The sequence below is a fragment of the Caulobacter sp. UNC358MFTsu5.1 genome (assembly GCF_000712075.1).
Classification (GTDB): domain Bacteria; phylum Pseudomonadota; class Alphaproteobacteria; order Caulobacterales; family Caulobacteraceae; genus Caulobacter.
Window position 1 is genome coordinate 5,001 of record NZ_JONW01000005.1, and the last position, 55,656, is coordinate 60,656.

50 protein-coding genes, 1 tRNA gene and 1 rRNA gene (2 of these 52 running past the window's edge) are annotated in these 55,656 nt (G+C 69.2%); 29 read left to right on the forward strand and 23 right to left on the reverse strand.

Annotated features, from left to right (window positions below; genetic code table 11):
- A 16S ribosomal RNA gene (locus BR39_RS0102110) occupies positions 1 to 289 on the reverse strand (it extends 1,195 nt beyond the left edge of the window).
- Positions 290 to 1,204: 915 nt separating this feature from the next.
- Between BR39_RS0102110 and BR39_RS0102115 the strand changes: the two genes are divergently transcribed.
- Complete coding sequence (locus BR39_RS0102115) at positions 1,205 to 1,645, forward strand: Rrf2 family transcriptional regulator (protein WP_029907369.1); 441 nt, start codon at positions 1,205 to 1,207, stop codon at positions 1,643 to 1,645.
- An 83-nt stretch (positions 1,646 to 1,728) separates the two neighbouring features.
- On the opposite strand, the gene BR39_RS0102120 is transcribed toward BR39_RS0102115, so the two are convergent.
- The gene (locus BR39_RS0102120; RefSeq protein WP_029907370.1) at positions 1,729 to 2,160 is read right to left on the reverse strand and encodes a CBS domain-containing protein; all 432 of its coding nucleotides are present in this window, start codon (positions 2,158 to 2,160) and stop codon (positions 1,729 to 1,731) included.
- A 204-nt stretch (positions 2,161 to 2,364) separates the two neighbouring features.
- On the opposite strand from BR39_RS0102120, the gene hfaA reads away from it, so the two are divergent.
- The 8 genes from hfaA (at position 2,365) to BR39_RS0102160 (ending at position 12,048) form a co-directional block, all read left to right on the forward strand.
- Positions 2,365 to 2,841, forward strand: a complete 477-nt coding sequence (gene hfaA, locus BR39_RS0102125; RefSeq protein ID WP_029907371.1) for a holdfast anchoring protein HfaA — start codon at positions 2,365 to 2,367, stop codon at positions 2,839 to 2,841.
- Positions 2,831 to 3,844 (forward strand): holdfast anchoring protein HfaB, encoded by a 1,014-nt coding sequence (gene hfaB, locus BR39_RS0102130; RefSeq protein ID WP_029909942.1) that lies wholly within the window; start codon positions 2,831 to 2,833, stop codon positions 3,842 to 3,844. The genes hfaA and hfaB overlap by 11 nt, the downstream gene beginning before the upstream one ends.
- Positions 3,810 to 5,000: a holdfast anchor protein HfaD gene (gene hfaD / locus BR39_RS0102135; RefSeq protein ID WP_029907372.1), complete on the forward strand. Its 1,191-nt coding sequence runs from the start codon at positions 3,810 to 3,812 to the stop codon at positions 4,998 to 5,000. Before hfaB ends, hfaD begins: the two co-directional genes overlap by 35 nt.
- A gap of 1,109 nt (positions 5,001 to 6,109) precedes the next feature.
- Positions 6,110 to 6,601: a curli assembly protein CsgF gene (locus BR39_RS0102140; protein WP_029907373.1), complete on the forward strand. Its 492-nt coding sequence runs from the start codon at positions 6,110 to 6,112 to the stop codon at positions 6,599 to 6,601.
- A 2-nt stretch (positions 6,602 to 6,603) separates the two neighbouring features.
- Entirely contained in the window at positions 6,604 to 7,392 is a 789-nt protein-coding gene (locus BR39_RS0102145) for a CsgG/HfaB family protein (RefSeq protein WP_029907374.1), read from the forward strand.
- 28 nt (positions 7,393 to 7,420) lie between these two features.
- A complete protein-coding gene (locus tag BR39_RS0102150; protein WP_156035550.1) occupies positions 7,421 to 8,539 on the forward strand; it encodes a hypothetical protein in 1,119 nt (372 codons plus the stop codon).
- Positions 8,511 to 8,966 (forward strand): hypothetical protein, encoded by a 456-nt coding sequence (locus BR39_RS0102155; protein WP_156035551.1) that lies wholly within the window; start codon positions 8,511 to 8,513, stop codon positions 8,964 to 8,966. Before BR39_RS0102150 ends, BR39_RS0102155 begins: the two co-directional genes overlap by 29 nt.
- 127 nt (positions 8,967 to 9,093) lie before the next feature.
- Complete coding sequence (locus tag BR39_RS0102160) at positions 9,094 to 12,048, forward strand: pitrilysin family protein (protein ID WP_029907377.1); 2,955 nt, start codon at positions 9,094 to 9,096, stop codon at positions 12,046 to 12,048.
- Between the two features lie 52 nt (positions 12,049 to 12,100).
- On the opposite strand, the gene BR39_RS26670 is transcribed toward BR39_RS0102160, so the two are convergent.
- Entirely contained in the window at positions 12,101 to 12,244 is a 144-nt protein-coding gene (locus tag BR39_RS26670) for a hypothetical protein (RefSeq protein WP_197026633.1), read from the reverse strand.
- A 71-nt stretch (positions 12,245 to 12,315) separates the two neighbouring features.
- Between BR39_RS26670 and BR39_RS0102170 the strand changes: the two genes are divergently transcribed.
- From BR39_RS0102170 to BR39_RS0102185, 4 genes are all read left to right on the forward strand, one after another.
- A complete protein-coding gene (locus BR39_RS0102170) occupies positions 12,316 to 13,287 on the forward strand; it encodes a LysR substrate-binding domain-containing protein (protein ID WP_029907378.1) in 972 nt (323 codons plus the stop codon).
- Positions 13,288 to 13,339: 52 nt separating this feature from the next.
- Positions 13,340 to 13,546 carry a DUF3126 family protein gene (locus tag BR39_RS0102175; protein WP_029907379.1) on the forward strand — a complete coding sequence of 69 codons (207 nt, stop codon included), beginning with the start codon at positions 13,340 to 13,342 and terminating at the stop codon, positions 13,544 to 13,546.
- A 70-nt stretch (positions 13,547 to 13,616) separates the two neighbouring features.
- Entirely contained in the window at positions 13,617 to 13,895 is a 279-nt protein-coding gene (locus BR39_RS25165) for a type II toxin-antitoxin system Phd/YefM family antitoxin (protein ID WP_051695082.1), read from the forward strand.
- On the forward strand, positions 13,895 to 14,314 hold the full coding sequence (locus BR39_RS0102185) for a type II toxin-antitoxin system VapC family toxin (protein WP_029907381.1): 420 nt from the start codon (positions 13,895 to 13,897) through the stop codon (positions 14,312 to 14,314). Before BR39_RS25165 ends, BR39_RS0102185 begins: the two co-directional genes overlap by 1 nt.
- Here BR39_RS0102185 and BR39_RS0102190 read toward each other — a convergent pair.
- Positions 14,311 to 15,582: an MFS transporter gene (locus tag BR39_RS0102190; protein ID WP_029907382.1), complete on the reverse strand. Its 1,272-nt coding sequence runs from the start codon at positions 15,580 to 15,582 to the stop codon at positions 14,311 to 14,313. The two genes, BR39_RS0102185 and BR39_RS0102190, sit on opposite strands and share 4 nt — an antisense overlap.
- Positions 15,583 to 15,651: 69 nt before the next feature.
- Between BR39_RS0102190 and BR39_RS0102195 the strand changes: the two genes are divergently transcribed.
- Both BR39_RS0102195 and BR39_RS0102200 read left to right on the forward strand, forming a co-directional pair.
- Positions 15,652 to 16,299 (forward strand): TetR/AcrR family transcriptional regulator, encoded by a 648-nt coding sequence (locus BR39_RS0102195; RefSeq protein WP_029907383.1) that lies wholly within the window; start codon positions 15,652 to 15,654, stop codon positions 16,297 to 16,299.
- Complete coding sequence (locus BR39_RS0102200; protein WP_029907384.1) at positions 16,296 to 16,979, forward strand: GNAT family N-acetyltransferase; 684 nt, start codon at positions 16,296 to 16,298, stop codon at positions 16,977 to 16,979. The genes BR39_RS0102195 and BR39_RS0102200 overlap by 4 nt, the downstream gene beginning before the upstream one ends.
- Before the next feature lie 199 nt (positions 16,980 to 17,178).
- On the opposite strand, the gene BR39_RS0102205 is transcribed toward BR39_RS0102200, so the two are convergent.
- Together BR39_RS0102205 and BR39_RS0102210 are read right to left on the reverse strand one after the other, a co-directional pair.
- Positions 17,179 to 19,167 carry an OPT family oligopeptide transporter gene (locus tag BR39_RS0102205; RefSeq protein ID WP_029907385.1) on the reverse strand — a complete coding sequence of 663 codons (1,989 nt, stop codon included), beginning with the start codon at positions 19,165 to 19,167 and terminating at the stop codon, positions 17,179 to 17,181.
- Positions 19,168 to 19,295: 128 nt separating this feature from the next.
- On the reverse strand, positions 19,296 to 20,081 hold the full coding sequence (locus tag BR39_RS0102210; protein WP_156035552.1) for a PhoH family protein: 786 nt from the start codon (positions 20,079 to 20,081) through the stop codon (positions 19,296 to 19,298).
- Positions 20,082 to 20,456: 375 nt separating this feature from the next.
- Between BR39_RS0102210 and BR39_RS0102215 the strand changes: the two genes are divergently transcribed.
- The 5 genes from BR39_RS0102215 (at position 20,457) to BR39_RS0102235 (ending at position 27,694) form a co-directional block, all read left to right on the forward strand.
- A complete protein-coding gene (locus BR39_RS0102215) occupies positions 20,457 to 20,927 on the forward strand; it encodes a gamma carbonic anhydrase family protein (protein ID WP_231499418.1) in 471 nt (156 codons plus the stop codon).
- A gap of 57 nt (positions 20,928 to 20,984) precedes the next feature.
- A complete protein-coding gene (locus tag BR39_RS0102220) occupies positions 20,985 to 23,102 on the forward strand; it encodes an ATP-binding protein (RefSeq protein WP_051695085.1) in 2,118 nt (705 codons plus the stop codon).
- A gap of 154 nt (positions 23,103 to 23,256) precedes the next feature.
- Positions 23,257 to 24,885 carry an ABC-F family ATP-binding cassette domain-containing protein gene (locus BR39_RS0102225; RefSeq protein WP_029907389.1) on the forward strand — a complete coding sequence of 543 codons (1,629 nt, stop codon included), beginning with the start codon at positions 23,257 to 23,259 and terminating at the stop codon, positions 24,883 to 24,885.
- Between the two features lie 139 nt (positions 24,886 to 25,024).
- Entirely contained in the window at positions 25,025 to 26,689 is a 1,665-nt protein-coding gene (locus BR39_RS0102230) for a choline dehydrogenase (protein WP_029907390.1), read from the forward strand.
- Positions 26,690 to 26,752: 63 nt separating this feature from the next.
- Positions 26,753 to 27,694 (forward strand): aldo/keto reductase, encoded by a 942-nt coding sequence (locus BR39_RS0102235; protein ID WP_029907391.1) that lies wholly within the window; start codon positions 26,753 to 26,755, stop codon positions 27,692 to 27,694.
- 185 nt (positions 27,695 to 27,879) lie between these two features.
- On the opposite strand, the gene BR39_RS0102240 is transcribed toward BR39_RS0102235, so the two are convergent.
- Positions 27,880 to 28,428 (reverse strand): PAS domain-containing protein, encoded by a 549-nt coding sequence (locus tag BR39_RS0102240; RefSeq protein ID WP_029907392.1) that lies wholly within the window; start codon positions 28,426 to 28,428, stop codon positions 27,880 to 27,882.
- Positions 28,429 to 28,615: 187 nt separating this feature from the next.
- On the opposite strand from BR39_RS0102240, the gene BR39_RS0102245 reads away from it, so the two are divergent.
- Complete coding sequence (locus BR39_RS0102245; protein WP_029907393.1) at positions 28,616 to 29,515, forward strand: hypothetical protein; 900 nt, start codon at positions 28,616 to 28,618, stop codon at positions 29,513 to 29,515.
- Positions 29,516 to 29,646: 131 nt separating this feature from the next.
- Entirely contained in the window at positions 29,647 to 30,291 is a 645-nt protein-coding gene (locus BR39_RS0102250; RefSeq protein ID WP_029907394.1) for a glyoxalase superfamily protein, read from the forward strand.
- 159 nt (positions 30,292 to 30,450) lie between these two features.
- On the opposite strand, the gene cysE is transcribed toward BR39_RS0102250, so the two are convergent.
- Complete coding sequence (gene cysE, locus BR39_RS0102255; protein ID WP_029907395.1) at positions 30,451 to 31,281, reverse strand: serine O-acetyltransferase; 831 nt, start codon at positions 31,279 to 31,281, stop codon at positions 30,451 to 30,453.
- Between the two features lie 110 nt (positions 31,282 to 31,391).
- Positions 31,392 to 32,000 carry an NUDIX hydrolase gene (locus BR39_RS0102260; RefSeq protein ID WP_029907396.1) on the reverse strand — a complete coding sequence of 203 codons (609 nt, stop codon included), beginning with the start codon at positions 31,998 to 32,000 and terminating at the stop codon, positions 31,392 to 31,394.
- 76 nt (positions 32,001 to 32,076) lie between these two features.
- On the opposite strand from BR39_RS0102260, the gene BR39_RS0102265 reads away from it, so the two are divergent.
- Together BR39_RS0102265 and BR39_RS0102270 are read left to right on the forward strand one after the other, a co-directional pair.
- Entirely contained in the window at positions 32,077 to 32,694 is a 618-nt protein-coding gene (locus tag BR39_RS0102265; protein ID WP_029907397.1) for a nitroreductase, read from the forward strand.
- Between the two features lie 333 nt (positions 32,695 to 33,027).
- Positions 33,028 to 35,874, forward strand: coding sequence for a TonB-dependent receptor (locus BR39_RS0102270; protein ID WP_081916470.1), 2,847 nt, complete (start codon positions 33,028 to 33,030; stop codon positions 35,872 to 35,874).
- Positions 35,875 to 35,932: 58 nt separating this feature from the next.
- On the opposite strand, the gene queF is transcribed toward BR39_RS0102270, so the two are convergent.
- On the reverse strand, positions 35,933 to 36,388 hold the full coding sequence (gene queF / locus BR39_RS0102275) for a preQ(1) synthase (protein ID WP_029907399.1): 456 nt from the start codon (positions 36,386 to 36,388) through the stop codon (positions 35,933 to 35,935).
- 92 nt (positions 36,389 to 36,480) lie between these two features.
- Here queF and BR39_RS0102280 point away from each other — a divergent pair, with 92 nt between their 5' ends.
- A complete protein-coding gene (locus BR39_RS0102280) occupies positions 36,481 to 37,284 on the forward strand; it encodes an SDR family NAD(P)-dependent oxidoreductase (RefSeq protein ID WP_029907400.1) in 804 nt (267 codons plus the stop codon).
- Positions 37,285 to 37,538: 254 nt separating this feature from the next.
- On the forward strand, positions 37,539 to 38,252 hold the full coding sequence (locus BR39_RS0102285) for a TorF family putative porin (protein ID WP_029907401.1): 714 nt from the start codon (positions 37,539 to 37,541) through the stop codon (positions 38,250 to 38,252).
- Between the two features lie 76 nt (positions 38,253 to 38,328).
- Here the strand turns inward: BR39_RS0102285 and BR39_RS0102290 are convergent, their stop codons facing one another.
- From BR39_RS0102290 to BR39_RS0102305, 4 genes are all read right to left on the reverse strand, one after another.
- Entirely contained in the window at positions 38,329 to 39,597 is a 1,269-nt protein-coding gene (locus BR39_RS0102290) for a CynX/NimT family MFS transporter (protein WP_029907402.1), read from the reverse strand.
- The gene (locus BR39_RS0102295; protein ID WP_029907403.1) at positions 39,597 to 42,020 is read right to left on the reverse strand and encodes a TonB-dependent siderophore receptor; all 2,424 of its coding nucleotides are present in this window, start codon (positions 42,018 to 42,020) and stop codon (positions 39,597 to 39,599) included. The genes BR39_RS0102290 and BR39_RS0102295 overlap by 1 nt, the downstream gene beginning before the upstream one ends.
- Positions 42,021 to 42,406: 386 nt before the next feature.
- Positions 42,407 to 43,138, reverse strand: coding sequence for a GntR family transcriptional regulator (locus BR39_RS0102300; protein ID WP_035018122.1), 732 nt, complete (start codon positions 43,136 to 43,138; stop codon positions 42,407 to 42,409).
- Positions 43,139 to 43,247: 109 nt separating this feature from the next.
- The gene (locus tag BR39_RS0102305; protein ID WP_029907405.1) at positions 43,248 to 44,045 is read right to left on the reverse strand and encodes a MetQ/NlpA family ABC transporter substrate-binding protein; all 798 of its coding nucleotides are present in this window, start codon (positions 44,043 to 44,045) and stop codon (positions 43,248 to 43,250) included.
- A gap of 150 nt (positions 44,046 to 44,195) precedes the next feature.
- Here BR39_RS0102305 and BR39_RS0102310 point away from each other — a divergent pair, with 150 nt between their 5' ends.
- Complete coding sequence (locus BR39_RS0102310) at positions 44,196 to 44,444, forward strand: hypothetical protein (RefSeq protein ID WP_029907406.1); 249 nt, start codon at positions 44,196 to 44,198, stop codon at positions 44,442 to 44,444.
- Between the two features lie 3 nt (positions 44,445 to 44,447).
- On the opposite strand, the gene BR39_RS0102315 is transcribed toward BR39_RS0102310, so the two are convergent.
- From BR39_RS0102315 to BR39_RS0102330, 4 genes are all read right to left on the reverse strand, one after another.
- Complete coding sequence (locus BR39_RS0102315) at positions 44,448 to 44,813, reverse strand: hypothetical protein (RefSeq protein WP_029907407.1); 366 nt, start codon at positions 44,811 to 44,813, stop codon at positions 44,448 to 44,450.
- Between the two features lie 9 nt (positions 44,814 to 44,822).
- Positions 44,823 to 45,488: a methionine ABC transporter permease gene (locus BR39_RS0102320; RefSeq protein WP_029907408.1), complete on the reverse strand. Its 666-nt coding sequence runs from the start codon at positions 45,486 to 45,488 to the stop codon at positions 44,823 to 44,825.
- Positions 45,485 to 46,495 carry a methionine ABC transporter ATP-binding protein gene (locus tag BR39_RS0102325; protein WP_029907409.1) on the reverse strand — a complete coding sequence of 337 codons (1,011 nt, stop codon included), beginning with the start codon at positions 46,493 to 46,495 and terminating at the stop codon, positions 45,485 to 45,487. The genes BR39_RS0102320 and BR39_RS0102325 overlap by 4 nt, the downstream gene beginning before the upstream one ends.
- Before the next feature lie 70 nt (positions 46,496 to 46,565).
- Positions 46,566 to 47,855 (reverse strand): amidohydrolase family protein, encoded by a 1,290-nt coding sequence (locus BR39_RS0102330; protein WP_029907410.1) that lies wholly within the window; start codon positions 47,853 to 47,855, stop codon positions 46,566 to 46,568.
- Positions 47,856 to 48,039: 184 nt separating this feature from the next.
- On the opposite strand from BR39_RS0102330, the gene BR39_RS0102335 reads away from it, so the two are divergent.
- Positions 48,040 to 48,126: transfer RNA gene (locus BR39_RS0102335), tRNA-Leu, on the forward strand.
- Positions 48,127 to 48,132: 6 nt separating this feature from the next.
- Here the strand turns inward: BR39_RS0102335 and BR39_RS0102340 are convergent.
- The 4 genes from BR39_RS0102340 to BR39_RS0102355 form a co-directional block, all read right to left on the reverse strand.
- Positions 48,133 to 48,840 carry an FABP family protein gene (locus BR39_RS0102340; protein WP_029907411.1) on the reverse strand — a complete coding sequence of 236 codons (708 nt, stop codon included), beginning with the start codon at positions 48,838 to 48,840 and terminating at the stop codon, positions 48,133 to 48,135.
- A gap of 111 nt (positions 48,841 to 48,951) precedes the next feature.
- Entirely contained in the window at positions 48,952 to 50,529 is a 1,578-nt protein-coding gene (gene aceB / locus BR39_RS0102345; RefSeq protein WP_029907412.1) for a malate synthase A, read from the reverse strand.
- A gap of 99 nt (positions 50,530 to 50,628) precedes the next feature.
- Complete coding sequence (locus tag BR39_RS0102350; protein ID WP_029907413.1) at positions 50,629 to 50,862, reverse strand: hypothetical protein; 234 nt, start codon at positions 50,860 to 50,862, stop codon at positions 50,629 to 50,631.
- 46 nt (positions 50,863 to 50,908) lie between these two features.
- Complete coding sequence (locus BR39_RS0102355; protein ID WP_029907414.1) at positions 50,909 to 52,528, reverse strand: isocitrate lyase; 1,620 nt, start codon at positions 52,526 to 52,528, stop codon at positions 50,909 to 50,911.
- Between the two features lie 166 nt (positions 52,529 to 52,694).
- Here BR39_RS0102355 and BR39_RS0102360 point away from each other — a divergent pair, with 166 nt between their 5' ends.
- The gene (locus tag BR39_RS0102360; protein ID WP_029907415.1) at positions 52,695 to 54,134 is read left to right on the forward strand and encodes a short-chain fatty acyl-CoA regulator family protein; all 1,440 of its coding nucleotides are present in this window, start codon (positions 52,695 to 52,697) and stop codon (positions 54,132 to 54,134) included.
- A 3-nt stretch (positions 54,135 to 54,137) separates the two neighbouring features.
- Here the strand turns inward: BR39_RS0102360 and BR39_RS0102365 are convergent, their stop codons facing one another.
- A protein-coding gene (locus BR39_RS0102365; RefSeq protein WP_029907416.1) for a carboxylesterase/lipase family protein crosses the window boundary here: on the reverse strand, positions 54,138 to 55,656 show its 3' portion. Its footprint extends 134 nt past the window's final position; the window shows 1,519 of its 1,653 coding nt (coding positions 135-1,653); its start codon lies off the right edge, out of view; its stop codon occupies positions 54,138 to 54,140.

The following is a 55,656-nucleotide window of genomic DNA, read 5'->3' on the forward strand; positions in this document are numbered from 1 at the left end:
TCCCAATGTGGCTGATCATCCTCTCAGACCAGCTAAGGATCGTCGCCTTGGTGGGCCTTTACCCCACCAACTAGCTAATCCTACGCGGGCCGCTCCAATGGCGATAAATCTTTCCCCCGAAGGGCACATCCGGTATTAGCTCAAGTTTCCCTGAGTTGTTCCGAACCAAAGGGCACGTTCCCACGTGTTACTCACCCGTCCGCCACTAATCCCGAAGGATCCGTTCGACTTGCATGTGTTAGGCCTGCCGCCAGCGTTCGCTCTGAGCCAGGATCAAACTCTCAGGTTGAGTTGACATTGACCCAGACTACCAATCCCGAAGGATCGGCGTTCTGGTTTGCATAGTTTCTTGACGAGTTCCCATCACACATCGACCGAACCGAAGTCCGATCGGCGTATGTATGGTGTCTTCAAGAGACCGCATTTGTCAGCGTCGAGATGGACCTTCTCAGTCCATCGCCAGAGCGCCGCCGCCTGCGTTTCTCTTTCCAAATCAACAATGTCAAAGACCCGAACCCCTCTCCCGAGGAGCCCATCGTTTAGCGCCCGATGTCGGCGGAGGCGGCTATCTATCCAACCTCGAATTCCGTGTCAAACCGTTTTTCTTCAAAACCGTTCGAACCGATCCAACCAAACCGCCCGAAGGCGAACCCAGTAGACCGTGGCGACCTTCTAGAGAAGAGCGCCAACCAAGTCAAGTAAGAATTTCCAGGAAACTCTTTCTAGACTTGAAGAACCTGGCGTCGAATTCTTGCGAACCCCTCACCAAACCCTCCGGAGCCGCGCCTTCTATTGAAAGCCCAAACCCCTGTCAATCGGCCTTTTCACTTTCGTCTATGAGCTGGCCGAGGCCGCTTCGAAGGACAAAAGCGCGGCGACGAAGCCCTTGAAGACAGGGTCTTCGCAAATTCGTCACCGAGTCGATTGAGGCTGCGGAACCTAGCGATCCACCCTTTCGAATGCAAGCCCCGGAGGCCTCGAATTCGTCCGGAAGGCCGTGGCCCCGAAGCGAGGGCGGTGTTTAGCCACCGCCCCGGAGAGTCGCAACCGCAAAAGCGACCCGATCAATCGCACGCATCGCATTGTCTGTGTGTGGATCTGTGAATGGTTTTTGGAGCCGCCCCCTCGTCGCCCCCGGGCGACGACGCTTGCGCCACCCCCTCCCCTGGCTCCATAGACCTCCACAAGAGGAGGCCTCGCGTCCATGTTGTCCCAGAAAGCGCGTTACGCCCTGCGCGCCATGATCGAACTGGCCCGGGAAGACGGGCAGGTCACCGCCGGCGAACTGGCGGTCCGCGCCGACGCGCCGCGCAAGTTCCTCGAGGCCATACTTCTTACACTGGCGCGCCAGGGCCTGGTGATCAGCCGCCGGGGCAAGTTCGGCGGCTATCTGCTGGGGCGCGAGCCCGCCCAGATCAGCTTCGCCGAGATCATCCGCCTGGTCGACGGCCCGCTGGCCCTGACCCCGTGCGTCAGCCGCACCGCCTTCCGGCGCTGCGAGGACTGCCGCGACCTGGCCACCTGCGCCCTGCGCGAAGCCCTGCTGCGGGCCCGCGACGCCACGGCGGCGGTGCTGGAGGGCTACAGCTTGGCCGACGCCGTCGCCGGTTCGGGCGCGGAACTGCTGGAAGAGCCGGCGTCCTGAACGACGCTCTATATAGGCGCCGTATATAGAGTGCGGGGACGCTCCTCTCCGGACCGCCCCGCCGTCCCCCTCGCGACGCGGCCTCAGCCGGCCGCGATATAGGCCTTCAGGCCCTCGGCCTCGGCCTGAGCCTCGCTGATCTTGTACTTCACCAGGTCGCCGATCGAGATGATGCCCGCCAGGCGCTTGCCCTTGCAGACCGGCAGGTGGCGGATGCGGCGGTCGGTCATCCGCTCGAGCAGGGCGTCGACGGTCTCTTCGGGCTGGGCGAAGACCACGTCCCTGGTCATGCAGCTGGAGATCGGCTTGGACAGGGCCGCCGCCCCGCCCTCGGCGATCACCCGCACGATATCGCGTTCGGACAGGATGCCGGCGATCGTCTCGTCCTCCTCGAGCACGACCATGGCGCCCACGCGCCGGGTGTGCAGCAGGGCCGCCGCCGCCCCCACCGTCTCGTTCGGCGAGGCGGTGAAGACGAGATCGCCCTTGTCCTTCAGGATCTGAGAAACCAGCAAAGCTTAATCCTCCCTGAGACTTATATTCCGAGCAGGGTCTCGCAAAGCGGCCCCCTTATCAATGGGCCGCGCGCCGGAGCGGCCGCATATTGTCGCGGGCCAGCTTAACCAAATCGCGAGACCTTCGGGCGTAGACCGAACGCTGTCCGATATTGGCACGGGGGTTGCTTGCCGTTCGGACACGTCGGTGTTCACGAGGTCCAGATGGCTGCGAGTGTGAAGAAACTGCCGGGCGCCGGCCGCCTGCTGGCGATCAGCGCCGCCGTGCTGGCCCTGGCCGCGGCCGCGACGGGCCTGGTGCTGTCGAGCCCCGCCCGCGCCCAGACCCTGGACACCAACTCCGCCTCGTTCAACGCCGGCTACGGCCGCGTGGCCGGTTCCGAGAACCACGTGGTCGAGTATTCGACCCGCGACGCCAACGGCAACCGGGTGATCGTCGACGGCGTCATGCTGACCGGCGCCGACCAGAGCGTCTATTCGTCCAGCCGGTCGTCGGGCTCGCTGGACTCCTATTCGGGCGTCGGCTCCCTCGGGGGCTGGGGCAGCTCCACGGCGATCGGCAACAACCTGACGGTCGTCACCCAGGGCAACAACAACACCGTCATCGTCAACTCCAGCCAGATCAACAACGGCAACATCAGCGCCGGAACGAACGTCGGGAAATCGGGCAATGGCCAGTAAGCGCCTCCTCCTTCTGCTGGCGGGCGCCTGCGCCGCGCTGAGCGCGTGCGGCGGCGTTCCCAAGTCGATGACCGACGGCAACTACGCCACGCCGATCGGCTCGGCGCCCGTGACCGCCAATCCGACGCCCTACACCGCCGGCCTGGTCTGCCTGGCGCAGTACGCCCGCGCCAACCACGTGGTCGCGCCGCGCGTCGCCATCGGCCGCATCGCCGACTACACCGGCAAGGAAGAGTCCGACGGTTCGGGCCGCAAGGTCACCCAGGGCGCCTCGCTGCTGGCCATGACCGCCTTCGCCAAGGCCGGCATGCCCATGGTCGAGCGCTTCGACACCTCGGTGTCGGAGTACGAGCTGAAGTACGCCAACAACAAGCTGATCTCCGACAACCCCAAGCCGGGCGCCGACGCCCCGGCCGACTACCGCCGCATCCTGGCGGGCCAGGTCCCGGGCTCGGACTTCTATGTGGCCGGCGGCATCACCGAGCTGAACTACAACATCCGCTCGGTCGGGGCCGACGCCTATATCGGCGACAAGGACACCGACGGCCTGAAGGGCAACTTCCGCCGCCGGGTGTTCGTGATGAACATCGCCCTGGACCTGCGCCTGATCAACACCCGCACCCTCGAGGTCGTGGACGTGATCTCCTACCAGAAGCAGGTGGTCGGCCGCGAGATCAGCGCCGGTGTCTTCGACTTCCTCAATGGCAACATCTTCGACATCTCGGCGGGCCGCGGCGCGCTGGAGCCGATGCAGCTGGCCGTGCGCTCGCTGATCGAGCGGGCCACCATCGAGATGAGCGCCAACCTCTACGGCATGCCGGGTCCGCAGAGCTGCCTGCAGTACGACCCCTACGCCGCCAACACCGTCGGCGCGACCGGGGCCTTCGTCCCCGCCTACAACAACCTGGGAACCAACAATGCGCAGACCCGCGAAGACCCGTCTCGCTGGAACGATCGCAGCGATCCCAATGTGCGTGATGCTGGCAAGCGGGGTCGCTACTAGCCAGACCGTCCCCGTCCAGGGCTCCAACGACCAGTTGAACCTCGGCGGGATCTTCGCCGACCAGACCCTGAACGTCGTCACCGCCGACGAGGGCGTCACCGCCACCACCACGGCGGGGGGCAACACCTTCGGCGCGACGACCGTCAACGCCGACGCCGGCCTGACGTCCAACCAGGTGAACCAGGGCGCGATCGGCGCCCACGGCGTGGTCAACGTCTCAGGCTCCATGGGCGACTCCAGCACCGTGACCACGACGGCCGTCGGCAACAGCGGCACGGCCACGGCGGCCTACGGGACGCTGAGCGGCTTCATGGTCCAGACCAACAGCGGCGCGGTCACCGCCCGCAGCCAGATCGAGGGCGAGACGGCCCAGGCCGGCGACGTGATCGAGACCAGCTCGGCGGCCGGCAACAGCCAGGGCCTGCTGATGGTCAACGGCGCGATGGGCGCGCGGGTCAGCCAGAACAACCAGGCCGACGTCGCCGCCGACGGCGGGGCGGTGCTGCAGTACGTGGCCGGGACCGCGGTCGTGGCCGGCACGGCGGCGGGCAACAACATCGACCTGACCGGAGCCAACCAGTCGGCGGCCCGGGTGATCACCGACCAGAACAACGGCGCGGCCAATGTCACGGCCACCAAGTTCGCGGCCTACGGCAACAGCTACCTGACCACCACGGCGGCCACGGCCTCGGGCAACAACCTGAACGCCAGCAACGACGGCACGCTGCTGGACGTGGCCAGCCACCAGTACAACACCGCCTATGTGCGGGCCCAGGCCGAGGAGACCTCGTACCAGTTCGGCGGCGCCCAGGCGACGGCGTACGGCGTGGGCAACTCGGCCATGGCCAGCAACAGCAACGGCCCTGGCCTGGTGCTGGACAACGTCCAGGTCAACGACGGCGGCGGGGTCGAGGTGATCGCCAGCTTCGACGGCCATGACGGCTACGACGCCGGCGCCAGCGCCACGGCCATCGGCAACGCGGTCAGCGGCTACGCCTGCAACCTGTGCAGCGGCACGATGACGGCCACCAACAGCCAGTCCAACAATGTCGACATCAGCGCCCGCTCGACCGTGACCGTCCGCTCGTCGGGCCGCGCGGTCGTGGGCGTCTCGACCGCGACGGGGAACAACGCGACGTTCTCGGTGACGAACTAGGGCCGGCACGGGCGGGACTCCCTTCTCGATCAGGCGCGGTCAGCCCTTGCCCCCTACGGACCGCTTCGCGGTCGTCTTCCCCCGGAGGGGGAAGAGCCTCGCGCAGGCGGCTCCGCCCCCTACGGGGGCGGACAGGCGGCGAAGCCGCCAGGTGGGGGCAAGGGGGTCAGCCACGGCTTTTCAGCCTCACGCGATCTCTCGCTGAAGGTATGGAAAGGGACGCGGAGCGCCGGACATCGTCCGGAGTGTTTGAAGCAGTAACCGTTTCGACGAAGCCCGATCGCTCCGCGCGGTCGTTATCCGGAAGCGCGGCGGCGCCGAGTTCTGTTCGAACCTCGCCGCCTTGAAGCCTCCGACGGGCGGGCCAGGTCAACGACACCCGGTCCCGGACCGCGAGCCTCTCACAGCCCGCCTGCTGCTCAATCGGCCCCCATCCAACGCTGTATCCGTGTTCCGAGCCCAGCCGGCACCAGATGGATGGAGTTTGATCCTTTCGGACCGCCGACAGAGCTTCCCGCTCGATCGCCCCCCGCCGCCGCATCGGTCGCTGGCCATGCGCCCTTTCCCGCGTCGAGGTGGGTAAAGGATACGAGCGGTTTGGAGGGTGAGCATAAGTTCGGTCGAAAAAGTTCAGGGCGTTGAAATCACTGAGGTTCATCCGCTATCCACCGAGCATAAATCACCCACTTTGAACCCTCTCCCATAGGGAGAGGGCAGGGTGAGGGGTTACGGCGCCCGCCGGCGCGCCGGCAATGCGGCCGCAGCCAAACCCGACAGGGTGAAACCCCTCACCCTCCCACGCCTGCGGCGCGGGCCCCTCCCTCTCCCTCTGGGAGAGGGCGCGAGGCGCCGCACCTCAAACCCCATCGACAAAAGGGATTTCAATATTCAGACAGTGTCCGCATCCGCATTTCACCCATCATTGAAATACATCCCCCACGCTCCCCAAGCACTCCAAAAACTAGGTAGATGACCTGATTGACTCCCCTAAACCCCGGGAGCAAGGGTTCTGGCATTGTGGCGCCGCTTGACGGGCCGCCGTCGAGCCGATCGCCATCCAGGATGGCTTCGCTATGCACAGTTTCATTTGCGCATCCCCCGGCGGGCGGATGCGAAATCTCGCCGGACCCGGCGAACGAACCCTCGCGCCTGATCGTCGCCGGGGCTCGCACCGCACCCCCTGGGTCGCCTTCGGCGCGGCGCTGGGCCTGTCGCTGACGGCGACGCAAGGCCTGGCCACCGACCTGCGCTACGCGCCGATGTCGCCCAACTTCGGCGGCTTCAACCCCGTGGGCTTCCAGATGGCCCAGTACGAGAAGTCGCTGAAGGCCGCCCAGGCGGCCGCCGAAGCCGCGGCGGCGCGCGCCGGGACGCCCAGCGATCCGAACGCCGCCTTCGTCAACGCCATCATCTCGCAGCTGAACGGCATCGTCGCCCAGACCATCGCCCAGAGGATCGCCAACGCCGGCGACGGCCAGGCCGGCACCATCCAGTCCGGATCGGTGACCATCACCTACATCAATTCGGACGGGCAACTGAGCGTGACCATCACCTCGCCGACCGGCACGACCACCCTAGTCATCCCCTCCGGCGGGGTTTGACCATGAGGGGGGGCAGAGCGCTGGCCGGACTGATCGCGGCGACCGTCCTGGCCGGCTGCGTGACCGCGCCGGTCCATCCGCCCGAAGTGCAGACCCAGCCGGACTTCACCCTGCCGCCCGCCCCGCCCCGCGCCCTGACGGTGGGGGTCTACAGCTGCATCGACACCTCGGGCCAGCGGCGGCCGACCAAGCTGCCGCAGGAACTGAGCACGGCGGTGCCCATGGACTGCACGCCCTATCTGATCGACGCCGTGCGCTCGGTGCCCAGGGGCTATGTCTTCCTGGTCGAACGCCAGCATGTCGATGAGCTGCTGCGCGAGCGGCAACTGGCCACCCTGGCGCTGAACACACCGCCGGAAACCACCGCGCCCGCCGCCGGCCTGGAGGCGCTTCCGCCGCCCCCGGCCCGCCGCCTGATCACCCTGAGGGTGGCCGAGATCCTGCTGATCGGCCAGGTCGTCGCCTACGACCGCGCCACGCGCCAGGCGGCCGGCGGCCTGGCGGTCAACGGCACGGGCGGCAGCGGGGAATACGTCACCGACCTGGTGACCTTCAGCCTCCGCGCCGTGGCCGTCCAGACCGGCGAGGTGCTGGGCCAGGCCACGGTCAGCAAGTCGGTCACCTCGCTGTCGATCGGCGGGCACATCTCCAAGATCTACGACACCTCGACGGTGGAATTCGAAATCGGCGGCGCGGGCAACGAGCCCGTGGGCCTGGCGCTGGGCGCGGCCGTGCGCAGCGCGCTGTTCGCACTGATCAACCAGGGGCTTCGCGACGGATGGTGGTCCTGAGCGGGTCCCGACATAAGGGAGAGAGGAAATGTCTCAGTCACAACGGGCCAGGAGCCGCCTAGGACGAACCGTCAGGCTGCTGCTGATGGCCTCGGCCGCTTGTGCGGCCATGGGGGCGGCCGCCGACGTCGCCCTCGCCGCCAACACCCTCAACATCGACATCAGCGGCGGCGGCACGGTGCGGTCCCTGCGGATCCGGCAGGACAATGTGGGCCCCACCCACGTGATCAGCGCCAACGGCGCCACCAACGGGGCGGCCTTCCCCGTGCGCGGCGCGTGGAACAGCATCGCCATCACCCAGATCGGCCAGAGCAACACCCTGGCCGGGGCGGTCACCTCCAGCGCCTCGACCACCGCCTCGCTCAGCCTGACCTACGGCTCCGGCGTGACCGGCGGTAACAACCATCACAGCCTGACGATCGGCGGGACCACGGCGCCGGTGAACCCCAGCGTCACGGTGGCCGTCATCAACTCCGATCCGACCAACGCCACCAACACGATCACCGACGTGCTGGACGGCTCCAGCCTGACCTACGCCCTGACGCTGAACGGCGCCGACAACACCGTGGCCAACACCCTGGCCGCCACCGGCGCGGTCAATGTGACGGAGACGATCAACGGCGGCGCCCTGGGCGTCGGCAACACCGTCACCAACACCATCACCGGCGCGACCACGATCACCGGCACGATCACCATCGCCTCGGACGACAACGTGGTGACCAACACCTCCGACGGGGCCGGAGCCAAGACGTTCAGCGTCAACCTGCCCAGCGGCGGCGCCGACGGCAACACGATCAGCACCGACTTCACCGGCGGCTCGGGGACCCAGATCTCGAACCTGACGGTCAACGGCGTGACCTCGCGCGTCGACTACAGCGTCGTGGCCAGCGGCGCGGGATCGACTGTCAACACCACGCTCAGCAACGCCGTCGGCGCGGCGGGCGCGGCGGGCGTCGTGCGGGTGGTCCAGACCGGCAGCGGCGCCTCCCTGGGCCTGACCGTCAACGGCGGGGCCTTCACCATGGGCTCCGACACGGTGGACAGCCTGACCGGCGGCATCCTGGTCACCCAGGCCAATCCCGGCGCCTCGGCCAACCTGATCGTCACCGCGGGGGGCGATGGCTACACATTCGCGATCAGCCAGTAGGGTCGCAGCCCTCGCCCTGCTGCTGGGGCTGGCGGCGGGTGTCGTCCTGACGACGCCCGCCGCCAGTCGCGCCGCGACCCTGCTGATCTGCCGGGTGTTCGACACCGCCACGCCGCCGATCCGCCCCCTGGTCGTGCCCGCCGGCTCGCTGTTCCGCGACACCGGCCGCTCGGACGATCCCCTGGCGGCCTTCACCGGCGACGCCTGGTCGCTGCGGCTGGAGACCGTGGGCGACACCGTGATCCCCTCGCTTCGGGCCTGCGCCCGCTCCCCCGTGCGGATCACCAGCGACTCCAGCGTCAAGGCGGTGTCGGCCAACGACAACCGGACCTTCGTCTACGCCGGCTCGAACCTGCTGCTCGACGCGCCCGAGACGTCGGAGGAGATGTTCGGACTGACGGGCCGGATGCTGGACCAGGCGCCTTGAGACCTGCCGGCGACACGCGCCCCGATCGACGCCGGAGCGTGGCCGTTTCGCCCAACCGACGCCTTGCTTGCGCCACGTGCTCCGGCCAAGGTGCGCCCCCTCCGATGGTCTATCCTCAAGGTCGCACATGATCCGCGTTTCGCGCCTGGCGCTCGTCCTCTCCGCCGGGCTCAGCCTCTCAGCCTGCGCGACCCTGTCCCACGTGATGCCCGGCGGAAAGGACGAGGCCGCCGCGCCGGCCGCCCCGGCCGCAACGTCGACGCCCAAGGCGTCGCACGAGCTTCCGCCCAAGCCGTCGCCCAAGACCTCTGACGTCCCGACCATCGACCAGGTGAAGCCGGGCCAGTGGCCGCAGGCCGTCTCGGACGTCGCGCCCGATCCGCGCGTGCGCTTCGGCGTGCTGCCCAACGGCATGCGCTACGCCATCCAGAAGAACGCCACCCCGCCCGGCCAGGCCGCCCTGCGCCTGTGGTTCGACGCCGGCTCGCTGAACGAGACCGACGAACAGCAGGGCCTGGCCCACTTCCTCGAGCACATGGCCTTCAACGGCTCCAAGAACGTGCCCGAAGGCGAGATGATCAAGATCCTCGAGCGCCACGGCCTGTCGTTCGGCGCCGACACCAACGCCTCGACCAATTTCAGCGAGACCACCTACCAGCTGGACCTGCCCAAAACCGACGACGACACGGTCGACACCGCCATGATGCTGCTGCGCGAGGCGGCCGGCGAGCTGACCATCGCGCCGGACGCGGTGGATCGCGAGCGCGGCGTGGTGCTGTCGGAGGAGCGCACCCGCGACAGCCCCGGCTACCGCGTGTTCGTCAACACCTTCGGCTTCCAGCTGCAGGGCCAGCGGCCGCCGCAGCGCCTGCCGATCGGCAAGACCGACATCCTCAAGGCCGCCCCGGCCCAGACCATCCGCGACTTCTACCAGGCCTGGTACCGGCCCGAGAACGCCGTGGTGGTGGCGGTGGGCGACTTCGACGTCGACGCCATGGAGGCCAAGATCAAGGCCCGCTTCGGCGACTGGAAGGGCCAGGGCCAGCCGGGCGTGAGGCCCGACCTCGGCCCCGTGGCCAAGCGCGGCCTGACCGCCAAGGTGCTGGTCGAGCCCGGCGCCCAGACCTCGGTCCAGATGGCCTGGGTCCTGCCGCCCGACCTGGAGCTGGAGACCCGCGCCAAGGACAAGGAAGAGCTGGCCAAGGCCCTGGGCTTCGCGGTGCTGAACCGACGGCTGACGGTGCTGACGCGCTCGGACAATCCGCCGTTCATCGTCGCCGTGGCCGTGCAGAACGACCAGGAGCACGCCGCCGACATCACCACCCTCGGCGCCACCGTCCAGCCGGGCCACTGGGCCGAGGCGCTGACCGCCCTGGAGCAGGAACAGCGCCGCATCGTCCAGTACGGCGTGCGCCAGGACGAGCTGGACCGCGAGATCGCCTCGATGCGGGCCGCCTTCGTGGCCGCCGCCGCGGGCGAGGCCACCCAGCGCACCACGGCCCTGGCCGGCGCCATCGTCGGCACGCTGGGCGATCGCGAGATCGTCACCAGCCCGTCCCAGAACCTGGCCGTCTTCGACGAGGCCACCAAGGGCCTGACCGCCGAGAAGGTCTCGGCCCTGGTGAAGGCCCAGTTCGCCGGCTCGGGCCCGCTGATCACCGTCCCGACCCCGACCGCCATCGACGGCGCGGAGAAGACGGTGCTGGACGCCTACGCCGCCTCGGCCAAGACCCCGGTCACGGCCCCGGCCGCGCCGGGCGTCATCAACTGGCCCTATGCGACGTTCGGCGCCAAGGGCGCGGTCGTCGAGCAGAAGGACGTCACCGACCTGGACACCGTCTTCGTGCGTTTCGCCAACGGCGTGCGCCTGACGGTCAAGCCGACCAAGTTCCGCGACGACCAGATCCTGGTGAAGGCTCGGATCGGCCACGGCCTGCTGGACCTGCCGTCGGGCGCCCAGTCCCCGATGTGGGCCGGCTCGGCCTTCATCGAGGGCGGCCTCAAGCAGATCAGCACCCAGGACATGGAGCGGGTGCTGAACGGCAAGGTCTACAACGCCGGCCTGGGGGTCGAGGACGACGCCTTCAGCCTGTCGGGCCGCACCCGTCCGGAGGACCTGGACACCGAACTGCAGGTGCTGGCCGCCTACGCCACCGAGGGCGGCTGGCGTCCCGAGGCCTTCAACCGCATCAAGACCTATTACGGCTCGATCCACGACCAGCTGGAAAGCACGCCCAGCGGCGTGATGGGGCGCGACCTGGGCGGGCTGCTGCACGGCGGCGACGGCCGCTGGACCTTCCCAAGCCGCCAGCAGATCGCCGGCGCGACGCTGGAACCGCTGAAGTCGGCGGTGTCCGGTCCGCTGGCCGCCGATTCCATCGAGGTGGTGATCGTCGGCGACATCACGGTCGACAAGGCCGTGGCGGCCGTGGCCCAGACCTTCGGCGCCCTGCCGGCCCGTCCCGACACCCCGGCCCCGGCCGGGGCCGAGAAGGCGCCCTTCCCCGCCCCGTCGAAGACCCCGATCGTCCGCACCCACAAGGGCCGGGCCGACCAGGGCCAGCTGTTCATGGCCTGGAAGACCGACGACCTGTTCAGCGACCTGCAGCGGGCCCGCAACATCCAGGTCCTGGCCCAGGTGATGCAGCTGCGGCTGACCGACGAACTGCGCGAGAAGCAGGGGGCGACCTATTCGCCCTCGGCCTCGGCGACGGCCAGCGTGGCCTTCACCGGCTGGGGCTATCTGGCGGTCAGCGTTGAGACCCCGCCCGACAAGATCGACGGCGTCATCGCCAGCATCCGCCAGATCGCCGCCGACCTGCGCGACAAGCCGATCGACGCCGACGAGCTGGAACGGGCCAAGAAGCCGCGCATCGACCAGATCGAGAAGGCCCGCGAAACCAACGAGTACTGGCTGGGAGCCCTGTCGGGCGCCCAGACCGACCCGCGCCTGCTGACCGCCACCCGCTCGGTGCTGGCCGGCCTGCAGCGCGTCAGCATCGCCGACGTCCAGAAGGCGGCCCAGACCTTCCTGGGCGACGACAAGTCGTGGACGATGATCGTCAAGCCGGAGGGGAAGTAACCCATGGTTCCGCTCATCCCGGCAAATGCCGGGATGAGCGGAGCTGAGAGATTTACCGGCAGGCGATCAGGCGGACCGGATCCTGCGGGGCCCGGGTCGACGGGTGGGCGAGCGCCCCGTAGGCCACGAGCGCCCAGATCGCCAGCACGGCCAGCCATTCGACGGGGGTGACGGGATAGGGCCTGGGCGGTTTCATGGCGGCGTTATCCGACGGTTGCCCTTCCTCGGATAACGACTTATCAGCGGACATCTGTGAGGTTTCGTCACATGGCCGCCCGCTCGCTCCCGCCGCTCAACGCCCTGCGCGCCTTCGAGGCGTTCGGCCGGCGCGGCCGGATGACCCTGGCGGCCGACGAGCTGTGCGTCACCCACGGGGCGATCAGCCGCCAGATCCGCCAGTTGGAGGATCACCTGGGCGTGGCCCTGACCGAGGGGCCGCGCAACCGCCTGACCCTGACCGAGGCCGGCCTGACCCTGGCCCAGGCCCTGACCCAGGCGCTGGACCAGATCGAGGCCGCCCTGCCCCAGCCCGCCGGCGCGGGCGACGGGGCGCTGGTGGTCTCGTGCCTGCCGACCTTCGCCATGAAGTGGCTGATCCCGCGCCTGCCCGGCTTCGTCGCCGCCCATCCCGACATCCAGGCGCGGATCGTGGAGTCCAACGGCCCGTTCGACTTCCGCGCCGACGGCGTGGACCTGGCGATCCGCATGCGCCTGCCCGATGCCCCGCCCTCGCCGGACGCCGAGGTCACGCCGTTCCTCAAGCACTATGTCGGGCCGGTGGCCGCCCCGGCCCTGGCCGCCCAGATCGAGGCCCCGGAGAGCCTGGCCCGCCTGCCCCGGCTGCACACCCGCACCTTCCTGGAGAGTTGGGCCGAATGGGAGGCCGCGGCGAAGGTCGTCCTGCCGCCGGCCGCCGTGAACCGCGAGTTCGACCACTATTTCTACATGCTGGAGGCCGCCGCCGCCGGCCTGGGCGTGGCGCTCAGTCCCTGGGCCTTCGCCGAGACCGACCTGGTCTCCGGGCGCCTGGTCGCGCCGCTGGGCATGATCCCCGGCCAAGCCCGGGTCTGCGCCCTGACGCCCAAGGGCAAGGCCACCCGCGCCGCGCGCCGGTTCCGCGACTGGCTGGTGGCCGAGGGCGCGGCGACGCCGCCCCCGCCCGGCTCGCGGCCGGGTTCTCAACAGCTGGTCGAGCGCGCCGGAGCAAAAGCCCTTACACTTTCGCGTCCGGCCCTCTAGTTTCCGCCGATCCCCCGCGCCCTGCGCGCCCCATCGATATCAGGAGCCCGTCATGGACGCCGGCACGATCACCAAGCTCGAAGCCCATCTCAAGCGTACCTTCGGCAACCCGCACATCGCCCTGAAGGCCCGTCCCAAGCAGAAGGACTCGGCCGAGGTCGAGGTGAAGGGCGAATTCATCGGCGTCATCTTCCAAGACGAAGACGAAGACGGCTCCTTCATGTTCGAGATGGCGATCCTGGCCGAAGACCTGGAATAGGCTTCTCCGCCGCTTGGCGAAAATGACCACTTTGACTATCTTTCGGTCGAAGTGGTCATTGGAGGGCGTCATGCCCGATGGAACCTGGAGTCTGGCCGACGCGAAGGCCAAGTTGAGCGAAGTGGTCGAACGGGCCAAGACCCAGGGCCCTCAACACCTTACCAAGAACGGCAAGGACGCCGCCGTCGTCCTCTCGGCGGAGGACTACCGACGGCTCAGCGAGGCGGAAGCCAACACCGCCAAGCCGCCCCCCAGCTGGCTCGATCCTCGCTACCGCGTTCTCAGCGACGAAGAACACGCGCGACTGTTCACCCGTGACCCGGATCCGGGGCGGGTGATCGAGTTCTGATGTTTCTGCTCGACACGAACGTCCTGTCGGATTCCACCAAACTGACGCCGCATCTCTCGGTGACCCGATGGCTGGGTGCGCAATCCCGTTCGACGCTGTTCGCCAGCGTCATCAGCCTGGCCGAGGCGAACTACGGCATTGAAAGACTTCCCGCGGGCCGAAAGGCCGACAGCCTGCGCCATTGGCTCGGCAGCGTGATCGTCGATTTTGGCGAACGCATGCTGCCCGTCGACGCGCAGGTCGCCATGGCGCAAGCGCGCCTCCGCCGTTCGGCCGAGAACGATCGGCGGACCATGCCCGCGAACGACGCGTTCATCGCCGCTACGGCGGAGGTCCACGGCCTCACCCTGGCGACTCGCAACGTCCGTGACTTCGAAGCCTGGAGCGGGCCGGTGTTCAATCCGTGGGACGCGGATTAGCCGGCGGTCGCCTCCGCGACCATCCCCCGACGCACCATCAGCGACGCCCCGGCGGCCAGCAGCCCCGCCGCCCCGGCGATGACGAACGCCTCCATGTACTGCCCCTGCTGCGCGCGGATCACGCCCGCGCCGATCGCGGCCGTCGCCGCGCCCAGCTGGTGGCCCGCGCCGATCCAGCCGAACACGATGGGCCCGTCGCGATCGCCGAACGCCTCGGTGGCCAGGCGCACGGTCGGCGGCACCGTGGCGATCCAGTCCAGGCCGTAGAACACCGCGAAGACCGACAGGCTCATCAGCGAGAAGTCTGAGAACGGCAGGTAGATCAGCGAGAGCCCGCGCAGGGCGTAGTAGACGAACAGCAGCTTGCGCGGATCGTAGCGGTCGGTCAGCCAGCCCGAGGCCGTGGTGCCGAACAGGTCGAACAGCCCCATCAGCGCCAGCAGACCCGCGGCCTTGACCTCGGGCAGGCCCCGGTCGCCGCAGAAGGCGATCATGTGCACGCCGATCAGGCCGTTGGTGGTCAGGCCGCAGATGAAGAAGCCGCCGAACAGCAGCCAGAAGGTGCGGGTCTTGCTGGCCCGGTGCAGGGCGCCGAAGGCGGCGGCCAGGGCGTTGGACGCCGAGCCCTTGGGCGGCGGGGTCCAGTCGTCGGGCGCGCCGAACGGGCGCTGGCCGATGGCGTCGGGGCTTTCGGGGATCAGCAGCCAGCAGATCGGGGCCATGATCGCGGCGACGGCGGCCACGGTCAGCACCACCGGCCGCCAGCCGCCATGGTCGGCGATCCAGGCCATGGCCGGCAGGAAGATCAGCGAGCCGGTGGCCGTCGCCGCCGTCAGCAGGCCCAGCATCAGGCCGCGCCGCTGGACGAACCAGCGATTGACGATGGTCGCGCCCAGCACCATGGCCACCGCCCCGCTGCCGACGCCCGCCATCACGCCCCAGGTGGCCACGTACTGCCAGCTCTGGGTCATGAAGGCCGACAACCCGGTGGACACCGCCATCAGCAGCAGGGCCAGGCTGATCGTGCGCCGCACGCCGAACGACTGCATCAGCGCCGCCGCGAACGGTCCGGTCAGGCCGTAGAGGAAGATGCCGATCCCGGCGGCCAGGGAGATCGAGCCGCGGTCCCAGTGGAAGGCCTTCTCCAGCGGCAGGATCAGCACGCCGGGCGCGGCGCGGAGGCCGGCGGCCGACAGCAGGGCCAGGAAGGTCGCGGCGGCCACGACGAAGGCGTAGCGGTTTCCGAGGGTGCGACGAAGAATCTGCATGCGATGTAACCGATCGGTACGGGGCTTGTCGCCTTGCATACGTACCGGTAAGTAACATCGTCAAGCGCCATGACGAAATTCGACGAAAAAACCTCCGCCCCAAAACCCTTGGAAGGGCCCGAGCACCCCTACGGTCCGGGGGCGCGCGCCGCCGAGCGCATCTTCGAGACCGCGCGGGACCTGTTCTATCGCGAGGGCATCCGCGCCGTGGGCGTGGACGAGATCGTCACCCGGGCCGGGGTGACCAAGCCCAGCCTCTATCGCGGCTTCAAGTCCAAGGACGATCTGGTGGCCGCCGTGCTGCGCGAGGTCGAGGTGGGGTTCTGGGGCCGCTTCGATTCGGCCGAGACGGCGTTCCCCGACGATCCCAAGGCCCAGATGGTGGCCTTCTTCGAAGGCCTGGCGGCGCGGTCGGGCGGCGCGGACTATCGCGGCTGCGCGCTCAGCAACGCCGTGGTCGAGTATCCGGACCGCGACCACGCCGGCCGGGCGGTGGCCCAGGTCCACAAGCAGGACCTGCGCGCGCGGCTGCGGGCCAAGGCCGGCGAGATGGGCGCGTCCGACCCCGCCGCCCTGGGCGACGCCATGATGCTGCTGGTCGAGGGGGTGTTCACCTCCAGCCAGATGTTCGACGACGACGACAAGCCCGCCCTGGCCGTGGTCGGGGCGGTGAAGGCGTTGATCGGGGCGTATTGCTCCCCAAGTGAGCAAGGATGAGCCATCCCCTCGACCGCCCTGTCTGGTCCGCCTTCACGGGCCGTCAGTCGCATCTGGCGCTGCGCGACGGGACCGCCCTGCGGGTGCATCCGGACTTCGGCCTGTTCGCCGCGACGGCGGACGACGCGCCCGGGAGCCTGGAGGCCCTGGGCCGGCTGGTCCGCGCCCATGGCGGCGAGGTCGGGCTGGTCGAGCGGTTCGATCCGCCGCCGGTCCCGGGGACCACGGTCGTCAAGAGCGCCCTGTGCTGGCAGATGGTCGCCGAGAAACTGGCCGCGCCCAAGCCCGCCGCCTTCGACATCCTGCCCCTGACCGACGCCGACGCGCCGGAGATGCTGGCCCTGGCCACCCTGACCGCGCCCGGCCCGTTCTTCTCGCGCACCCACGAGTTGGGCGGGTTCGTCGGGGTGAAGGTGGACGGCAAGCTGGTGGCCATGGCCGGCGAGCGCATGCGGCCCGACGGCTTCACCGAGGTCAGCGGCGTCTGCGCCCACCCCGATCATCGCGGCAGGGGCTACGCCGCGACGCTGATGCTGCACGTGGCCGGCAAGATGGTCGAACGCGGCGAGACCCCGTTCCTGCACAGCTACGCCGACAACAAGGGCGCCATCGCGCTGTACGAGGCGCTGGGCTTCCGGTTCCGGTGCGAGCAGGTGCTGACGGTGCTGGCTCCCCTATAATCCGCTCATCCCGGCGAATGCCGGGACCCAGATCCGAGAACTGGGAAGCTGACTGGATAGGCTCGGCGCTCTTGGCCTCAGCCACACCGCCATTCCATCTGGGTCCCGGCATTCGCCGGGATGAGCGGAGCATTGGACAAACAAAAGGACCCGGAAGGCGCTCGCCCTCCGGGTCCCTTGTCCGCCTAGATCGGCGCGATCACGCCTCGATCTGCTCCGCCGATTTCCGCGCCCAGCCGTACAGCGCGAACACCACGACCGCTGCGGCGACCAGGGCGAAGATCATGCCCAGGTGCTCGGAGGGCGCGAAGGGCACCTCCAGCGGGCCGGGCTTCTGGGTGGCGACGATCAGGCCGGCCAGGGCCACGTTGAACAGGCTCTCGCCGACGATGAAGCCCGAGGCGATCAGCACGCCCAGGCGCTTGGCGGCCTCGCCGTTGCGGTCCTTGTCGACCAGCTTGTCGTAGACCCAGCCGATCACGGCGCCGACCACCACCGGGGCGGTCACGGCGCTGGGCAGGTAGATGGCCAGGCCCACGCCCAGGGGCGGCAGGCTGAAGCGGCCGTTGCTGGCGCGGCGCAGGACGATGTCGATGATGACCAGGCCCACGCCGATCAGGGCGCCGTAGCCCAGCAGGCTCCAGTTCAGGTCATGGCCGATCACGCCCTTGGCCAGGGTCGAGATCAGGGTCGCCTGCGGCGCGTCCAGCGGCTTGGCGCCGGCCACGGTCGACAGGTTGGCCGCGCCCGAGAAGCCGTTCGACTGGTTCAGCAGCTCCAGCACGAAGGGGATGACGATGGCGCCGGCGACGACGCCGATGATCAGGGCCACCTGCTGCTTCCACGGCGTGGCGTCGACCAGCTGGCCGGTCTTCAGGTCCTGCAGGTTGTCGTTGGCGACCACGGCCACGGCCAGCACCATGGTGGTGACGTAGAGGGCGTAGGCGACCAGGGCCTTGGCGATGTCCGGGCCGATCACGCCGCGGCCGACGATGCCGACCATCAGCGAGGCGCCCAGCACGGTCAGGATGGCGATGCCCGAGACCGGGCTGTTGGACGAGCCGATCAGGCCGGCCATGTAGCCGCAGACGGCGGCGGCCAGCAGGCCGGCCACCAGGACGTAGCCGATGCCGATGGCCACCAGCGGCGCGGCCAGGCTGGTGATCGGGCCGCCGGTCAGGAAGTGGGCCAGGAACCAGCCGGCCGGGGCCAGCAGGACCAGCGAGACGACGCCGACGATGCCGATCGGGATGTCCTGCTCGGTGCGGGGGATGTCGCCGCCGCCCGACTTGCGGACCTTGTTGGCCTCGAAGGCCGAGACCAGGCCCGACCAGATCGGCAGGGCCAGCTTGCCCAGGGTCCAGATGGCGGCGGCGCCGATGACGCCCGCGCCCATGAACCGCACTTCGGTCTTCCAGACGGTCAGGGCGTGCTTGGCGACGTCGACGTCGGGCATGGGGTGCAGGCTGGTCATGACCGGCACCAGCACGCCCCAGGCGATGGCCAGGCCGGCGAACATGGCGACGCCGACGGTGATGCCCATCAGGTGGCCCGCGCCCATCAGGGCCAGCGAGCTGGAAGCGCCCAGGCCGGTCGCGCCGGCCCCGGCCTTGAAGTAGCCCGCGACCTCGGCCGCGAAGATCTTGGCGGCGGCCAGGGCGGCGAACAGGGCCGAGGCGACGGTGCCCAGCACCACGGCCACCAGGCCCTTCTGCCCTTCGGCGGCGCCCGCGCGCGAGCCGGTGCCGACCTTCAGCACCTCGGCGGCGGCGACGCCTTCCGGGTAGGGCAGGTCGGAATTGGTGACCAGGGCCCGGCGCAGGGGGATGGTGTACATCACCCCCAGCACCCCGCCGACCAGGCAGGCGCCGAAGGTGGTCAGGAACGGCACGTGGGCCCACCAGCCGATCATCAGCAGGCCGGGCAGCACGAAGATCACCGACGACAGGGTGCCCGCCGCCGAGGCGATGGTCTGGACGATGTTGTTTTCCTGGATCGTCGCGGTCTTGAAGGCGCGCAGCAGGGCCATCGAGATGACCGCGGCGGGGATCGAGGTGGCGAAGGTCAGGCCCACCTTCAGGCCCAGATAGACCTGGGCGGCGGTGAAGACCAAGGTGATGGCGATCCCGAGAAGGACCCCTCGGAGGGTGATCTCCGATCGGGGAGTCGCGGCGGCGTCGGACGTCATGAAGGGTCCCAAAACAGTTAAGGCGGCCGGACCTTGCACGTCCGACCGCCCCAAACTCAAGCCTTGTTCCGCATTTTCGCGTTTTGCGGGCTGGCGTTACCCTTGAAATCCCTTTTCAGGGAACAGGTTCAGAGCACGCCCAGCATTTCCGCGACCAGCGGATGGCGGACGATGTCGCGGTCGGCCAGGCGGACCACCGCGATGTTCTCGACCGGCTCGAACTTGGCCGACACCTCGGCCAGGCCCGAGATGCCCGGCAGCAGGTCCGACTGGTTCGGGTCGCCCGTGACCACCATGGTCGAGTTCCAGCCCAGGCGGGTCAGCAGCATCTTCAGCTGCATGTAGGTGCAGTTCTGGGCCTCGTCGATCACCACGAAGGCGTTGTTCAGCGTGCGGCCGCGCATGAAGCCGACCGGGGCGATCTCGATGGCGCCCTCGGCCATCAGCGCCCGCATGCGCTTGACCGACAGGCGGTCGCTGAGCGCGTCGTAGAGCGGGCGCAGATACGGGGCCAGCTTGTCCTCCATGTCGCCCGGCAGGTAGCCGATCGACTCGCCGGCCTCGACGGCGGGGCGCGACAGCACGATGCGGCCGACCTTGCCGGCCTCCAGGGCCTCCACGGCCTTGGCGATGGCGATGTAGGTCTTGCCGGTGCCGGCCGGGCCCAGGGCCATGATCAGGTTCTTGCTGTCGATCGCCTCGATCAGGCCCGCCTGACCGGGCGATTTGGGTTTGATCGTTTTGAGGTAACTCTGGTCCCGGTCCTCATGCCCTGGATTGCCCAGCGGCGACCAAGCGTGGCGATGCTCCACCGGCAGGCGGCGCACCTTGGCGTCGTCGTCGTAACGGCCAGCATCATTCGCGCCTTCGCGCACCATCCGCTTGAGAGCTCGCTTGGTCATGTAAGCCTCCATTCAGGCATGAAAAAAGGACGTGGCCGAAGGGCGACGTCCTTGGAGCAGGTGGGGAGGAGAGAAACGAAGACGCGAGCGCGGCCGGGCGGTTCGGAGCTTGCCCCCGAAGGCGGTGATGAACGCCCAAACCCCAAAACCGACACCCAAGGTCTCCGTTACCGGGAGGCCGCGTTCGGCGATCGAGCGCGGCTCGGATACGAGAAGAATGACTCCCGATGTGGGAGTGTTCCCCCTCGAATCGCACAAATACAATGGGGCGAGCATGGTTTATGAGCCGTTAAGCCCTTGCTCGATTTTAGAACACGAGGTGTACGGATGACTGTCTATTCCTTGGGCGCCGCAAATCCTTCGCTGCCGCCGGAAGGCGAATATTGGATCGCGCCCAGTGCCTCGGTGATGGGAAACGTCATCATGCGGAAGAACTCCAGCGTCTGGTGGGGCGCAATAGTTCGCGGAGACAACGATCCCATTGAGATCGGCGAGAACAGCAACGTCCAGGACGGCTCAGTACTGCACACCGACATCGGCAGCCCGCTGACCATCGGCGCGAACGTGACAATCGGCCACATGGTCATGCTTCACGGCTGCACGATCGGCGACGGCTCGCTGATCGGCATCGGCTCGATCATCCTGAACGGCGCGAAGATCGGGAAGAACTGCCTGATCGGCGCCGGGGCCCTGATCACCGAGGGCAAGGAGATCCCCGACAACTCGATGGTCATGGGCGCGCCCGGCAAGGTGGTCCGCGAGATCGGCGAGGGCCACGCGGCGATCCTCCAAGCCTCGGCCCTGCACTATGTCGAGAACTGGAAGCGCTATCGGGCCGAGCTGACGCGGATCGACTGAGATCCGTCGGGCACCCGACTTAATAAAATACCGACGGTTTAGGAGCATGGTCGGGCCATGGCGTGGGGACAGCGCATGGCGGCCAGCCCGAGACGAGTGTGGAATCCGGCGCATCGACGCCTGGCGGTCCTGACGCTCGCCTACGCCGGGTGCATGGCCTACAGCCTGTTCCTGGCCGGCGCCGCCCAGCGCATCCCCACCATCTGGACCGCCAACGCCGTGCTGATCGGCGGCCTGCTGCTGCTCAGCCGCCGGCAGGGCCTGGCCCTGCTGGCCCTGACCGCCGTCGTGCACGTGGCCATGGAGCTGGCGGTCGGCGACTCGCCCCGGTTCGTGCTGACCATCACGGCGCTCGACATCCTGCAGACCGCGGCGACCGCGGCGGTCCTGCGCCTGACGCGCCTGCCGATCCGCGTGCGCTCGATGCGCGGCTTCCTGGCCCTGATGGCCGCCTCGACCGGCTTCACCGCGATCAGCTCGGTCGTCGTCAACGGCCTGCTGTCGTTGAGCTTCCACGGCCCGTTCTGGCGCGCCTGGAGCGAATGGACCACCTCCAACGTGCTGGGCGTGGCCATCGCCCTGCCCACCCTGCTGATCCTGTTCGACCGCCGCCACCGCGACAGCTTCCGCGTCAGCCTGTCGGAATCGCTGCTGGTCCTGATGCTGGTGCTGGTCACCGCCGTGACCGTGTTCACCGCCGACACCGCCCTGCAGGTGCTGCTGTTCGCCCCGGCCCTGCTGGCGGTGTTCCGCGGCGGACCGCGCGCGGCCGCCGTGCTGGTGACCGGCTCCCTGGCCGCGACCATCCCGGCGATCCTGTACAAGACCGGAATGGACCCCGCGGCCGCCGTGCCCCTGCTGCGGCAGGCCCAGATCTTCCATCTGGTGCTCTACGCCGTGTGCCTGGCCGCCGCCCTCGCCCTCAGCCGCCAGGCCCGCCTCCAGGCCCTGCTGGTCCGCCGCCAGGCCACCGCCCGCGCCGCCCAGGCCAAGGCCCAGGCCGCCAACCAGGCCAAGAGCGACTTTTTGGCCACGATCAGCCACGAGATCCGCACCCCGCTCAACAGCATCCTCGGCTTCGCCGGCCTGGTCGGCGATGATCCCGGCCTGTCGGCCGAGAGCCGCCGTCGCCTGGACCTGGTGGAGCGCGCCGGGCGCTCGCTGGCCGAGATCGTCGGCGACCTGCTGGACTTCGCCAAGGTCGAGGCCGGGCGGCTGGACCTGCGGCCCGAGCCCGCCTCGCCCGCCGCCCTGCTGCGCGACGCCGTCGCCATCATCGCCCCCGCCGCCCAGGCCAAGGGCCTGGCCCTGACCGTGGACGTCGAGACCACGGGCGACGGCGACGAGGCCGCCCTGCTGGCCCTGGACGAGACCCGCCTGCGCCAGGTGCTGCTGAACCTGCTGGCCAACGCGCTGAAGTTCACCGCCCAGGGCCGGGTGACGGCCCGCCTGACCCTCGGCCCCGCGCCGGGCGATCTGCGGTTCGAGGTCGCCGACACCGGCATCGGCATCGCCCCCGACGTCCAGGCCCGTCTCTTCCGCCGCTTCAGCCAGGCCGACAGCTCCATCAGCCGCAGCTACGGCGGCGCGGGCCTGGGCCTGGCGATCAGCAAGGCCCTGGTCACCCAGATGGGCGGCGAGATCGGCGTCGACAGCGCCCCGGGCGCCGGTTCGCGGTTCTGGGTGGCCCTGTCGGCCCAGGTCGCGGCCAAGCCCGCCCCCGCCCCCGCCCTCGCCGCGCCGGCGGCCGAGCCGGAGCCCCCTCGCCCGGCCCGGGTGCTGCTGGTCGACGACCATCCGATGAACCGCGAGCTGGGCCACGCCCTGCTGACCCTGGCCGGCTGCGACGTTTCCACCGCCGAGGACGGGGCCCAGGCCCTGGAGGCCGCCGGCCTGGGCGGCTTCGACCTGATCCTGATGGACGTCCACATGCCCGGCATGGACGGCCTGGCCGCCGCCCGCGCCATCCGCGCCCTGCCCGGTCCGCCCGGCGCCGTGCCGATCGTGGCCCTGAGCGCCGACGTCCTGCCCGAACAGATCGCGCGGTGCCGGGCGGCGGGCATGGACGACCACGTGGCCAAGCCGATCCGGCGCGAGGACCTGCTGGCGGCGGTGGGACGGGCGCTGGCGGGAGAGCGGAAGCCGGAAGGCCGGGCGCGTGTCGGCGAGGGCTGAGGCGGCGCCGCTTTTCCGTGCCCGGCGCATCTGACGAACGGCTCCGCCCTGGACGCCCATCCGGCCCCGGGGCGGTGCGCCCAATCATCGCGCCTGGAATTGGTGCGGCTCCAAGGCTGGCGTTCTGCTTCCGCCCGCGTTAGCAGACCGCCCCATGATCCGCCTCGACAACATCTCCAAGCAAAACGGCCACCAGATTCTGTTCATCGAAGCCTCGATGGGCATCCAGAAGGGTGAGAAGGTCGGCCTCGTCGGCCCGAACGGCGCCGGCAAGACCACGCTGTTCCGCATGATCACCGGCCAGGAGCAGCCCGACGACGGGCTGGTCACGATCGATCCGGGCATGAAGATCGGCTATTTCAGCCAGGATGTCGGCGAGATGTCGGGCCAGAGCGCGGTCGCCGCGGTGATGGACGGCGTCGGCCCGGTCAGCGCCCTGGCCGCCGAAATGGCGACGCTGGAGGCGGCCATGGTCGATCCGGACCAGGCCGACCAGCTGGACGCCGTCATGGAACGCTATGGCGAGGTGCTGGAGCGCTTCCAGGAACTGGACGGCTATGCGCTGGAAGCGCGGGCGCGCGAGGTCCTGGCCGGCCTGAGCTTCAGCGAGGAGCGCATGGACGGCGACGTCGGCCTGCTGTCCGGCGGCTGGAAGATGCGCGTGGCCCTGGCCCGCATCCTGCTGATGCGGCCCGACGGCATGCTGCTGGACGAACCGTCCAACCACCTGGACCTGGAAAGCCTGATCTGGCTGGAGGCCTTCCTGAAGAACTACGACGGCGCGCTGCTGATGACCTCGCACGACCGCGCCTTCATGAACCGCATCATCGGCAAGGTGGTCGAGATCGACGCCGGCCAACTGATCACCTATTCGGGCGATCTGGACTTCTACGACCAGCAGCGCGCGCTCACCGAACAGCAGCGCCAGGCGCAGTACGAGCGTCAGCAGGCCATGCTGGCCAAGGAAATCAAGTTCATCGAGAAGTTCAAGGCGCGCGCCTCGCACGCCGCCCAGGTCCAGAGCCGGGTCAAGAAGCTCGACAAGATCGAACGCGTCGAGGCTCCGCGCCGCCGCCAGACGGTGCAGTTCGAGTTCCAGAGCCCGCCGCGGTCGGGCGAGGACGTGATCAACCTGCGCGACGTCCACAAGGGCTACGGCGCCCAGTCGATCTACGAGGGCCTGGATTTCCTGGTGCGCCGCAAGGAACGCTGGTGCGTCCTGGGCGCCAACGGCGCCGGCAAGTCGACCCTGCTGAAGCTGGTGGCCGGCGACACCAAGCCCGACCAGGGCACGGTCAACATCGGCGCCAGCGTCAGGATGGGTTACTTCGCCCAGCACTCCATGGACCTGCTGGACGGCGAAGAGACGATCTTCGAGTCGCTGGAGCGCTCGTTCCCGCAGGCGGGCCAGGGCGCGCTGCGGACCCTGGCGGGGTGCTTCGGCTTCTCCGGCGACGACGTCGAAAAGCCCTGCCGCGTCCTGTCCGGCGGCGAGAAGGCGCGCCTGGTCATGGCCAAGATGCTGTTCGATCCGCCGAACCTGCTGGTGCTGGACGAGCCGACCAACCACCTGGACATGACGACCAAGGAGATGCTGGTCGCGGCCTTGGCCGACTTCGAGGGCACCATGCTCTTCGTCTCGCACGACCGCCACTTCCTGGCGGCCCTGTCGAACCGCGTGCTGGAGCTGACGCCCGAGGGCGTCCATCAGTACGGCGGCGGCTATACGGAATATGTCGCCCGCACGGGTCAGGAAGCGCCGGGGCTGCACCCGGGCGGCTAGCGGCCTCACCGCCGGGAGCCGGACCGGACGGGTCGGCTCCCGGCGCGGGCCTTCCCCCGCGTCCCCCTTGCCCGCCGTCAAAACCCGCGTCACTCTCTGGCTTAACAACGATAACATTCCAGGGAGGCGACGTCGGGCCATGGCCAGCACGCGCTACGACTACGTCATCATCGGCGCCGGTTCGGCCGGCTGCGTCCTGGCCGCGCGGCTGACCGAGGACCCCAACGTCAAGGTCCTGCTGCTGGAGGCCGGCGGCAAGAACACCTCGATCCTGGTCAAGATGCCCGCCGGCGTCGGCGAGTTGATCAAGGCCAAGGGCGACCAGAACTGGGGTTTCTGGACCGAGGCCGAGCCTCACCTCAATGACCGCAAGCTGTGGTGGCCTCGCGGCAAGGGCCTGGGCGGCAGCTCGGCCATCAACGGCATGATCTATATCCGCGGCCATGCGCGCGACTACGACCAGTGGCGGCAGATGGGACTGGCGGGCTGGTCCTATGCCGAGGTCCTGCCCTACTTCAAGCGCTCGGAAAGCCACCACGGCGGCGGCGACGCCTATCATGGCGACGCGGGTCCGCTGCACGTCTCGCACGGCGAATCCAAGAGCCCGTTCTATCCCGCCCTGATCGAGGCCGGCCGCCAGGCGGGCCACGCGGTGACCAAGGACTTCAACGGCTATCGCCAGGAGGGCTTCGGCCCCTACGACCTGACCATCCGCGACGGCAAGCGCTGGAGCGCGGCGGCGGCCTATCTGACGGCCGCCCTGACCCGGCCGAACCTGACCTGCGTGACCGAGGCCCGCACGACCCGCATCCTGGTCGAGAAGGGCAAGGCGATCGGCGTCGAGTACGTGGTCGCGGCCAGCCCCGAGCGCCTCGTGGCCCATGCCGACGCCGAGGTGCTGCTCAGCGCCGGGGCGGTGCAGTCGCCGCACATCCTGCAGCTGTCGGGCATCGGCGCCCCGGACGACCTGAAGGCCCAGGGCGTCGCGGTCGTCCATGAGAGCAAGGGCGTCGGCGCCAACCTGCAGGACCACCTGGACGTCTGCCTGTCGTGGACGACCAAGAACCTGCAGACCGCCTATTCGGCCAACAAGGGCCTGAAGAAGCTGAGCACGGGCCTGTCCTACATGCTGCTGGGCAAGGGCCTGGGCCGGCAGCAGTTCCTGGAGAGCGGCGCGTTCCTGAAGTCGCGTACCGACCTCGACCGGCCCGACCTGCAGATCCACGGCGTGCTGGCGATCATGCAGGACCACGGCAAGGTCCAGGTCGAGAAGGACGGTTTCACCCTGCACGTCTGCCAGCTTCGCCCGGAAAGCCGGGGCAAGGTGGGCCTGCGCTCGGCCGACCCGTTCGACGACCCGACCATCCTGGCCAACTACCTGGCGACCGAGGAAGACCGCCGGGCCGTGCGCGAGGGCGTGAAGATCGCCCGCGACGTGGTGGCCCAGGCCGCCTTCGATCCCTATCGCGAGGCCGAGTACGCGCCGGGCGCCGGGGTGAAGACCGACGCCGAGATCGACGCCTGGGTGCGGGCCAAGGCCGAGACCATCTACCACCCGGTCGGCACCTGCCGGATGGGCGCGGCCGGCGATCCGCTGGCGGTCGTCGATGACCAGTTGCGCGTGCAGGGGCTTTCGGGCCTGCGGGTGATCGACGCCTCGGTCATGCCCACCCTGATCGGCGGCAACACCAACGCCCCGACCATCATGATCGCCGAGCGCGCGTCCGACCTGATCCGGGGCAAGGCGACCCTGGCGCCGATCGACGCGCCGGTGTTCGAGGACGGCCGGGCGGCGGCGGCTTAAGCGTCGTGCTACGATGGGGGACACGCGCATGCGCGTGTCCCCGCCCCCGCTAAGAGGCTCCACATGAACCAACGTCCCTTGGGCCGCTCGGGCCTGTCCACCGCGCCGCTGGTGTTCGGCGGCAACGTCTTCGGCTGGACCGCCGACGAGGCCACCTCGCACGCCCTGCTCGACGCCTTCGTCGACGGCGGCTTCAACGCGGTCGACACCGCCGACGTCTATTCGGCCTGGGTCCCGGGCCACACGGGCGGGGAGTCCGAAAGCGTGATCGGCCGCTGGCTGAAAGCGGGCGGCAAGCGGGACAAGGTGCTGATCCTGACCAAGGTGGCCATGTGGCCGGCCCAGCCGGGCCTGTCGGCGGCCAACATCGTCGCGGCGGTCGAGGGCTCGCTGAAGCGGCTGCAGACCGACTACATCGACCTCTACCAGTCGCACCAGGATGACGCCGACACCCCGATCGAGGAGACGCTGGAGGCCTTCGACCGGCTGGTGAAGGCCGGCAAGGTGCGGGCGGTCGGCGCGTCGAACTTCACCCCCGCGCGGCTGGGCGAGAGCCTGGCGACCAGCGCCGCCCAGGGCCTGACCCGCTACGAGACCATCCAGCCCAAGTTCAACCTCTTCGACCGCGACCAGGTCGAGGGCGAACTGGCGGCCCTGACGGCGCGCGAGGGCCTGGGGATCATCCCCTATTACGGCCTGGCCGCCGGCTTCCTGACCGGCAAGTACCGCACCGACGCCGATCTGGAGGGCAAGGCCCGCTCGCGGACCATCCTGCGCGACTACTGGAACGACAAGGGCAGGCGGGTCCTGGCGGCGCTGGACGCGGCGGCCAAGGCGGTGTCGGCCTCGCCGGCCCAGGTGGCCCTGGCCTGGATCATGGCCCATCCGGCGATCACCGCCCCGATCGCCAGCGCCACCAGCGTCGCGCAGCTGGACGAACTGATGGCCGCGGCCCGGCTGAAACTGCCGGCCGAGGTGGTTGAGGCGTTGAACGCGGCGGAGTGACCTGGCGCCTTTATTCCAACCCCATAGTCGCGCATCCCGGCATTCGCCGGAATGAGCGGATTTTTTGCAAACCCCAATGGGAAGGGGTCGCCCTGCGGCGCCCCCTTCCCATCACCGGCACGTCCCCCCGGCGCGCCGTCCTTTCCGTCCCCCCCGGCACGGAAAAGCTCGTGATGTCTCTCGCCCTAGGCGATCCGGCGACCGTGCAGGGTCGCCAGGCGCAGGCGCGGCGACTCCTCGTTGGCCGGGCCCAGGCTCTGGATCTTGCGGACGCCCAGCTCCGAGGCCGGTCGGCCCATCAGGCGCTGGATCATGGCGATGGGCTGGTACAGGCCCAGGAAGCGGTCGGTCTGGCCGTCGACCCCGACCATCGGGGCCAGCAGCACCTCCATGCCCACGGAAGGCGCCCCGATCGAACGGATGTCGGCGGTGATCACCACCGGCTCGCCGCGGCGACGCGCGACCTCCAGGGCCGACTTGACCTCCAGGCGGTGGGACAAGGCCCAGAAGCCCAGGGCGTCCTCGCCGCGCAGGTCGCGGGCATGCAGATCGGTGACGAAGCCGCCCGCCAGCCGCACCGGATAGCGGCCCTTGGCGTCGCGCCCGAGGATGAACACCTGGGGCAGCAGATCGAGGAAATCGCCCGGATTGACGCTGGCCCGCGCGGGCACGCCGTCGTTAACGGCCCTGCTACGCCAATAGTCTATCAATCGTTCCGTGCTTGGATGGAACATCGTCGTTCCCCTCGCGGGCTCACTCGCGGTCCCCTTTTCGACCGCACCGGGCTTGCAAGGAGAACCGTGCCAGCCCTCGGACCGTGCCGTCCTGGGACAGTTCCCCGGTCGGACGGCGGGCATGGCGTGGTTCTTGCTTGGCTTTGCGCCACGCGGCACGTCGGGGTGTTGTGAAGGGAAAAGGCCGATGCAGGCGCCGAAAATGACCTTGTCCAAGCTGTGGATCAGCCTGGCCGCCTTCGTGGGCGTGCTGGTGCTGGGCGGGGTCGCCTACGCCCAGTGCGGCAGCTGCACGCCGACGCCGCCGCCCTGCTGCAGCCCGCCGCCGGCTCCGCCGCGTCCGCCGACCCCGCCCAGCTGCAACACCTGCGGCGGCGGCCACAACGTCTATGTCCCCGGCATCAACATCCACGTCGGCGGCTCGGTCGTCGTCAACGCCAGCGCCTCGGCGACCAGCACGGCCTCGGCCGGCGCGGGGGCCGGCGCGGGCGCGGGCGCCTCGGCGGGCTCGACCGTCTATTACGGCGGCGGCACGCACGGCGGCTACTATTCCGGCCCGGTCTCGACCGGCTACATCCAGGGCCTGAACGTCGAGGGCGGCGAAATGCGCCGCCGCGCGTCCTACGAGGCCACCCGCACCCGCTACAAGCGCGTGGTCATCCGCGCCGTCTGCCTGGACGACCGCGACGTGCCCCACCCCGCCTCGCAGGTCACGCCCGACCGCGAGATCGACAACGGCTACGACGGCGAGCTCTATCGCTGCATCGCCGGCTCGCGCATGCAGTACGTGGTCGGCGAGAGTCTGGACCAGAGCAACTTCAGCGGCGAGACCTATGTCTGCGGCAAGAACGACGCCCTGTACTTCTCGCCAGGGGCCCAGGGCGGCTCGGTGGCCTGCCGGCCCCAGAAGCCGGCCCGCGACTGCAACGAGCGCTCGCTGCTGCGCCGCTACGGCGCCGGCGTGAAGGTCCTGACCATGCTGATCACCGAGAAATACACCGCCGAGCGCGAGGAGACGGTCCGCGAGCAGCAGAGCTCGGGCATGAGCCTCAGCCTGGACGGCGGCGTCGGCGGGGTCGTGTACTAGTCATAATTCCCCTCTCTCTTTGAGAGAGGGTTCAATGAAGCGCCCGCCTGTGGCACGTTTGGTCTTCGGACACCGCTCCGCACCTGAGTACGCGCACCGCCGCCCCTGCTCGCCTCGTGAGACCGTGTGCGATGACCTCCAAGACCCTTTCTGACATCACCTTCGGCCGCGCCGCGCCGGGGATCTTCGTTCGCGACATCGAAAAGGCCCTCGCCTTCTATGGCGACGTCCTGGGCTTTGCGAAGGTGTTCGAGAACGGCGATCCCGTCGGCTTCGTGATCCTGGAGAAGGATCGGGCCGAGCTCCACCTGAGCCTGGTCAGGGACCACAAGGCCTCGACCACCAACGTGGCCCACCTGATCGTCGACGACATCGACGCCCTGCACGCGATCTGCGTGGCGGCGGGCGTGCGGATCATCAAGTCGCTGGCCGACAAGGACTATGGCCTGCGGGCCTTCGTGTTCGCCGACCTCGACGGCAACCGGATCGACGTGGGCCAGCCGATCGGCGGCGCTCAAGAGGCCCCCGCGCGCTTCGAGCGCCGGAACCTGACCGGCGCGGTGTTCCATGACACCGCCCTTCCCGGAGCGACCTTCGACGACATCAACCTGTCCGCCGCCCTGTTCTCGAACGTGAACCTGCGCCAGGCGCGGTTCACCAACGTCAACCTGAGCGGCGTCGCCATCGAGGACGCCAATATCGAGGGGCTGACGATCTACGGGATCGACATCCACGCCCTGGTGCAGGTGGAGCTGGCGAAGCGCGGGCGGGGCTGACCCGCTTCACTCATTCGTTGTCATCCCGGAAAGCGCGCAGCGCTTGTCCGGGATCCAGGTGAACCGCATCGCATCAGCCCAGTCCCCTGGGTCCCGGACAGCCCCTGCGGGGCTTCCGGGATGACAACCTTTAGTTCGGATCGGCGGAGCCGCGAACCCTCAGATCACGTAGTCGTAGACCACGTCGGCCAGCGTATGGTCCATCGTCCGGGCCGGCTCTTCGCAGGTGGGGCAATTGACGATCCGGGCGGGGACGCCGGCGGCCGTGCAGTGCGGCGGCACGGGCTTGAGCACCACCGAGCCCGAGGCGATCTTGGCGTATTCGCCGATCTCGATGTTGCCCAGCACCTTGGAGCCGGCGCCCAGCAGCACGCCGCGGCCGATCTTGGGGTGGCGGTCGCCGCGCTCGGCGCCGGTGCCGCCCAGGGTCACGCCGTGCAGCATCGAGACGTCGTCGCCGACCACCGCCGTCTCGCCGATGACGATGCCGGTGCCGTGGTCGATGAACACGCCCTTGCCGATGCGGGCGGCGGGATTGATGTCGACCTGGAAGACCTCGCTGGCCCGGCTCTGCAGATAGAAGGCCAGGGTCTCGCGGCCCTGGCTCCACAGCCAGTGCGACACGCGGTGGGTCTGCAGGGCCAGGAAGCCCTTGAAGAACAGGAACGGCTGGACGTAGCCCTTGGTGGCCGGGTCGCGCTCGAACACCGCCACGAGGTCGGCCTCGGCGGCGGCGACCAGCGACGGGTCGCTCTCGAAGGCGTCGGCGGCGAACTCGCGGGCGGTCATGGCCCGCATCTCCTGGTCGCCCAGCTTGCGCGCCAGCTGGAAGGTCAGGGCGTCGGCCAGGTTGTCGTGGCTGAGGATCACGGCGTTCAGCAGCGAGGCCAGGGCCGGCTCGGCCTTGGCGGCGTGTTCGGCCTGGTTGCGCAGCGCGGCCCACACGGGCGGCGTCGTTTCCTGCGTCACGACCTCGAGATGCTTGGCCACCGGGTTCTCCCTCGCCCACGCCGCCATAGAGCATCTTTTTGAGAAATGCTCCAGACGTCCTTTGGATTCAACGGTCAAGCCGTCGAACCGTTCGCCATTTAGGAACGCGCCTAGGCCAGCACAAGTCGCGCCAGGCCCTCCGGAAGCTCGCCCTTCACCGCCATATGGTGCACGCGAAGCAGTAAAGCCACCGTCAAGGAGTCCGGCATGTGGCCGGACACCGCCGCGTCCAGCGCCACGCCGAACGGCACGCGGACGATCGCCAGGTCCTCGGTCTCGTCCGGCGCGGTCGCCGTGGGCGTCAGGTCCAGGGCCAGATAGCCGTGGCAGAACTCGTCGGTGATCGAATTGGACAGCTCCATGGTCAGGATCAGGCGCCAGTCGGCGGCCTCCAGCCCCACTTCCTCGGCCAGTTCACGCTTGGCGCCGTCCAGCGGATCCTCGTCCAGCGGCGAGCCGCCCTCGGGGATTTCCCAGCTGTAGTTGGCCCGGGGAAAGCGGTTCTGCCCCACCAGGGTCACCGTGCCGTCGGCATGCAGCGGCACGACGCCGATCGCCCGGTTCTTGAACCCGACCTTGCCGTAGAGGGCGGGCCGCCCGGTCGGCGCGATCGTCTGGTACTCGGTCAGGGTGATCCAAGGATTGTCGTAGACGATCGTTTCGCGTGTCACGGTCCACGGCGCCCCGTGCGCCTTCAGCCAGGCTGGTTTATCGGTCATGCGAACGGCTCGCGACTTGTGGCGGCCGAGGCCCGGCCATAGGTGTGCTGCCTTAGCCTGCTTTCTGGAGGTCGTCTTGACCGGTTCTGTCCCCCCTGCCCCGCAATTCGGCCAAGAGCTGCCGATCGAGCCGTCGCAGGCGGTGCTGGACTTCCTGGCCAAGCGGCGCTCGGCCTCGGCCATGAGCCTGACAGCGCCGGGCCCGGACGACGCCCAGCTGACCGACCTGCTGCGCCTGGCCGCCCGCGTGCCCGACCACGGCAAGCTGTCGCCCTGGCGGTTCGTGATCCTGCGCGGCGCGGCCAAGGACGCCTTCGCCGCGAAGATCACCGCCCTGGCCGACAGCCAGGCCAATCCGGTCAAGGCCAACGCCGCCCTGCGCAAGCTGACCCGCCCGCCGGTCGCCGTGGCGGTGATCTCGCGCCACATCCCCGGCGAGATTCCCGAATGGGAGCAGCGCCAGAGCGCTTCGGCCGTCTGCCAGCAGATGCTGCTGGCCGCCGCCGCCATGGGCTGGGGCGCCAACTGGATCACCGACTGGTATTCCTACGACCCGCGCGCCAAGGCCGTCCTGGGCCTGGCCGAAGACGAACTGGTGGCCGGCTTCCTCTATCTGGGGACGTCGACCGAATCCCCGCAGGAGCGCGTGCGGCCCGACGTGGCGGCGATCACCACCGAATGGTCCGCCGACTGAGGTCCCTTCCGGCCCCGACCCTGTTGCGTTTCGGCATCGGTCGGGCGCCTTCATGAAGGCCGCTCATGCGCAAAATGACCACTAAAAGCGCAGAACGGCCGCCCGACTAGTCTCTAGTCCCATGCCGTGGGACTTGCGAACCGCAAGGTTCGCCGTGCATCAGCTGCGACATTTTATGTAACAGTCTTGCATCAATTCGACCTTAAGCATCGGTAACTTGTCAGTTGGCCTTGAGTTGCATAAGGCCCAGCTCGACGACGTCTGCGTACTTACACGCCGACCAAAACTTTTCGGCCGACGGGGTTTATGACGCTCTCTCTTCTAATTCTCGGCATGTCCGCCGCTCTCGAAGGCGCGCCTGAGGCCGCGCCCGCGCAGCAGGAGCCGGTCGCGCAGGTCCAGCAGACGCCGCAGCAGGCGGCCCAGGCCGATCCGTACGCGTCCGAAGTCGACGCCGTCGAGGTGGTCGCCGGCAAGCCGCGCGGCTCGGTCGAGGGCGACATCAAGCCCGAGCTGACGCTGAACCCCGCCCAGATCCGCGCCTACGGCGCCGGCAGCATCTCCGAGCTGATGGCGTTCCTGGAACCGCAGCTGCGCAGCACGCGCGGCGACGGCCAGCCGGTCATGCTGATCAACGGTCGCCGCATCTCGGGCATGCAGGAGATCCGCGACATCCCGCCCGAAGCCATCGAGCGCTTCGAGATCCTGCCCGAGGAAGTGTCGCTGACCTACGGCTACCGCGCCGACCAGCGGGTGGTGAACATCGTCCTGCGTCGCCGCTTCCGCGCCCTGACCAACGAGGCCGGCGTGAAGGCCGCCACGGCCGGCGACCGCACCTCCGCCGACCTGCAGAGCACCCTGTTCCGCGTCCAGGGCGACCAGCGCTGGCTGTTCAACGGCAAGATCAGCCACGACAGCCCGCTGTTCGAGACCGACCGCGACGTCGTGCGCACGCCGTCGGGCTCGCCCTACGACCTGACCGGCAACGTCACCGGCTTCAACGGCCAGCCGATCGACCCGGCCTTGTCCGCCCTGGTCGGCAGCGACGTCACCGTGGCCCAGGTGCCCGCCTCGGCGGCGGTCACCACGCCCAGCCTGGCCGACTTCGCCACGAACGCCGGCGTCCCGGCCATCGACGACCTGAAGTCCTGGCGCAGCCTGGCCCCGAAGAACACCGCCGCCTCGCTGACCGGCGCGGTGACCCGTCCGCTGGGCAAGACCGCGATGGCCACGATCAGCGGCTCGTTCGAGGACAACACCACCCTGACCTATCTGGGCCTGCCGGGCGTCCGCCTTGTCGTGCCGGACGGCAACCCCTATTCGCCGTTCACCCAGGACGTCCAGCTCTACCGGTTCGTCGACGACTACATGGCCATGACCCGCAAGGTCGACAGCCAGAAGGCCACGGTGCAGGCGGCCGCCAACGGGCGGATCAAGGAATGGCGCTGGAGCGTCACCGGCGGCTATGTGCACTCGACCAGCGACACCACCACCGGACGCGGCCTGGACGCCTCGGCCTTCCAGGCCGGCCTGAACGCCGACGACCCCACGCTGAGTCCGTGGGGCAACATCCCCTCGCAGCTGCTGGCCCGGGTTTCGCCCGACACCGCCCACTCGACCTCCGACACGGCCAACGCCGAGGTGGTGTTCGTCGGCCGTCCGGTCAGCACCCCGGCCGGCGACGTGTCGACCACGTTCAAGGCCGGCGCCGACACCCAGACCCAGGACTCGCAAAGCACCCGCTTCGACGCCCTGACCCAGACCAACCGGGTGATCGACCGCGACATCTCGCGCACGAGCGGCAACCTGCAGACCAATGTCAGCGTGCCGATCGCCAACCGGGCCAAGGACGTGCTGCCGCTGCTGGGCGACCTGTCGCTCAACTTCAACGGCGAGTACGAGCAGCTGTCGGACTTCGGCGGCCTGACCACCCTGGGCGGCGGCTTCAACTGGACGCCGGTCGATCCGCTGACCGTCATCGTCGGCTACACCGACGAGCAGGGCGCCCCCAGCGCCTCGCAGCTGAACGACCCGATCCTGTCGACGCCCAACGTCTCGATCTTCGACTTCAAGAACAACCGCACCGTCCTGGCCACGCGCATCGAGGGCGGCAACCCGAACCTGCTGTCCGACAGCCGTCAGGTCATGAAGCTGGGCGTCACCCTGCGGCCCCTGCCCAGGGAGGCCAAGACCAACCTGCAGATCAACGCCAACTACACCGTCACCCGGATCGACGACTCGACGAACAACTTCCCGGCCATCACCGCCGACATCGAGCAGGCCTTCCCCGACCGCATCGTGCGCGACGCCGAGGGCAACCTGATCTCGGTCGACGCGCGGCCGGTGAACTACGCCAAGACCGAGCAGGAGCAGATCCGCTGGGGCTTCAACCTGTCGCGGCCGTTCGGCAAGCCGCGCCCGGGGGGCCCGGGCTTCCAGTTCGGCGGCGGCGGCCCGCCTCCGGGCGGCGGCGGTGGCGGTGGCGGTGGCGGCCCTGACGGCCCCGGCGGCGGCGGCCAAGGCCCCGGCGCGGGCGGCGGCGGCGGCGGCGGCGGTGGCTTCCGCGGCCGCAACGGCCCGCGCCCCGGCCAGGGCCAGTTCCAGGTCTCGCTCTATCACACCTGGAAACTGAAGGACGAGATCACCATCCGCGACGGCCTGCCGATCATCGACCGCTTGAACGGCGGCTCGGGCGCGGGCCCCGAGCACGAGGTCCAGCTGCAGGTCGGGGTCTTCAAGAGCGGCATGGGCATGTTCCTGAACGGCAGCTGGCGCAGCGGCTATCGCCTGAACGGCGACACGTCCGAGAAGGACCTGTTCTTCAGCGACCAGTCGACCTTCAGCCTGAACGTCTTCGCCGATCCGACCTCGCGGCCCGACCTGATCCGGGCCCATCCCTGGCTGCGCGGGACGCGGGTGCAGATGCAGGTCCAGAACCTGTTCGACACCCGCCAGGACGTCCACGACCGCCTGGGCCTCACGCCCCAGGCCTACCAGCCGGACTATCGCGACCCGATCGGCCGGACGGTGCGGATCAGCTTCCGCAAGCTGATCGGCCCGGCCCCGCCCGTGCGGACGCCGGGCGGGGCCCCGGGCGTACGCCCGGGCGTCGCGCCGCGGGGCCCGGCTCCGGCCGGCGCCCAGCCCACGCCGCCGGCCCAGCCGGCGACGCCTCGCTGAAACAAGAAGGGCGCGTCCGGCCGGACGCGCCCTTCTCTTTATTACCTGGCGGTCGGTATCAGCCCCGGCCGCGATAGGGCGCGACGCCCTGGTCGGGCACCCACAGCCCTTCCGGCGCGGGGCCGGTCTGCCAGAACACGTCGATGGGGATGCCGCCGCGCGGATACCAGTAGCCGCCGATGCGCAGCCAGCGCGGCTGGGCGATCTCGACGATCTTGCGGCCGATCTTGACCGTGCAGTCCTCGTGGAACGAGCCGTGATTGCGGAAGCTGGTCAGATACAGTTTCAGCGACTTGCTCTCGATCAGCCAGTCGCCCGGCGCGTAGTCGATCACCAGGTGCGCGAAGTCGGGCTGGCCGGTCACCGGGCACAGCGAGGTGAATTCGGGGGCCACGAAGCGGGCCAGATAGGTCACGTCGCTCTGCGGATTGGGCACGCGCTCGAGGACGGCCTGGTCGGGGCTGGCGGCGGGCTCCACCACCTGGCCCAGCTGGGTCACATGAAGTTCGGTCATGGCCGGTCATCTAGGCCCCGCGCCCTCGCGAGACAAGCGCGCGCGGTGTCGCTATCACTGGTCCAAACAAACGTTGGGACAGGAAAGCGACCATGAGCGGACGGGATTTCGACGGTTTCACGGTGGTGGTCACCGGCGCCTCCACGGGCCTGGGCCGGGCCATGGCGGTGGAGACCGCCCGGCGCGGCGCCGGCCTGGTGGTCGTCAACTTCGCCAGCAGCGCCGCCGAGGCCGAGGAGACCGCCCGCCTGATCGAGGCCGAGGGCGCCAAGGCCGTCCTGGTCCAGGGCGACGTGGCCCAGGACGCCGACTGCCGCCGAATCGCTGAGGCCGCCGCGGGCACGGGCCGCATCGACGCGCTGTTCAACAACGCCGGAATCACCAAGTTCGCGCCCAACCACGCCGATCTCGACGCGGTCGACGCCGACGACTTCCTGCGCCTCTACGCGGTCAACGTGGTGGGCGCCTTCCAGATGGTCCGCGCCGCCCGCAGCCTGCTGGAGGCCGCGCCCCAGCCCGGGGCCGTGGTCAACACCGCCTCGATCGCCGGGGTGGTCGGCAACGGCTCGTCGGTGCCCTACGCCGCCTCCAAGGGGGCCCTGACCACCATGACCCTGTCTCTGGCCCGGGCCCTGGCGCCGCGCATCCGGGTCAACGCCGTCTGCCCCGGCTTCATCGACACGCCCTGGTTCGGCAAGGCCATGGACGCCGAGCGCGTCGACCGGCTTCGCGCCGGCGCGGCGGCCGCCACGCCGCTGAAGGTCGCCTCCACCGCCGAGGACATCGCGGGGTCCGCCGTGTTCCTGGCCTCGCCCGCATCAAAGCACGTCACGGGCGAAACCCTGCTGGTGGATGCGGGCCTGCACTTGGGCGGCGCCAGCCTGGCGATGCGCTGAGGCCGCAGGTAAAGCTCAAACAACCGCGCCCCCGACACTGTGGCGCCCTACGCCACTTCTGCAGCAAAATCGTCACACTTCGCTTATTCCTTGTGCTCGGGGCGCCGTTTCTGCTGGCGATTTAACCATCGCGATTGCAACTAGGGTGTAGTCCACGACTATTCCAGTTGTGCCACAACACGCTTGCAGGCGTCGCTGGACGGCGAAGGCTCCAAACCCTTCGGTCGGCAAAACGAAATAAGGGGATAGAACACATGAAGTTCATGAAACTGGCGCTGGTCGCCGCCGCCGCTTCGGTCGCCATGGGCGGCGCCGCGATGGCTGAAGAGCTGAAGCTCTCGTACAACGCCGGCATCGCCAGCAACTACATCTTCCGCGGCATCAGCAACACCAACACCAACGGCCAAGTCTTCGGCGGCGTCGACGCCACCTACGGCATCGGCTACGCGGGCGTCTGGGCCTCGAACGTCGACTTCGGCACCCCGAACCCCGACACCGAAATCGACCTGTACGCCGGCGTGCGTCCGACGGTCGGCCCGGCTTCGCTGGACTTCGGCGTCATCTACTACGGCTACGACAAGGACAAGAACGGCGCCCCGGGCTCGTTCAGCTACTTCGAAGTCAAGGCCGCGGGTTCGATCCCGGCCGGTCCGGCCACCGTCGGCGCCGCGCTGTACTACTCGCCGGAATTCCCGGGCAAGGGCGGCGAAGCCCTGTACTACGAGCTGAACGGCTCGATCCCGCTGGAAGAAAAGCTGACCCTGAGCGGCGCCGTTGGCCGTCAGGACGTCGACGCCGAGAACTACTTCGGCGGCCAGACGACCAGCTACGTGACCTGGAACGCCGGCGTCACCGCCGCGATCAACGATCACATCAGCGCCGACTTCCGCTACTCGGACACCAACAAGAGCGACTACGGCAAGATCTATCACGCGACGGTCACCGCCTCGCTGAAGGTCGCCTTCTAAGCCACGCGCTCCAGAAGTCAGGAACGGGCCGCCTCGACACTGTCGAGGCGGCCTTTTCTTTGGCCGGAGCCCCGCCCTAGGCCTTGGGCGCGGACGGCGGGCGCATGAACAGCGCCGCCACGAACACCACCGCCGTCAGGGCCGCGAACAGCTCGAAGGCCGGGGTGAACGAGCCGACGCGGTCGCGGATCGCGCCGCCGATGAACGGCCCGGCCGCCGACACCGCCCCGATCAGGCAGGTCAGGGAGAACAGCTCGACATTGTTGCGGCGGCCGAAATAGTTCAGCAGCAGCAGGCTGACGGCCAGCACCGTCAGGCCGAACCCGACGCCCACGCCCACCGCGTACAGCGTCAGCAGCAGCGGCGTCGTGGCCCGCGACAGGGCCAGCAGGCCGACCACCAGCAGCCCCTGGGCGAAGACCAGCAGCCAGCGCGGGTCCACCCGGTCGCCGATCGCGCCGCCGCCCAGGCGGGCGACCACCTGCATGCCGCCCTCCAGGCTGAGCATGCCCGCCGCCACCGCGCCGGCCACGCCCAGCTGGGTCAGATGGGCCTGGGTCAGGCTGGCGGCGCTGATGCCGGCCAGCAGGTGGCTGAAATAGGCGGCCAGCAGCACGTAGAACTGCGGCGTGCGCACCGCGTCGCGGACGCTCCATTCGTGGTCGGTGTGATAGACGCCCGAGGGCGTCGCGCCGGCTTTGGCCTCGGCGTCCAGCTCGCGGTCCAGCGCGGCGCCCGCCTGCTCCAGCCAGCGCGGCCCGCCCACCGCCACGGCGCACAGCAGGCCGACCAGGCCGACCGCCAGGGCCTGCAGGGCCCAGTAGAGCCGCCAGTCGTTGTGGGTCGCGGTGAGCGCGCTGACCACCATCCACGGCCCGGCCACCCCGCCCAGGGCGCCGAAGGTGAAGTAGATCCCGAACGGCAGGGCGCGTTCCTTGAAGATCGCCGACAGCACGTGGGTGCCGGGAATCAGGGCCGCCATCTGGAAGCCGATCCCGCACAGGGCCGTCCCGAAGAAGTAGATCGGCAGGGCGTGGACCCGCGACAGGCAGAAGAGCCCGCCCGCCATCACCGCCACCCCGACCAGGATCGCGCCGCGCACGCCCATCCCGCGGATCAGCATGGCCGGCAGCCAGGACGACAGGCCGGTGAAGACCCCCAGGATGGTGAAGCCCAGGAAGGCGTGCTCCCAGCTCCAGCCCAGCTCCGGCACCATGGCCGGGATCACCACGCCCAGCGAGGAATAGGTCGCGGCGGTGATCAGGAACAGCAGCAGGCTGAAGACGGCGACCAGCAGCCAGGGGCGGAAGGCGCTCGCGGTCCGGGGAATCGACAGGTCGGTCATCAGAACGTCCGCTTCAGGGTCACGCGCCATTCCCGCCCCTTGCCGGGCAAGGCCCCGAGATTGGCATAGGTGTCGGCGTCGGGGGTGAAATAGAGCTTGTCGAACAGATTATCGACGTTGAGCTCGGCGGTGTACGGCCCGCGCGTCACATAGGCCGAGGCGTTGACCACGGCGTAGGCGGGATAGGTCACCGCGTCCTGCACCAGGCCCGAGGTCTTGGTCACGTGGGTGACGCCCAGGGTCGCCCCGGCCTGCCCCCAGTCGTGCCTGTCGCTGGTGTAGGCGCCGTACAGGCTGACCACCGACTTGGGGATCAGGGTGTAGTCGTAGTCGCCCGCCCGGCCCGCCAGGCTGCTGAACGTCCAGACCACATAGGAGCCGCCGTAGCCCTGGGCGCCGGGCACGCCCGCCGTATAGGCCGGGATGTACTGGAACGAGTTGTCCGGCCCCTTCACCGTGGTGTGCTGGGCGTTGGCCGTGGCCGTGAAGCTGAGGTGCTCGGACGCCAGCCAGCGGACCTCCAGCTCAACGCCCTTGGCCCGCGTGCCCTGCACCACCGGCGTCAGGCCCGACAGCTGGGTGCGGTTCTGGCGATAGGCGGCCAGCGAGCCGACCAGGGTCCCCTTCAGCAGCTGGAACTTCACGCCGGCCTCGGCCAGGTCGCTGTCCGACAGCCACGAACCGTCGGCGACCAGGTTCGGGGCCACCTCGCCCGCCTGGCTGACCTCGAGCGCCGAGGCCTTGGCGTAGCTGATGTAGGGCATCAGGCCGACCGGGGTCTGGTAGGTCAGGCTGGCGCTGTAGGTCCCCTTCCCCCGGCTGTCGGCCTGGCGGCCCGTGGGGGCGAAGGTCAGGAAGCCGGTGTCCTGGGCGGCGACGTCGTACCAGTCGTAGCGCCCGCCCAGGGTCAGGGTCAGGCGCTGGCCGAACTTGACGTCGCTGGTGAAGAACAGGCCCGTCTGGCTCCACGTGCCCCGGTTGTCGTTCTCCCATTCCAGCCCCTGGACACCGGCCGGCTCGGTGCTGAACGGGCTGTCGATGATGTCGTTGGGCTGGGCGCCGACCGAGATGTCGCGGCGGTCGATGGCGATCAGGCCGCTGTTGAAGCTCTCGCGGCGGTGTCCCTCGAACTCCCGATAGCCGGCGCCGACGATGGTGGTCGTGCTGACCGATCCGAACTCGCGCTTGAACGCATAGCTGGCCCGCGCCTCCCAGACATGGCTGTCGAACCAGGCCGGATAGCCGTAGCTGACGAAGCGCTTGTTCTCCTGGTCGTCGTAGAACAGCTGCAGCTTCAGCACGCTGTCGTCGTCGAACCGCTTGGCCAGGTCGAAATAGAGGGTGTTGGTCCGGGTCTTGGAGAAGTCGGCGGCGCTGACATAGACCGTGCGCGGGTCCAGCTTGGTGGTCCCCACGCCGGTGTCCAGGGTGTGGTTGGCGTCGCTGGCGGGGAAGCCGTAGTACGGGATGTAGAGCGCGCTGCCGAACGGGTAGGGCCCCACCTCGTTCGGGGTGATCCGGCCGTTGCCGTCGGCGTCGACCAGGCTGGTGTCGCGTCCGGTGATGTAGGTCTGGTGGTCGATCAGGTCCTGGGTCAGGCGGTTCCAGCCGGGCGTCTGGATGTCGCCGGTCGAGTGATAGACCATGCCGCCGAAGGCCGTGCTCCAGCCGTTGTTCAGGTCGAAGTCGGCCGAGACCTCGGCCAGCTGCCGCTTGGGGTGCAGGCCGCGATAGAAGCTCTTGGAATCATCCAGCTCGCCATAGGCGTAGAGCCCGCCGTCGGCCGCGCCCAACTTGACCGGCAGGGCGACCTGGCCGGTCAGGTTCTTCTTGTCGTAGGCGCCGAGCGTGGCGGTGATCTCGCCCTTGGGATCGGTCAGGAACCGGCCCTCGTCGCGCGCCGACTTGGGGATGAAGTTCAGCATGCCGCCGACCTTGCCCGAGCCGTAGATCGGGGCCGGCGGGCCGCGCACGATCTCGATCTGGGCCGCGCCGCCGATGGGGGTGGAATAGGTGCCGCGGTTCTCGACCCGCTTGAAGCCGCGGAAGTAGTTCTCGGCCAGGGTGCCGCGGATATTGAGCGCGCCCGGCACGCCGTAGAAGCTGGCGGTGTAGGTCCCCGGCGAGACGGCGGTCAGGCCGTCGATGGTCTCGATGCCGTAGCGGGTCAGGGTGGTGTCGCTGACGAAGCTGGCCGAGCGCGGGGTCTCCAGCAGCGGCTTCTCCAGGCCGAACACGGTGGTGCTGGGCTGCTTCTCCAGAAGGCCGGCCTTGTCGCGCGCCTGGACGATCACCGCGTCGACGGCGTCGCCCCCCGCGATGTTCTGCGGCGCGTCCTCGCCCCCTTCGCGCGCGAAGGCCTGGCCCGACGCGAACACGCCGACAGCCATGGCGGAAGCGAGCAGATAGGCGCGGATCGGCATCTCGAAAGCTCCAGGCCCGCCGGGGGAGCGGCGGCGAAGCTAGCAAATGGGACCTTACGCAACGTTCGTCAAAACGTTATGTGAAATTTCAGAGGAAATTATATTGAGGGTGATGACAGGAAAGCTTGGCATGGCGCCGTTTGGATCCCTCTCTCTTTGAGAGAGGGAGGGGCCCGCCGCCGCAGGCGGTGGGAGGGTGAGAGGTTTCACCCTGTCCAACAAACCCGGAGCTTTGGAGCCTTCAGATTTGGCCAGGCATCCACCTTAGGGACGGCCGTCGACGCAGGCCGTCTTCGTCAGAGCCTCGTCCTGAGAGAGTGTAACCTCTCACCCTCCCACCGCTTCGCGGCGGGCCCCGCCCTCTCTCTATGAGAGAGGGATTCCATCTACCCTTCGACCATCGGCCGAGTGGCTTCGGGCATGATGTTGAGCACGCGCATCATCGCCAGCTTGGCGCCTTCGACGTCACCGCTGGCGATCACGTCGGCCACGGCCCGGTGCTGCTCGACGTCGGCGATCAGCTCGGCTTCGGTGGCCGCGCCGAATGAGAACACCCAGTAGCGGGCGGCCTTGTGCTGCAGGGGGATCAGGATGCGGGCCAGGGCCATGTTGCCGCCGGCGCGGGCCACGGCGGCGTGGAAGCGCTGGTCCATGGCCACCAGGGACGGCAGGTCGCGGTCGCGGGCCGCCCGTTCGCCGTCGTCGAAAGCCGCGCGGATCGCCTCGGCCTCGGCCTTGCTGGCGTTGCGGGCCGCCAGGCCGGCGCAGTGCGGCTCGATCAGGGCCCGGGCCTCGTAGCCCTGGCGCAGCTCGACCAGGTCCAGCGGCGCCACCGTGGTGCCGGAGCGCGCGCGGCGGATCACCAGGCCTTCCAGGGCCAGGCGGCCCAGGGCGTCGCGCACCCCGGCCAGGCCCGCGTCGTAGCGCGCCGCCAGCGACTGCTCGTCCAGCCGCGCGCCGGGCGCCAGGCGGCCCAGGATCAGGTCCAGCAGGATGCGCTCGTAGACCTTGGCCTTCTGAAGGTCGGGCGACCAATCTTCGAGACCCGAGGACGAGCAGACGTCCAGCACCAGCATCCGGTCGCGGCCGCCCCCGGCCGAGGCGTCGTCAGGGGCCATGAACTGTCGCAAGGCGGGGCTCCGAAGGCAGTAAGCCCTGATATGTACGGTGAAATGTCAGGCCGCGCCAGGGCGGGCGCGCCCGTAAGGGCGCGCATCCTGAGATTGCCTAGAAGGCCGGCACCACCGCGCCGTGATACTTCTGCTCCATGAAGGCCTTCACCTCGGGCGAGGTCAGGGCCTTGGCCAGCTTCTGGACGCGCGGGTCGTCCTTGTTGTCGGGCCGGCCGACCAGATAGTTCACGTAGGGGCTGTTCTTGTCCTCGATCAGCAGGGCGTCCTTGGCCGGGTCCAGCTTGGCGTCGAGGGCGTAGTTGGTGTTGATCACCGCCAGGTCCACCTGGTCCAGGGTGCGCGGCAGGGTCGCGCCCTCCAATTCCTTGAACTTCAGGCCCTTGGGGTTGCTGGCGATGTCCTTGAGGCTCAGGCCGGCCTTGCCGAGGTCCAGCCCGATGACGTTGTTCTTGGCGAGAAGCCGCAGGGTGCGGTCCTCGGTCGAGGCGTCGTTGGGGATGGCCACCGTCGCGCCCTGGGGCAGCTCGGCGATCGACTTGTAGCGGTGCGAATAGGCGCCGATCGGCTCGATGTGCACGCCGATCACCGGCACCAGATTGGTGCCCTTGTCGCGATTGAAGGTCTCCAGGTACGGCAGGGTCTCGAAATAGGAGACGTCCATGCGCTTCTCGGCGACCTGGATGTTGGGCTGGACGTAGTCGTTGAAGACCTTGATCTCGATCTTCAGCCCCTGCGCCGCCAGCTTCGGCTTGATGAACTCCAGCACCTCGGCGTGCGGGATGGCCGTGGCGGCGACCGTCAGGGTGTCGCCGGCGCTGGCGGCGGGCTTCTTGGCGCACGCGGCGAGCGACAGGACGGCGAGGCTGACGAGAAGGGCGCGGCGGGCGACCATGAACGGCTCCGTAAAGGCGATTAGACGGGTCGGGTATTGCCCGTTTCCGGCTGGACCGGGAAATCAGTTTTCCTGAACCGGGGCGCAGAGTCTTGGATCATTTCGAGATCGCGCCTTGACCCGACCCGCGAACAGGTCGCCTGGATGGGGATGGCCCGAGAAACCGTCTACATCGTCCAAGCCTACAAGGCCGGCCGCGGCAAGGGGCTGAAGGCCGAGCAGCAGGTCGGCTGCAAGGACGCCGAGGAAGCCCGCCGCAAGGCCGAGCGCCTGGCCCCGCTGCGCGAGGGCGTCGTGGCCTTCGCCGCCTCGGCCGACGTCGAGCTGGGCGACTATGACGAGAACCCGGTGATCCTGTTCAAGGCCGGCCGGCTGCCGTTCCCGTTCGACCAGGCCTAGGGCCTATTCCTCGTCGTTCGCCGGCTCTTCCGGCCCGGCGATCGTCCAGCTGGACAGGAAGTCGGGGTTCTCGACGCTCTCGCCGCCGGTCAGCGGGTAGAGGCCGGGCTCGGCGGCGCGGATGTTCGAGGTCTGGGGCGGCAGGGTCGTGGTGTCGCCGTCCTGCGGACCCAGCAGGTCGAGCAGGACGCCCTCCTCCGCGTCGGCGGTGATCACCACGCCGTAGAAGGCCTCGCGGCCCTCCACCTCGCCCTCGGCGTCGAGGAAGGTCAGGTTCACCAGCATGGTCTTGCCGACCAGGCCCTGGGCGAAGCCCTCGTCCCAGTGTTCGGGCGGCGGGGCGGAGAGGATGGGGATGTCGTCGGTCATGGGATCGTCCTAGCGGTGCGAGACGCGGCGCACCACCGCGTCGCCGACCATCTGCAGCGCCTGGACCAGCACCAGCAGCAGCACCACGGTCACCACCATCACGTCGGTCTGGAAGCGCTGGTAACCGAAGCGGATGGCCAGGTCGCCCAGGCCGCCCGCGCCCACCACGCCGGCCATGGCGGTGTAGGACACCAGGGCGATGGCGGTGACGGTGGCCGCGGCGATCAGGCCCGGCATGGCTTCCGGCAGCAGGGCGCCCAGCACCACCTGCCGCCGCTTGGCGCCCATGGCGAAGCTGGCCTCGATCACGCCCTTGTCCACTTCGCGCAGGGCCGTCTCGACCAGGCGGGCGAAGAACGGCGCGGCGCCGGCCACCAGCGGCGGGATCGCTCCGGCCACGCCCAGCGAGGTGCCGACCAGGGCCACGGTCAGGGGGATCATCACGATCAGCAGGATCACGAACGGCACCGAGCGCAGGATGTTGATCACCAGCGACAGCACGCCGTTGGCGACGCGGTTCTGCAGCATCTGGCCCTTGCCGGTCAGGAACAGGATCACGCCCAGCGGCAGGCCCAGCACCACGGTCAGGGCCATGGAGCCGCCCAGCATCGACAGGGTGTCGAGCGTCGCCTGGCCGATCTCCGACCAGTCGATGTTGTCCATGAAGCCGCTCATCGGCCGACCTCCCCGACCAGGTCCACCCGGACGCCGTCGGCCTGGAACCGTGCGATCGCCGCTTCGACGTCACCGCCGGTCAGGGACAGGGTCAGCTGGCCGTAGGGCGTCTCGCGCAGGCGGTGGATGCGGCCGCCCAGGATCGAGTAGTCGACGCCGGTCTCGCGGGCCACCGCGCCCAGGATCGGCTTGTAGGTGGCCTCGCCCTTGAAGGTCAGGCGCACCACGCGGCCGCCGACGACGGCGCCCTCGCCCGGCTCGCCTTCCGCCTCGGTGACGAACCGCCGGGCCGTGGCGCTGGCCGGATGCAGGAACACCTGCTCGACCGGGCCGCTCTCGACCACCCGGCCGCCCTCCAGCACCGCCACCCGGTCGCAGACGCGGCGGACCACATCCATCTCATGGGTGATCAGCACGATGGTCAGACCCAGCTCGCGGTTGAGGTTGGAGATCAGCTCCAGGATCTGTTCGGTGGTCTCGGGATCCAGCGCGCTGGTGGCCTCGTCGCACAGCAGCACCTTGGGGCCGGTCGCCAGGGCGCGGGCGATGCCGACGCGCTGCTTCTGGCCGCCCGACAGCTGGGCCGGATACTTGTTCGCGAAGTCGCTCAGCCCCACCCGCGCCAGCAGCTCGGCGGTGCGCGCCTTGACCTCGGCGTCGGGCTTGCCGGCCAGCTTCAGCGGGAAGGCGACGTTGCCGGCCACGGTCTTGGACGACAGCAGGTTGAAGTGCTGGAAGATCATCCCGACCCGGCGGCGCAGGCTGCGCAGCCCTTCGACGCCCAGGGCCGCCACGTCGTCGCCGTCGACCACGACCTTGCCGCCGGACGGCTTCTCCAGGCCGTTGATCAGCCGGATCAGGGTGGACTTGCCCGCGCCCGAGGCGCCGATCACGCCGAACACCTCGCCGGGCGCGACCGACAGGTCGACTCCGCTGAGCGCGGCGCGCCCATCGTCTTTGGCGCCGCCCCCGGCATAGGTCTTGGAGACGTCTTGGAAGGTGATCACGATCTGGCCCGGGCGTTATGGAGCCGCTGCATTTAGGCGCTGCCGCTCCATTTGGCGAGAGGCGAGCCCGTCAGGGCCGCTTCACCACCGTCCCGCCCTTCATCACGAACACCGGACGCTCCAGCGTCGTGACGTCGGTCAGGGGGTCGTCGTCCACCGCGATCAGGTCGCCGTAGCGGCCCACGGCCACCTGGCCGACGTCCTTCTCGCGGCCCAGGGCCTGGGAGGCGGTGATCGTCGCGGCCTGGATCGCCTGCAGGGGCGTGGCGCCATAGCGGACCATCACGGCGAACTGCTTGGCGTTGGTCCCGTGCGGATAGACCCCGGCGTCGGTGCCGAAGATCATCTTCACCCCGGCCTTCAGGGCCTTGCGGAAGTTCTCGCGCTGCAGCTCGCCGATGTCGCGGTCCTTGCGCAGGTTGTCCTCCAGCACGCCGTTCCGGGCGCCTTCGGCCTGGGTGTAGTCGGTGTTGTAGATGTCCATCGAGAAGTAGGCGCCCTTCTGGACGGCCAGCTTGATGCCCTCGTCGTCGACCAGGCTGGCGTGCTCGATGGTGTCGACGCCGGCCCGGATGGCGTCCTTGATCCCCGCCGCGCCGTGGGCGTGGGCGGCGACCTTCAGCCCGGCCATGTGGGCCTCGTCGACGATGGCGGTCATCTCGGCCAGGGTCAGCTGCTGCTGGCCCGGCTCGTCGCCGTGCGAGAACACCCCGCCCGTCGCGCAGATCTTGATCACCTGGGCGCCGTACTTCTTCAGCGTGCGCACCACCTTGCGGCCCTCGTCGGGGCTATCGACGTTGTAGGGGCTCTTCTGGTCCATCGACGGCGGGAAGAAGGTCGAGTCGCAGTGGCCGCCCGTGGCGCCGATGGCGTAGGTGGCCGTGACGATGCGCGGCCCTTCCACATAGCCCCCGTCGATCGCCTCGCGCAGGCCCACGTCGTCGAACCGGTCCGAGCCGACGTTGCGGATGGTGGTGAAGCCGGCCTCCAGCGTCTTCTTGGCGTTGGCGGTCTGGACCACGCTCCAGAAGGCGTCGCTGAATTCCAGGCTGTTGTAGCCGCCGATCTCGGCCACGGCGCTGATGTGGGTGTGCATGTCGATCAGGCCGGGCAGCAGGGTCGCGCCCGGCAGGTCGGTCACCACCGCGCCCAGCGGCGTGGCGTCGCCCGCCTTGCCCACCGCGGTGATCCGGCCGTCGATGATCACCACCTGCGGATTGTCGACATACTTGCCGGTGGCCACGTCGAGCAGCCGCGCGGCGCGCACCACCTCGATGTCGGCCGCCTGGGCCACAGTGGGGGCCAGCGGCGCGACAGCCGCCGCCGCGATGAAGGCCAGAGCGGCCAGTTGACGCTGCATGATCACTTAATCCCCGTCCCCGCCCTCTTTCCGGGCGATCCAGAACGGCGACGCTATCACGCGCCGAAGGGACGTCGAGCCGTAACGGCCACGTTTCGCGCCCGTGCCAAGAACGAGGGCGCCCGCGAGGGCCGCGCTCGCCCTTGGCGGGACTCTCCCCCCAGCCTATACGGGCAGGACCAGCGCGGGCGTGGCGAAACTGGTAGACGCAGCGGACTTAAAATCCGCCAGCCGCAAGGCTATGCCGGTTCGACCCCGGCCGCCCGCACCACCTCTCCTATTCGACGACCGGAACGTCCAAGGCTCCACCGACGGCGAAGCCGTGCGCTTCGGTCCGGTTGGCCTTGCCGGCCGCCACGCGGGCGGAGGGGTTGGGCCGGGGCTCGGCCACCTTGTGCAGGGCGTTGCGATCGACATGGCGGAAGGGCGCGGTGCGGCCGCGGACCTGCAGCATGGTGGTGGAGACGTACGACCAGCCGCCGTCGGCGTCGAACTTCACGTCCAGCTCGTAGGAATCGGTCCGGAACGCCCACTCCAGGAAGTCGGTCGAGCAGATGCCGTAGCCCGGCCCGCCGCGATCCGCCCTTACGATCAGGCCCGAGCCGTCCGGCGCGGCCTGGCCCTTGGCCAGCGCCGTCTGGCCGCGCGGGATCGCCAGGGTCTGCATGATCAGCCCCGTCGCGGGCTCCCACAGCCAGTAGCCGACCTGGTCGTGGAAGGTCGTGTCCTCGTCGGAGGCGACGATGTGGACGTGGTAGCGCAGGCCGTAGAACAGCTGGGGTCCGTTGGCCTGGGGATCGATCGGCTGCATCTCGATGCGCTCGAGATAGTCGCGCCGCTCCGGCCCCTCGGCCTTGGGGTTCAGGTCGACGCCCTTGCGGCCTTCCCACACGCCGGCCAGCCGCCGCAGCGGACCCAGATTGGCCAGGGTGTCGGGATCCACATCTTCCGGCTCGGTGAAGATGTCGTCGGGGAAGTCGTGCATCGGGTTCGGTTCTCGCGCGCGCCGCCGTGTCCGTCACGGCCAAGCATCCTCGGAGCCGAAATCCCATCGACGGGCGCCGAGGTCAACGCCCCCGCGCCCGTCGTCCGGAGTTCAGAGCAGTTCGTAGGCCGGAATGGTCAGGAACTCCTCGAGGGTGTCGGAAAGGACCATGCGCGTGAACATGTGCGCGGCCTCCTCCAGGCGCGGCGAGCCGAAGTCGCGGCGCAGGTCGGCCATCTCCTGGGTGAACAGGCTGACGAACAGCTCCGAGCTCAGCACCCGCCCGTCGTCCAGGGCCGCGCCCAGGCGCACCCACTGCCACAGCTGGGTGCGGCAGATCTCGGCGGTCGCCGCGTCCTCCATCAGGTTGTAGAGCGGCACCGCGCCCCGGCCTTCCAGCCAGGCCTGGGTGTAGCGCACGCCCACGCGGATGTTCTCGCGCACGCCGGCCTCGGTGCGGACGCCCTCGTGCAGCTCCAGCATCTGGGGCTGTGTGATATCGAGGTCGGCCAGGGTCTTGTCGCGCTGGTTCGGCGTCGGCATCAGGCGGTCGAAGACCTCCATCGCCACGGGGACCAGGTCGGGGTGGGCGACCCAGGTGCCGTCGTGGCCGGCCCCGGCCTCGCGCTCCTTGTCGGCCTTGACCTTGGCGAAGGCGGCCTGGTTGGCGGCGTCGTCGCCCTTGACCGGGATCTGGGCCGCCATGCCGCCCATGGCGAAGGCGCCGCGGCGGTGACAGGTCTGGATCAGCTTCAGCGAATAGGCGCCCAGGAAGGCCTTGCCCATGACCATGGCCGAGCGGTCCGGGGTCAGGAATTCGGCGCGACGGCCCAGGCGCTTGATGAACGAGAAGATGTAGTCCCAGCGGCCGCAGTTGAGGCCGACGATGTGGTCCTTCAGCTCGAACAGGATCTCGTCCATCTCGAAGGCGGCCGGGATGGTCTCGATCAGCACGGTGGCCTTGATCGTCCCGACCGGCAGGCCAAGGGCCTCCTGGGCGCGGACGAACACGTCGTTCCAGAGGCGGGCCTCCAGGTGGCTTTCCAGCTTGGGCAGGTAGAAGTACGGACCCGAGCCCTTGGCGATCGCCGCCTTGGCGTTGTGGAAGGCGTAGAGGCCGAAGTCGAACAGCGCCCCGGCCACGGCCTGGCCATCGACCTCCAGGTGGCGCTCCATCAGGTGCCAGCCGCGCGGGCGCACCTTCAGCACCGCCGGGGTCGGCCCCATGGCGTACGCCTTGCCGGACTTCGGGTCGACGTGGGTCAGCTCGCCCTGCCAGCGATCCTTCAGATTGACCTGGCCCTCGATGACATTGGCCCAGGTGGGGGCGGTGGCGTCCTCGAAGTCGGCCATGAACACCTTGGCCCCGCAGTTCAGGGCGTTGATGATCATCTTGCGGTCGACCGGGCCGGTGATCTCGACGCGGCGGTCCAGCAGGTCGGCCGGGACCGGGGCGACGGCCCAGTCGGCGGCGCGGACGTGCGAGGTCTCGGCCAGGAAGTCGGGCAGCTCGCCGGCGTCGAAGCGGGCCTGGCGCGCCTGGCGGGCTTCCAGCAGCTGGCGGCGACGGGCGTCGAAGCGACGGTGCAGGTCGGCCACGAAGGCCAGGGCCTCGGGGGTGAGCACTTCCACCGCGCGACCCTCGACCGGGCCGGTGACTTGGATATGGGCGGCGACGTCGAGCGGCATGAGGAATTCCCGTGGTCGTGAGGGCTTCCCGGGACCCTCGCCCCGGGAAGCCGCATGGATACTAGATGAAGCGTACGTCTTGTTGAGGGCCCGGCGCTCTTAGGCGGCGCCGTTCTGCCCTCCGCCCCGGACGGTCGGGACGATCTGGTCGCCCCAGTTGCCGGCGCCGTCGTGGTGACGCGAGGTGCGCACCAGTTCGACCGAATAGCCGGCCGCGATGGCCCGCTGCACCGCTTCGTTGAGACGGTGCGCGGCCTCGGCCACCCGGTCGACCGCCCGTTGCTGGTCGCTGGAGTTCGGCATGGCGGCGGGAGCGAATTGCGTGGCGGTCATGGGATGAATCCTCGATCGGGTGGAAGGGGAGGCTGAAGGTTCGTCGCTATTCGGCGGCGAACTGGTTCATGGTGTTGGCGTGGCCGCCGGCTTTCAGGGCGCGCTCGCCGGCGACCATCTCCTTGAAGGTGTCGCCCAGGTCCGAGCCGACCTCGTGCTGGTGCTTCACGGCCGACACCCCGCGGCGGATCTCTTCGCGCTGCACGGTGTTGACGTAGGCCTGCATGCGGTCCTCGCCGAAGTAGCCGCGCGACAGCTCGTCCACGCTCTTGGCCGTCAGGTGGAAGGTCGGCAGGGTGATCAGGTTGTGGAACACCCCGGCGCGGGCCGAGATGTCGACCTGGAAGCGGGCCAGGCGCTCGTCGGCCTCGCGGCCCAGGTCGCTCTTGTCGTACTCGGCCGACATCAGCGCGTTGCCTTCGGGATAGCTGTCCTTGTGGATCTTGCCCTCGGCGATCCACTGGTCGCGGACCTGCTTGCGCAGGTTCAGGGTCCAGTTGAACGACGGCGAGTTGTTGTAGGTCAGCTTGGCGTTCGGAACGACCTTGCGGATCTCGGCCACCATCGAGGCGATCTCGTCGACATTGGGAGTGTCGGTCTCGATCCACAGCAGGTCGGCGCCGCCCTGGGTGAGGTTGGCGATGCAGTCCTCGATGACGCGCTGGCGGCCGGTGCCGTCCTGGAAGGCGAACAGGCCGTTGGGCATGCGCACCGGCTTGACGAACGCGCCGTCCTTCATGATCGCCAGCTCGCCGTCCTGCAGCGGGTTGTCGGCCGTGACGGGCTCGGTCTTCAGCCACTTGATGTAGTCGCTGGCCAGGTCGCCCGGCTCCTGGCTGACCGGGATCTTCTGGGTCAAGCCCGCGCCCAGGCTGTCGGTGCGGGCGACGATCACGCCCTCGTCGACGCCCAGCTCCTCGAAGGCCAGGCGGCAGGCGCGCAGCTTCTCGATGAAGTCCTCGCGCGGCACGGTGACCTTGCCGTCCTGGTGGCCGCACTGCTTGGCGTCGCTGACCTGGTTCTCGATCTGCAGGCAGCAGGCGCCGGCCTTGATCATCTCCTTGGCCAGCAGATAGGTCGCGTGCTCGTTGCCGAAGCCGGCGTCGATGTCGGCGATGATCGGCACCACGTGGGTCTCGAAGTTGTCGATGGCCTTGATCGCGGCCTGCTCGGCGACCTGGTCGCCGGCCTCACGGGCGGTGCTCAGGGCCTTGAACAGGTCGTTGATGGCCACTTCGTCGGCCTGCCGCAGCGAGACGTAGATCTCCTCGATCAGGTCGACGACCGAGGTCTTCTCGTGCATCGACTGGTCGGGCAGGTGGCCGAAGCGGTTGCGCAGGCCCGCGACCATCCAGCCGGACAGATAGACATAAGCGCCCTTGGTCGTGCCGCGCAGGCGCTTGACCGACTTGATCATCTGCTGGGCGTGGAAGCCCGACCAGCAGCCCAGCGACTGGGTGAACTTGGCGCTGTCGGCGTCGTAGGCGGCCATGTCGGCACGCATGACCGGGGCCATGGCGCGGGCGATGTCGAGGTGGGTGTTGAAGGTGTTCTGCAGCTTCAGCTGGATGATGGCGTCGATGTCGACCCCGCCCGGCGCGACGCCGTTCGGATAGCGCGCCAGCAGGGCGTCGCGGTGGTCGGCATAGGTCTTGCGCTGCGTCATGGTCGTTCGGTCCCAACTTCGGAGCCCGGGGCGGTAAGCCTTGCGGGCCAAGGAAAACTTGTCGTTGGGGACCTAACGCCGCGCCGCCGGAACGGTCGAACCTATTGAGGGCAAATTGTCAAAGATCGACTTTGTAATTTCTGTAAAGTCGTGACAAATTGACTGAATGGCGACGCTCGATAAGAAACAAGGCGACAAGAAGCTTTTCCTGGGGGGACGGCTGAAGCGGCTGCGGCGCGACCTGGGCGTGACCCAGGCGCGGATGGCCGAGGAGCTGGGCGTCTCGCCCAGCTATCTGAACCTCCTCGAGCGCAACCAGCGGCCGGTCACCGCCCAGCTGCTGCTGCGCCTGGCCGACGCCTACGACCTGGACCTGCGCAGCCTGTCGGCCGACGATCCCGGCGGCGGGGCGGGGCTGGAGGAGGTGCTGGCCGACAAGATGTTCGCCGACCTGGGCGTCGGTCGCCACGAGGTCGCCGAGGTGGCCGAGCTGTCGCCCGGCCTGGCCGAGGCCATGACCCGGCTCTATCGCGCCTATCTGGACCGGGGACGGCTGATCGACCTGGGCGCCTTCGAGCGGCCGGACGGCGCGGGGCCGGTCTCGGGCCAGTCGCCGACCGACTGGGTCCGCGACCTCGTCGGCGCCCAGCGCAACCACTTCGCCGAACTGGAGACCCTGGCCGAGACGATCCTGGCCAAGCTGAAGGCCGACCCGCAGGACCTGGGCCCCGCCGTGCGCGAGCGGCTGCTGCGCGAGTACGGCGTCCAGTGCCGCGTCATGCCGGTGGAGGTGATGACCGGCTCGCTGCGCCGCTACGACCACCACCGCAAGCGCCTGATGCTGTCGGAGACCCTGGCCCCGGCCAGCCGCATCTTCGGCATGTGCTACCAGCTGGGGCTGATGGAGGGCGGCCAGGTTCTGACCGACCTGACCGACCGCTTCAACGCCCCCGACCGCGCCACCCGCCAGCTGCTGAAGGTGTTCCTGGACGGCTACCTGGCCGCGGCGATCATGATGCCGTACGAGCCGTTCCTGGCGGCCATGGAGTCCACCGGCTACGACATCGAGCGGGTGCGGCCGCGCTTCGGCGTCAGCTACGAGCAGGCCGCCCAGCGCCTGACCACCCTGGGCCGTCCGGGCTCGCGCGGGGTGCCGTTCTTCATGATGCGGCTGGACGCGGCGGGGAACATCTCCAAGCGCTTCGCGGCAGGGCCGTTCCCGTTCTCGCGGTTCGGCGGCGCCTGTCCGCGCTGGAACGTCCACGACAGCTTCAAGACCCCCGGCCGCATCGTCACCCAGGTGATCGAGACGCCCGACAGCGAGCGCTACTTCACCCTGTCGCGCACCGTGCGGCGGGTGTCGGGCCTGCAGGCGGGGCTGGAGGACGAGCTGGTCGTCGGCCTGGGCTGCGAGCTGAAATATGCGGGCAAGCTGGTCCAGGCGCGCGGGCTGGACATGGCCAACCCGATCACCATCGAGATCGGCCCCTCGTGCCGGATCTGCGAGCGTCCGGCCTGCCCGCAGCGCGCGGCGGCGCCGATCAATCGGACCCTGCTGGTCGAGGAGAACAGCAAGTCGCTGTCCCCCTTCCCCTTCGCCCGCTAGCCCTCAGGGACAGGCGGGCGTCGGGCCGGGCATGACCGGGGACACCAGGCCGACGTTCCAGTTCCAGGCCTGGTCGCCACTGGCCCGCCGCCGGCACATGACCCGCTCGTTCAGCGCGAACATGCCCGGCATCAGGTCGGCGGCGGTCGTCGGCTTGTCGCGGAAGGCCATGTAGCCGCCCGCCGGCGCATAGGCCGGCCAATCAGCAGCACCAGCGGCCTGGGGCCGACCGGTCCGCGCGAAGCTGGTCCAGTAGCCGATCATGGCCTGGGAAAGTCCCCGTTCCTCCGGCGTGTCCGGCGATTTGGGCCAGCGCGGCGAGGTGCGGTCCATGTTCCCGAACATGAACGGGATCTCGCTGGCGTGGAACGCGTGGATGCCCGCCTGGTCCATGGCCGGATAGCCGTGGTCCCACAGATAGAGGAACGAGGGATGGCCGGCCTTGGCCTGGGACCGGACCAGCCGCTCGGCCGTCCAGCCGTACATGGCGTCGCGGGTGGTGGCCAGGACGCTCTCCTCCAGGTTCGACGACGGGTAGAGCGCCAGGAAATCGTCGGCCAGGTCGCGATAGCGTTCGCGGATCGTCTTCTCGTACTCCGCCGCGCCCTTGGGCGTCGGCGGGGCCAGGAAGCGCAGGGCGCGGATCTCGCCGCTGTTGAAGCCGGCCAGGATCGGCGCGGGCGCCTGCTCGCCGCGATCGAAGGTGTCGACCAGCTGGCGGGGCAGCACCTTGCCGTCCACGACCCCGAAGGGCAGGAAGCCGGCCTTGGCCGCGCCGTCGGTCACCGCCTGGGGGTCCATGGCGCGCAGGGCCGCCAGGTTCGGCGCCTTCAGCGCCCCGGCCACATAGGCCCCCGCCCCCTCGCCCGACGGCATGCCGTAGCGGGCGGTCTTCAGCTCGGGCGTCGAGATCATGTAGGCGCTCTGGGCGATCGCCTTGTGGAACAGCCCGCGCGCCTGGGGCGAGGCCATCAGGTACATGACGCTGAGCGCCCCGGCCGACTCGCCGGCGATGGTGACGTTGGCCGGGTCGCCGCCGAACGATGCGATGTTGCGCTGGACCCACTGCAGGGCCGCGATCTGGTCCAGCAGGCCGTAGTTGCCCGAGACGCCGTCGGGCGACTCCTTGCTGAGCTCGGGATGGGCCAGGTAGCCCAGCGCGCCAAGCCGGTAGTTGATCGTCACGACGACCGTGCCGGTCGCCGCCAGCTTGGCGCCGTTGTAGCCGTTGGACCGGCCCGTCCCCGAGGTCAGGGAGCCGCCGTGGATCCAGACCAGCACGGGGGCCTTGCCCGTCGTGGACGGGGTCCAGAGGTTCAAGGTCAGGCAGTCCTCGCTGGTCGGGACCTCGGCGGTCGAATAGACCGACGCCGGGCCGGGCGCGGGCTGGATGCAGGCGGCGCCGAACTGGCCGGCGTCGCGGGTCCCTGTCCAGGACGTGGCCGGCGCGGGCGGACGCCAGCGGCCGGCGCCCACCGGCGGGGCGGCGTAGGGCAGGCCCTTGAAAGCCAGCAGGCCGCCG

What these genes read in the sequence shown, in the direction of transcription:
- BR39_RS0102195 (WP_029907383.1), top strand. Translation starts at nt 15,652, where the DNA reads ATGACGAAATTCGACGAAAAAACCTCCGCCCCAAAACCCTTGGAAGGG.
- hfaA (WP_029907371.1), top strand. Translation starts at nt 2,365, where the DNA reads ATGGCTGCGAGTGTGAAGAAACTGCCGGGCGCCGGCCGCCTGCTGGCG.
- BR39_RS0102170 (WP_029907378.1), top strand. Translation starts at nt 12,316, where the DNA reads ATGGCCGCCCGCTCGCTCCCGCCGCTCAACGCCCTGCGCGCCTTCGAG.
- BR39_RS0102260 (WP_029907396.1), bottom strand. Translation starts at nt 32,000, where the DNA reads ATGACCGATAAACCAGCCTGGCTGAAGGCGCACGGGGCGCCGTGGACC.
- BR39_RS0102150 (WP_156035550.1), top strand. Translation starts at nt 7,421, where the DNA reads ATGTCTCAGTCACAACGGGCCAGGAGCCGCCTAGGACGAACCGTCAGG.
- BR39_RS0102360 (WP_029907415.1), top strand. Translation starts at nt 52,695, where the DNA reads ATGGCGACGCTCGATAAGAAACAAGGCGACAAGAAGCTTTTCCTGGGG.
- BR39_RS0102185 (WP_029907381.1), top strand. Translation starts at nt 13,895, where the DNA reads ATGTTTCTGCTCGACACGAACGTCCTGTCGGATTCCACCAAACTGACG.
- BR39_RS0102300 (WP_035018122.1), bottom strand. Translation starts at nt 43,138, where the DNA reads ATGGCCCCTGACGACGCCTCGGCCGGGGGCGGCCGCGACCGGATGCTG.
- BR39_RS0102340 (WP_029907411.1), bottom strand. Translation starts at nt 48,840, where the DNA reads ATGCACGACTTCCCCGACGACATCTTCACCGAGCCGGAAGATGTGGAT.
- BR39_RS0102320 (WP_029907408.1), bottom strand. Translation starts at nt 45,488, where the DNA reads ATGAGCGGCTTCATGGACAACATCGACTGGTCGGAGATCGGCCAGGCG.
- BR39_RS0102285 (WP_029907401.1), top strand. Translation starts at nt 37,539, where the DNA reads ATGAAGTTCATGAAACTGGCGCTGGTCGCCGCCGCCGCTTCGGTCGCC.
- BR39_RS0102350 (WP_029907413.1), bottom strand. Translation starts at nt 50,862, where the DNA reads ATGACCGCCACGCAATTCGCTCCCGCCGCCATGCCGAACTCCAGCGAC.
- BR39_RS25165 (WP_051695082.1), top strand. Translation starts at nt 13,617, where the DNA reads ATGCCCGATGGAACCTGGAGTCTGGCCGACGCGAAGGCCAAGTTGAGC.
- BR39_RS0102290 (WP_029907402.1), bottom strand. Translation starts at nt 39,597, where the DNA reads ATGACCGACCTGTCGATTCCCCGGACCGCGAGCGCCTTCCGCCCCTGG.
- BR39_RS0102225 (WP_029907389.1), top strand. Translation starts at nt 23,257, where the DNA reads ATGATCCGCCTCGACAACATCTCCAAGCAAAACGGCCACCAGATTCTG.
- BR39_RS0102355 (WP_029907414.1), bottom strand. Translation starts at nt 52,528, where the DNA reads ATGACGCAGCGCAAGACCTATGCCGACCACCGCGACGCCCTGCTGGCG.
- BR39_RS0102220 (WP_051695085.1), top strand. Translation starts at nt 20,985, where the DNA reads ATGGCGTGGGGACAGCGCATGGCGGCCAGCCCGAGACGAGTGTGGAAT.
- BR39_RS0102295 (WP_029907403.1), bottom strand. Translation starts at nt 42,020, where the DNA reads ATGCCGATCCGCGCCTATCTGCTCGCTTCCGCCATGGCTGTCGGCGTG.
- BR39_RS0102200 (WP_029907384.1), top strand. Translation starts at nt 16,296, where the DNA reads ATGAGCCATCCCCTCGACCGCCCTGTCTGGTCCGCCTTCACGGGCCGT.
- BR39_RS0102115 (WP_029907369.1), top strand. Translation starts at nt 1,205, where the DNA reads ATGTTGTCCCAGAAAGCGCGTTACGCCCTGCGCGCCATGATCGAACTG.
- BR39_RS0102140 (WP_029907373.1), top strand. Translation starts at nt 6,110, where the DNA reads ATGCGAAATCTCGCCGGACCCGGCGAACGAACCCTCGCGCCTGATCGT.
- BR39_RS0102305 (WP_029907405.1), bottom strand. Translation starts at nt 44,045, where the DNA reads ATGGTCGCCCGCCGCGCCCTTCTCGTCAGCCTCGCCGTCCTGTCGCTC.
- BR39_RS0102245 (WP_029907393.1), top strand. Translation starts at nt 28,616, where the DNA reads ATGCAGGCGCCGAAAATGACCTTGTCCAAGCTGTGGATCAGCCTGGCC.
- BR39_RS0102205 (WP_029907385.1), bottom strand. Translation starts at nt 19,167, where the DNA reads ATGACGTCCGACGCCGCCGCGACTCCCCGATCGGAGATCACCCTCCGA.
- BR39_RS0102230 (WP_029907390.1), top strand. Translation starts at nt 25,025, where the DNA reads ATGGCCAGCACGCGCTACGACTACGTCATCATCGGCGCCGGTTCGGCC.
- hfaD (WP_029907372.1), top strand. Translation starts at nt 3,810, where the DNA reads ATGTGCGTGATGCTGGCAAGCGGGGTCGCTACTAGCCAGACCGTCCCC.
- BR39_RS0102330 (WP_029907410.1), bottom strand. Translation starts at nt 47,855, where the DNA reads ATGCAGCGTCAACTGGCCGCTCTGGCCTTCATCGCGGCGGCGGCTGTC.
- aceB (WP_029907412.1), bottom strand. Translation starts at nt 50,529, where the DNA reads ATGCCGCTCGACGTCGCCGCCCATATCCAAGTCACCGGCCCGGTCGAG.
- BR39_RS0102250 (WP_029907394.1), top strand. Translation starts at nt 29,647, where the DNA reads ATGACCTCCAAGACCCTTTCTGACATCACCTTCGGCCGCGCCGCGCCG.
- BR39_RS0102310 (WP_029907406.1), top strand. Translation starts at nt 44,196, where the DNA reads ATGGCCCGAGAAACCGTCTACATCGTCCAAGCCTACAAGGCCGGCCGC.
- BR39_RS0102145 (WP_029907374.1), top strand. Translation starts at nt 6,604, where the DNA reads ATGAGGGGGGGCAGAGCGCTGGCCGGACTGATCGCGGCGACCGTCCTG.
- queF (WP_029907399.1), bottom strand. Translation starts at nt 36,388, where the DNA reads ATGACCGAACTTCATGTGACCCAGCTGGGCCAGGTGGTGGAGCCCGCC.
- BR39_RS0102240 (WP_029907392.1), bottom strand. Translation starts at nt 28,428, where the DNA reads ATGTTCCATCCAAGCACGGAACGATTGATAGACTATTGGCGTAGCAGG.
- BR39_RS0102270 (WP_081916470.1), top strand. Translation starts at nt 33,028, where the DNA reads ATGTCCGCCGCTCTCGAAGGCGCGCCTGAGGCCGCGCCCGCGCAGCAG.
- BR39_RS0102235 (WP_029907391.1), top strand. Translation starts at nt 26,753, where the DNA reads ATGAACCAACGTCCCTTGGGCCGCTCGGGCCTGTCCACCGCGCCGCTG.
- BR39_RS0102175 (WP_029907379.1), top strand. Translation starts at nt 13,340, where the DNA reads ATGGACGCCGGCACGATCACCAAGCTCGAAGCCCATCTCAAGCGTACC.
- BR39_RS26670 (WP_197026633.1), bottom strand. Translation starts at nt 12,244, where the DNA reads ATGAAACCGCCCAGGCCCTATCCCGTCACCCCCGTCGAATGGCTGGCC.
- BR39_RS0102160 (WP_029907377.1), top strand. Translation starts at nt 9,094, where the DNA reads ATGATCCGCGTTTCGCGCCTGGCGCTCGTCCTCTCCGCCGGGCTCAGC.
- hfaB (WP_029909942.1), top strand. Translation starts at nt 2,831, where the DNA reads ATGGCCAGTAAGCGCCTCCTCCTTCTGCTGGCGGGCGCCTGCGCCGCG.
- BR39_RS0102210 (WP_156035552.1), bottom strand. Translation starts at nt 20,081, where the DNA reads ATGGAGGCTTACATGACCAAGCGAGCTCTCAAGCGGATGGTGCGCGAA.
- BR39_RS0102155 (WP_156035551.1), top strand. Translation starts at nt 8,511, where the DNA reads ATGGCTACACATTCGCGATCAGCCAGTAGGGTCGCAGCCCTCGCCCTG.
- BR39_RS0102315 (WP_029907407.1), bottom strand. Translation starts at nt 44,813, where the DNA reads ATGACCGACGACATCCCCATCCTCTCCGCCCCGCCGCCCGAACACTGG.
- BR39_RS0102280 (WP_029907400.1), top strand. Translation starts at nt 36,481, where the DNA reads ATGAGCGGACGGGATTTCGACGGTTTCACGGTGGTGGTCACCGGCGCC.
- BR39_RS0102190 (WP_029907382.1), bottom strand. Translation starts at nt 15,582, where the DNA reads ATGCAGATTCTTCGTCGCACCCTCGGAAACCGCTACGCCTTCGTCGTG.